Annotated in this window: 55 protein-coding genes (2 of these 55 running past the window's edge); 34 read left to right on the top strand and 21 right to left on the bottom strand. The window is 70.7% G+C overall.

Annotated elements, in window-relative coordinates; translation table 11 throughout:
- From ABZ833_RS02425 to ABZ833_RS02410, 4 genes are all read left to right on the top strand, one after another.
- On the top strand, positions 1-386 hold the 3' portion of the coding sequence (locus ABZ833_RS02425) for an amidase (protein WP_361039935.1). It extends 1,027 nt beyond the left edge of the window; only the last 386 of its 1,413 coding nucleotides appear in the window; the start codon falls outside the window, past its left edge; its stop codon occupies positions 384-386.
- Between the two features lie 37 nt (positions 387-423).
- The gene (locus ABZ833_RS02420; protein WP_361039932.1) at positions 424-984 is read left to right on the top strand and encodes a TetR/AcrR family transcriptional regulator; all 561 of its coding nucleotides are present in this window, start codon (positions 424-426) and stop codon (positions 982-984) included.
- A gap of 178 nt (positions 985-1,162) precedes the next feature.
- A complete protein-coding gene (locus tag ABZ833_RS02415) occupies positions 1,163-2,041 on the top strand; it encodes an MEDS domain-containing protein (RefSeq protein ID WP_361039929.1) in 879 nt (292 codons plus the stop codon).
- Positions 2,041-2,472, top strand: a complete 432-nt coding sequence (locus tag ABZ833_RS02410) for an ATP-binding protein (protein WP_361039927.1) — start codon at positions 2,041-2,043, stop codon at positions 2,470-2,472. Before ABZ833_RS02415 ends, ABZ833_RS02410 begins: the two co-directional genes overlap by 1 nt.
- Positions 2,473-2,478: 6 nt before the next feature.
- On the opposite strand, the gene ABZ833_RS02405 is transcribed toward ABZ833_RS02410, so the two are convergent.
- Positions 2,479-3,537: an AsnC family transcriptional regulator gene (locus tag ABZ833_RS02405; RefSeq protein WP_361039924.1), complete on the bottom strand. Its 1,059-nt coding sequence runs from the start codon at positions 3,535-3,537 to the stop codon at positions 2,479-2,481.
- Positions 3,538-3,623: 86 nt separating this feature from the next.
- Here ABZ833_RS02405 and ABZ833_RS02400 point away from each other — a divergent pair, with 86 nt between their 5' ends.
- The 7 genes from ABZ833_RS02400 to ABZ833_RS02370 all read left to right on the top strand — a co-directional run bounded on the left by ABZ833_RS02400 (position 3,624) and on the right by ABZ833_RS02370 (position 12,874).
- Positions 3,624-4,883 carry an MFS transporter gene (locus ABZ833_RS02400; RefSeq protein WP_361039922.1) on the top strand — a complete coding sequence of 420 codons (1,260 nt, stop codon included), beginning with the start codon at positions 3,624-3,626 and terminating at the stop codon, positions 4,881-4,883.
- Positions 4,880-6,190: an amidohydrolase gene (locus ABZ833_RS02395; protein ID WP_361039919.1), complete on the top strand. Its 1,311-nt coding sequence runs from the start codon at positions 4,880-4,882 to the stop codon at positions 6,188-6,190. The genes ABZ833_RS02400 and ABZ833_RS02395 overlap by 4 nt, the downstream gene beginning before the upstream one ends.
- Before the next feature lie 13 nt (positions 6,191-6,203).
- On the top strand, positions 6,204-7,868 hold the full coding sequence (locus tag ABZ833_RS02390) for an amidohydrolase (protein WP_361039916.1): 1,665 nt from the start codon (positions 6,204-6,206) through the stop codon (positions 7,866-7,868).
- A gap of 130 nt (positions 7,869-7,998) precedes the next feature.
- Positions 7,999-10,311, top strand: coding sequence for an FdhF/YdeP family oxidoreductase (locus tag ABZ833_RS02385; protein WP_361039913.1), 2,313 nt, complete (start codon positions 7,999-8,001; stop codon positions 10,309-10,311).
- Positions 10,312-10,381: 70 nt separating this feature from the next.
- Positions 10,382-11,413, top strand: a complete 1,032-nt coding sequence (locus tag ABZ833_RS02380; protein ID WP_361039911.1) for a Dyp-type peroxidase — start codon at positions 10,382-10,384, stop codon at positions 11,411-11,413.
- 5 nt (positions 11,414-11,418) lie between these two features.
- Positions 11,419-12,234 (top strand): family 1 encapsulin nanocompartment shell protein, encoded by an 816-nt coding sequence (locus ABZ833_RS02375; RefSeq protein ID WP_361039908.1) that lies wholly within the window; start codon positions 11,419-11,421, stop codon positions 12,232-12,234.
- A gap of 4 nt (positions 12,235-12,238) precedes the next feature.
- Positions 12,239-12,874, top strand: a complete 636-nt coding sequence (locus ABZ833_RS02370; protein ID WP_361039905.1) for a DUF1345 domain-containing protein — start codon at positions 12,239-12,241, stop codon at positions 12,872-12,874.
- Here the strand turns inward: ABZ833_RS02370 and ABZ833_RS02365 are convergent.
- Together ABZ833_RS02365 and ABZ833_RS02360 are read right to left on the bottom strand one after the other, a co-directional pair.
- Complete coding sequence (locus ABZ833_RS02365) at positions 12,788-14,176, bottom strand: MFS transporter (RefSeq protein ID WP_361039903.1); 1,389 nt, start codon at positions 14,174-14,176, stop codon at positions 12,788-12,790. The two genes, ABZ833_RS02370 and ABZ833_RS02365, sit on opposite strands and share 87 nt — an antisense overlap.
- 62 nt (positions 14,177-14,238) lie before the next feature.
- On the bottom strand, positions 14,239-14,928 hold the full coding sequence (locus ABZ833_RS02360; protein ID WP_361039901.1) for a class I SAM-dependent methyltransferase: 690 nt from the start codon (positions 14,926-14,928) through the stop codon (positions 14,239-14,241).
- An 83-nt stretch (positions 14,929-15,011) separates the two neighbouring features.
- Here ABZ833_RS02360 and ABZ833_RS02355 point away from each other — a divergent pair, with 83 nt between their 5' ends.
- On the top strand, positions 15,012-15,656 hold the full coding sequence (locus ABZ833_RS02355) for a helix-turn-helix domain-containing protein (protein WP_361039898.1): 645 nt from the start codon (positions 15,012-15,014) through the stop codon (positions 15,654-15,656).
- Positions 15,657-15,660: 4 nt separating this feature from the next.
- On the opposite strand, the gene ABZ833_RS02350 is transcribed toward ABZ833_RS02355, so the two are convergent.
- Entirely contained in the window at positions 15,661-17,718 is a 2,058-nt protein-coding gene (locus ABZ833_RS02350) for a phosphocholine-specific phospholipase C (RefSeq protein ID WP_361039896.1), read from the bottom strand.
- Between the two features lie 242 nt (positions 17,719-17,960).
- Here ABZ833_RS02350 and ABZ833_RS02345 point away from each other — a divergent pair, with 242 nt between their 5' ends.
- Positions 17,961-19,130 carry a damage-control phosphatase ARMT1 family protein gene (locus ABZ833_RS02345; RefSeq protein WP_361039894.1) on the top strand — a complete coding sequence of 390 codons (1,170 nt, stop codon included), beginning with the start codon at positions 17,961-17,963 and terminating at the stop codon, positions 19,128-19,130.
- A 332-nt stretch (positions 19,131-19,462) separates the two neighbouring features.
- On the top strand, positions 19,463-21,124 hold the full coding sequence (locus ABZ833_RS02340) for an ABC-F family ATP-binding cassette domain-containing protein (protein WP_361039891.1): 1,662 nt from the start codon (positions 19,463-19,465) through the stop codon (positions 21,122-21,124).
- Positions 21,125-21,132: 8 nt separating this feature from the next.
- Here ABZ833_RS02340 and ABZ833_RS02335 read toward each other — a convergent pair whose 3' ends face one another.
- From ABZ833_RS02335 to ABZ833_RS02320, 4 genes are all read right to left on the bottom strand, one after another.
- Positions 21,133-22,350 (bottom strand): DUF6545 domain-containing protein, encoded by a 1,218-nt coding sequence (locus ABZ833_RS02335; protein ID WP_361039889.1) that lies wholly within the window; start codon positions 22,348-22,350, stop codon positions 21,133-21,135.
- Positions 22,350-22,955 (bottom strand): hypothetical protein, encoded by a 606-nt coding sequence (locus ABZ833_RS02330; RefSeq protein ID WP_361039887.1) that lies wholly within the window; start codon positions 22,953-22,955, stop codon positions 22,350-22,352. Before ABZ833_RS02330 ends, ABZ833_RS02335 begins: the two co-directional genes overlap by 1 nt.
- An 87-nt stretch (positions 22,956-23,042) precedes the next feature.
- Positions 23,043-24,269, bottom strand: a complete 1,227-nt coding sequence (locus tag ABZ833_RS02325; protein WP_361039885.1) for a cytochrome P450 — start codon at positions 24,267-24,269, stop codon at positions 23,043-23,045.
- Positions 24,262-25,455, bottom strand: a complete 1,194-nt coding sequence (locus ABZ833_RS02320; protein WP_361039882.1) for a hypothetical protein — start codon at positions 25,453-25,455, stop codon at positions 24,262-24,264. Before ABZ833_RS02320 ends, ABZ833_RS02325 begins: the two co-directional genes overlap by 8 nt.
- Positions 25,456-25,781: 326 nt before the next feature.
- Here ABZ833_RS02320 and ABZ833_RS02315 point away from each other — a divergent pair, with 326 nt between their 5' ends.
- The 3 genes from ABZ833_RS02315 (at position 25,782) to ABZ833_RS02305 (ending at position 28,712) form a co-directional block, all read left to right on the top strand.
- Entirely contained in the window at positions 25,782-26,513 is a 732-nt protein-coding gene (locus tag ABZ833_RS02315) for a helix-turn-helix transcriptional regulator (RefSeq protein WP_361039879.1), read from the top strand.
- Positions 26,514-26,717: 204 nt separating this feature from the next.
- Positions 26,718-28,010 carry a hypothetical protein gene (locus tag ABZ833_RS02310; protein ID WP_361039877.1) on the top strand — a complete coding sequence of 431 codons (1,293 nt, stop codon included), beginning with the start codon at positions 26,718-26,720 and terminating at the stop codon, positions 28,008-28,010.
- A 105-nt stretch (positions 28,011-28,115) separates the two neighbouring features.
- The gene (locus tag ABZ833_RS02305; RefSeq protein ID WP_361039874.1) at positions 28,116-28,712 is read left to right on the top strand and encodes a hypothetical protein; all 597 of its coding nucleotides are present in this window, start codon (positions 28,116-28,118) and stop codon (positions 28,710-28,712) included.
- 66 nt (positions 28,713-28,778) lie between these two features.
- Here ABZ833_RS02305 and ABZ833_RS02300 read toward each other — a convergent pair whose 3' ends face one another.
- From ABZ833_RS02300 to ABZ833_RS02285, 4 genes are all read right to left on the bottom strand, one after another.
- A complete protein-coding gene (locus ABZ833_RS02300) occupies positions 28,779-29,357 on the bottom strand; it encodes a DoxX family protein (RefSeq protein WP_361039871.1) in 579 nt (192 codons plus the stop codon).
- Between the two features lie 117 nt (positions 29,358-29,474).
- A complete protein-coding gene (locus ABZ833_RS02295; protein ID WP_361039869.1) occupies positions 29,475-29,780 on the bottom strand; it encodes a hypothetical protein in 306 nt (101 codons plus the stop codon).
- A gap of 179 nt (positions 29,781-29,959) precedes the next feature.
- Entirely contained in the window at positions 29,960-31,519 is a 1,560-nt protein-coding gene (locus ABZ833_RS02290; RefSeq protein ID WP_361039866.1) for an alpha/beta hydrolase, read from the bottom strand.
- A gap of 97 nt (positions 31,520-31,616) precedes the next feature.
- The gene (locus ABZ833_RS02285; RefSeq protein ID WP_361039865.1) at positions 31,617-32,480 is read right to left on the bottom strand and encodes an AraC family transcriptional regulator; all 864 of its coding nucleotides are present in this window, start codon (positions 32,478-32,480) and stop codon (positions 31,617-31,619) included.
- 122 nt (positions 32,481-32,602) lie between these two features.
- Between ABZ833_RS02285 and ABZ833_RS02280 the strand changes: the two genes are divergently transcribed.
- Positions 32,603-32,977, top strand: coding sequence for a cupin domain-containing protein (locus ABZ833_RS02280; protein ID WP_361039863.1), 375 nt, complete (start codon positions 32,603-32,605; stop codon positions 32,975-32,977).
- A 58-nt stretch (positions 32,978-33,035) separates the two neighbouring features.
- Here ABZ833_RS02280 and ABZ833_RS02275 read toward each other — a convergent pair whose 3' ends face one another.
- On the bottom strand, positions 33,036-33,875 hold the full coding sequence (locus tag ABZ833_RS02275; RefSeq protein WP_361039861.1) for an NAD(P)H-binding protein: 840 nt from the start codon (positions 33,873-33,875) through the stop codon (positions 33,036-33,038).
- A gap of 93 nt (positions 33,876-33,968) precedes the next feature.
- Here ABZ833_RS02275 and ABZ833_RS02270 point away from each other — a divergent pair, with 93 nt between their 5' ends.
- Positions 33,969-34,337 (top strand): helix-turn-helix domain-containing protein, encoded by a 369-nt coding sequence (locus ABZ833_RS02270; protein WP_361039859.1) that lies wholly within the window; start codon positions 33,969-33,971, stop codon positions 34,335-34,337.
- Here the strand turns inward: ABZ833_RS02270 and ABZ833_RS02265 are convergent.
- Both ABZ833_RS02265 and ABZ833_RS02260 read right to left on the bottom strand, forming a co-directional pair.
- The gene (locus ABZ833_RS02265; protein WP_361039856.1) at positions 34,310-35,413 is read right to left on the bottom strand and encodes an alkene reductase; all 1,104 of its coding nucleotides are present in this window, start codon (positions 35,411-35,413) and stop codon (positions 34,310-34,312) included. The genes ABZ833_RS02270 and ABZ833_RS02265 overlap by 28 nt on opposite strands.
- A gap of 150 nt (positions 35,414-35,563) precedes the next feature.
- The gene (locus ABZ833_RS02260) at positions 35,564-35,992 is read right to left on the bottom strand and encodes a MarR family transcriptional regulator (RefSeq protein WP_361039853.1); all 429 of its coding nucleotides are present in this window, start codon (positions 35,990-35,992) and stop codon (positions 35,564-35,566) included.
- A 268-nt stretch (positions 35,993-36,260) separates the two neighbouring features.
- On the opposite strand from ABZ833_RS02260, the gene ABZ833_RS02255 reads away from it, so the two are divergent.
- The 3 genes from ABZ833_RS02255 to ABZ833_RS02245 all read left to right on the top strand — a co-directional run bounded on the left by ABZ833_RS02255 (position 36,261) and on the right by ABZ833_RS02245 (position 39,499).
- Positions 36,261-37,529, top strand: a complete 1,269-nt coding sequence (locus ABZ833_RS02255; RefSeq protein WP_361039850.1) for an aminotransferase class I/II-fold pyridoxal phosphate-dependent enzyme — start codon at positions 36,261-36,263, stop codon at positions 37,527-37,529.
- 206 nt (positions 37,530-37,735) lie between these two features.
- Positions 37,736-38,638, top strand: a complete 903-nt coding sequence (locus ABZ833_RS02250; protein ID WP_361039848.1) for a hypothetical protein — start codon at positions 37,736-37,738, stop codon at positions 38,636-38,638.
- 108 nt (positions 38,639-38,746) lie between these two features.
- Positions 38,747-39,499, top strand: coding sequence for a type 1 glutamine amidotransferase (locus ABZ833_RS02245; RefSeq protein WP_361039846.1), 753 nt, complete (start codon positions 38,747-38,749; stop codon positions 39,497-39,499).
- Between the two features lie 4 nt (positions 39,500-39,503).
- Here ABZ833_RS02245 and ABZ833_RS02240 read toward each other — a convergent pair whose 3' ends face one another.
- Positions 39,504-40,103, bottom strand: a complete 600-nt coding sequence (locus ABZ833_RS02240; protein ID WP_361039844.1) for a GNAT family N-acetyltransferase — start codon at positions 40,101-40,103, stop codon at positions 39,504-39,506.
- 103 nt (positions 40,104-40,206) lie between these two features.
- A complete protein-coding gene (locus tag ABZ833_RS02235; RefSeq protein ID WP_361039841.1) occupies positions 40,207-40,524 on the bottom strand; it encodes a helix-turn-helix domain-containing protein in 318 nt (105 codons plus the stop codon).
- Between the two features lie 139 nt (positions 40,525-40,663).
- On the opposite strand from ABZ833_RS02235, the gene ABZ833_RS02230 reads away from it, so the two are divergent.
- The 7 genes from ABZ833_RS02230 to ABZ833_RS02200 all read left to right on the top strand — a co-directional run bounded on the left by ABZ833_RS02230 (position 40,664) and on the right by ABZ833_RS02200 (position 49,142).
- Positions 40,664-40,990: a putative quinol monooxygenase gene (locus tag ABZ833_RS02230; protein WP_361039838.1), complete on the top strand. Its 327-nt coding sequence runs from the start codon at positions 40,664-40,666 to the stop codon at positions 40,988-40,990.
- Between the two features lie 150 nt (positions 40,991-41,140).
- Positions 41,141-42,253, top strand: coding sequence for a LacI family DNA-binding transcriptional regulator (locus tag ABZ833_RS02225; protein ID WP_361039835.1), 1,113 nt, complete (start codon positions 41,141-41,143; stop codon positions 42,251-42,253).
- 112 nt (positions 42,254-42,365) lie between these two features.
- Positions 42,366-43,976, top strand: a complete 1,611-nt coding sequence (locus ABZ833_RS02220; RefSeq protein ID WP_361039833.1) for an FAD-dependent oxidoreductase — start codon at positions 42,366-42,368, stop codon at positions 43,974-43,976.
- 131 nt (positions 43,977-44,107) lie between these two features.
- Positions 44,108-46,237, top strand: coding sequence for a hydantoinase/oxoprolinase family protein (locus ABZ833_RS02215; protein ID WP_361039830.1), 2,130 nt, complete (start codon positions 44,108-44,110; stop codon positions 46,235-46,237).
- The gene (locus ABZ833_RS02210; RefSeq protein ID WP_361039828.1) at positions 46,234-46,809 is read left to right on the top strand and encodes a hypothetical protein; all 576 of its coding nucleotides are present in this window, start codon (positions 46,234-46,236) and stop codon (positions 46,807-46,809) included. Before ABZ833_RS02215 ends, ABZ833_RS02210 begins: the two co-directional genes overlap by 4 nt.
- Positions 46,810-46,813: 4 nt before the next feature.
- A complete protein-coding gene (locus ABZ833_RS02205; RefSeq protein WP_361039826.1) occupies positions 46,814-48,094 on the top strand; it encodes a TRAP transporter large permease subunit in 1,281 nt (426 codons plus the stop codon).
- 40 nt (positions 48,095-48,134) lie between these two features.
- Positions 48,135-49,142, top strand: coding sequence for a hypothetical protein (locus ABZ833_RS02200; protein WP_361039823.1), 1,008 nt, complete (start codon positions 48,135-48,137; stop codon positions 49,140-49,142).
- Positions 49,143-49,180: 38 nt separating this feature from the next.
- On the opposite strand, the gene ABZ833_RS02195 is transcribed toward ABZ833_RS02200, so the two are convergent.
- Entirely contained in the window at positions 49,181-49,783 is a 603-nt protein-coding gene (locus tag ABZ833_RS02195; protein WP_361039820.1) for a TetR/AcrR family transcriptional regulator, read from the bottom strand.
- Between the two features lie 64 nt (positions 49,784-49,847).
- Between ABZ833_RS02195 and ABZ833_RS02190 the strand changes: the two genes are divergently transcribed.
- The gene (locus ABZ833_RS02190) at positions 49,848-50,864 is read left to right on the top strand and encodes an ATP-binding cassette domain-containing protein (RefSeq protein ID WP_361039818.1); all 1,017 of its coding nucleotides are present in this window, start codon (positions 49,848-49,850) and stop codon (positions 50,862-50,864) included.
- On the top strand, positions 50,861-51,706 hold the full coding sequence (locus tag ABZ833_RS02185) for an ABC transporter permease (protein ID WP_361039815.1): 846 nt from the start codon (positions 50,861-50,863) through the stop codon (positions 51,704-51,706). Before ABZ833_RS02190 ends, ABZ833_RS02185 begins: the two co-directional genes overlap by 4 nt.
- A gap of 23 nt (positions 51,707-51,729) precedes the next feature.
- Here the strand turns inward: ABZ833_RS02185 and ABZ833_RS02180 are convergent, their stop codons facing one another.
- On the bottom strand, positions 51,730-52,179 hold the full coding sequence (locus ABZ833_RS02180) for an STAS domain-containing protein (protein WP_361039813.1): 450 nt from the start codon (positions 52,177-52,179) through the stop codon (positions 51,730-51,732).
- Between the two features lie 99 nt (positions 52,180-52,278).
- Entirely contained in the window at positions 52,279-52,950 is a 672-nt protein-coding gene (locus tag ABZ833_RS02175; protein ID WP_361039810.1) for an enoyl-CoA hydratase-related protein, read from the bottom strand.
- Positions 52,951-53,086: 136 nt separating this feature from the next.
- Here ABZ833_RS02175 and ABZ833_RS02170 point away from each other — a divergent pair, with 136 nt between their 5' ends.
- From ABZ833_RS02170 to ABZ833_RS02160, 3 genes are all read left to right on the top strand, one after another.
- A complete protein-coding gene (locus ABZ833_RS02170; protein ID WP_361039807.1) occupies positions 53,087-53,386 on the top strand; it encodes a DUF6506 family protein in 300 nt (99 codons plus the stop codon).
- Between the two features lie 315 nt (positions 53,387-53,701).
- Positions 53,702-54,220, top strand: a complete 519-nt coding sequence (locus tag ABZ833_RS02165; protein ID WP_361039805.1) for an N-acetyltransferase — start codon at positions 53,702-53,704, stop codon at positions 54,218-54,220.
- Between the two features lie 92 nt (positions 54,221-54,312).
- Positions 54,313-55,272 carry a GNAT family N-acetyltransferase gene (locus tag ABZ833_RS02160; RefSeq protein WP_361039803.1) on the top strand — a complete coding sequence of 320 codons (960 nt, stop codon included), beginning with the start codon at positions 54,313-54,315 and terminating at the stop codon, positions 55,270-55,272.
- Between the two features lie 11 nt (positions 55,273-55,283).
- On the opposite strand, the gene ABZ833_RS02155 is transcribed toward ABZ833_RS02160, so the two are convergent.
- Positions 55,284-55,294, bottom strand: the 3' portion of a protein-coding gene (locus ABZ833_RS02155; protein ID WP_361041299.1) for an oxidoreductase. The gene runs 928 nt beyond the window's last position; the window shows 11 of its 939 coding nt (coding positions 929-939); the start codon falls outside the window, past its right edge; it ends in the stop codon at positions 55,284-55,286.

Genomic DNA, 55,294 nt, shown 5'->3' with positions numbered 1-55,294 from the left:
CCGGCGACTATCTCCGGGCCCAGCGCGCGAGGGCGCTGATGCGCGAGGCCTGGGCGCGGATGCTCGGCCACGTCGACGTGATCGCGGCGCCGGCGGTGCCGATGACGGCGGTCAAGTCCGGTCAGGACAGCGTGGAGTGGGCGGACGGCACGGTCGAGGCCGTCTCCGACAGCTACGTCCGCCTCTCCGCCCCGGCCAACATCACGGGCGTACCGGCGCTGACCCTGCCCGTCGGGCAGGACCACGCGGGCATGCCGATCGGCATGCAGCTGATGGGCCGCCCCCGCGGTGAGGCGACCGTGCTGCGGGCCGGGCATGCCTATGAGGTGGCCACGCGAAAGGAAACGGTCATCGGCAGTGGCTGGAGTGGCGGGGGCGGCGCTTAGAAGCAACGATTTTGCATTAGGGAGATAAAGTGGAGCCATGAGTCCCAAGCCCATGGTCAGGCCCGGAGGGCGCAGCGCCCGAGTCCAGGAGTCGGTCCACACGGCGGTCCGTCAGCTGCAGGCCGAGGTGGGGCGCGAGGCGCTGACCGTTCCGCTCGTCGCCGCCCGCGCGGGGGTGACACCGTCGACCGTCTACCGCCGGTGGGGTGACTTGCAGGAGCTCTTGTCCGACGTCGCGGTGGAACACCTGCGCCCTGACGGGCCGCCGGCCGACCTCGGGACCCTGCATGCGGACCTCGGCGCCTGGGCGGAGCAGTTCCTCGACGAGATGGCATCCCCACCGGGGCGCGCGTACATCAGGGACGCGCTCCTCGGCGACCCGGACGGGAACAACGCGGGCCAGTGCTCCGACTTCGCCGCGGACCAGATCGAGATCGTCCTGTCCCGTGCGTCGGACCGGGGCGAGGCCGTCCCGGACACCGAGCAGGTGATCGACCAGATCGTGGCACCGATGATGTACCGCATTCTCTTCCGCCCCAGCCAACTGGACGCCGCCTACGCGCGCGCACTCGTGGAGCGCACGCTCTCGAAGGCCTAAATCCTGCGAACAGAATCAGCCCGGAACGGATCAACTTCACGCACTTGCGGTCGCGATGAGAGTCCGTGGTGTCAGCTACCTGTCGCCTTCCGCGGGGATGCGTGGCCGTGCGGTACGGACCGCTAGCGTGTGGTCCGCACTTGTTCCCGTCGGGCCCTGTGGGTCCCGGAGGTGAGAGATGGCGGATGCCGGCTCGGCGTCGCTCGGTACGATCCCGGTCCAGCACCTGCGGGCGGGTGACCATGCTTTCGTCAGTTACGCCGACGACGATGCGGGCCGCGACGTGGTGTCCGCTTTCGCCTGGTCCGGGCTCGTGAAGCGCGAGAAGGTGATGGTCTTCGCCGCTCCGCACCTGCACGAGGAACAGGTGTGGGACCGGCTCGACGCGCCGGGGGCCCTGTTGGGAGCCGCCCGCGAACAGGGGCAGCTGGTACTCAGCAGCATGCGCGCCCTCATCCACCCTCAGGACGCGTTCACGCCCGACCGGCAGTGGGAGCGCATCACGGAGGAGACCGACCGGGCCCTGGCCGAGGGCTACAGCGGGCTGCGCACCTACATCGACATGCACTGGGTGGGGGCTCTCGGCGCCGATGTCGAGGTGATGATGCACCGTGAGTCCCACGCCCAGCATCTGTTCACCGACCGCCCCTACACCGAGATCTGCGCCTACGACAGCCGCTGGTTCGACCCGGGTGTCCTGGAGGCCATGCACGAGGCACACCCCTGCCGACTGCTGCCCCGCCTGGGTGCGCTGCACGTGGAACAGGCGGAGGGGTTGGTGCAGTTGGTCGGTGAGGCGGACATCGCCACCCGGGAGGAGTTCATCGGCGCCGTGCGCGAAGGCCTCAGGCACAGCGAGAACTCCCGGCCGCTGACCGTGGACCTGTCCGGCCTCGTCTTCCTCGGCGTCGCCTGTGCGGTGGATCTGCTGCGCCTCGTCCTGGAGCACCCGCACGGACCGGTCCGGGTCCACTGTCCACCGACACAGGCCCGCATACTGCGCCGAGCAGGTGCCGACCAGGTGCCGAACATGGTGATCAGTGAGGTGGACCGCTGATGACACCCACGCCAGGTCCCCGCGAGGTCCCGCCCGTCACCCTGCTGGAATCGCGCTTCACCCAGGACGACCTGCCCCGGCTGCGGATGCTCGTCGAACAGTACGCAGGCCACCAAGGCCTGACCGAGCCGCGGCGCAGCGAGTTCATCGTGGCTCTGGACGCCGTGGCGGTCAACGCGGTCGAGCACGCGGGCGGTGGCGGCAGGCTGGTTCTCCAGCGCAGCAACGGCCATCTTGCCTGCCACATCCACGACATGGGCCCCGGCTTCAGTGCCGACGTCATTCCTGAGCTGGCTCCCGGACTCGACGGCCGGCTGGGCGGGCGGGGACTGTGGCTGGCCGGCCTGCTCACCGACGAGCTCACCATTTCCGCTGGCCCCGGCGGGAGCATGGTGACCCTGACGGTGGAACTGCCCAAGGCCCACGGCTGATCGAGATCAGGGCCGTTGCAGGGCCAGCGGGACCCGCAGCGTGGCACGGCCCTCCGCGTCAAGGAGCCAGCCCATGCGCTTGGCCGAGTGGAGGGCCACCGTGCGGTCCTTGACCTCCAGGAAGGGGAAGCGGTCCGCCAGCACGGCCTCGAAGGGGCTGATGGAGTTCAGGCCGTGCAGCCACACCATGACGAGGAGGTTGTGCGGCCCGCTGACGGACACGCACATCCGGACCTGCTCCATGCGGGACAGAGCGTTGCCGGTGGGTTCGAGGTGGGCGAGCGGCACGACCGCCCGGTAGATCACCATGGCGGGCAGCCCGGCCAGGGGGTGGGCGATGTCGCAGCGGAAGGTGACGTCGCCCTGGTGGATCAGACGCCGGACCCGGCGCCTCGCGGTGTGCTCGCTCATCCCCGTCGCCTCGCCGAGCTCGGTGTAGCCGAGCCGCCCGTCGCCGCCCAGAGCGGTCATCAGCGCCTGGTCCTCGGGGGACGGGCGGTCGTGCATGTCCGTGCTGTAGGCGGTCTGCCGCAGGGCGCCGTGCGGCGCCGAGAGCGTGGCGCGGCCCGCCGGTTCCAGGGCTCGGATGCGCCAGTCGCTGCCTTCCCCGTACTGGGTGATCCCGAGCCGGGTGCGGGTCGAGCGCACGCCCCGCAGACCGCCGATCGTGCGGTGGACCGCACGGCCCAGGGTGGGCAGATCGGTGGCGGCGACCGACGCGAAGAGATCGAAGTCGCCGGCCGTCTCGTCGACGCTGAACACCCACGGCAGTTCGGAGAGCGCGGCGCTCACCGACTCCACACGCCGCGGCCGGCAGCGCACCTCGACATAGGCGACCGTGGCCGATTTCGCCGCGTCGTACGCGGTGATCCACGCGAGCCGGCTCGCGTGCAGACGCTCCCAGCGGCGGGCGGCGGTGGTCGCGTCCACACCGAGCGCCGCGCCGATGCGGGTCCACGGCGCGCGCGGCGCCGCCTGGAGCGCGTCGACGAGTGCGAGGTCGAGCTCGGAGAAGCGGGCGCGGGAATCCGGTGCGTCGGGTGCGGCAGAGAGGCTTTCCTGCAATTTCGGTCCTCACTTGTGCGGAGGTCGGATCGTAAGGGCACTTCCCGGCCGACGGCCAGTATCGGCCCCTTGCAGAGAGGAGCGTCGTGCCTGCTCCGCCCCCGGCGGCATCGCGCCCCAAGGCCATGAACCGCACCGTCAGAACCACGGTGGCGCTGCTGTTCGCCGCCTGGCTCGTCGACTACGCCGACCGGCTCGTGATCAACCTCGTCCTGCCGTCCATCGGCGCGGAGTTCGACCTCGACCGCGGCCAACAGGGCCTGGTCGTCTCGGCCTTCTTCCTCTCGTACGCGGCCTGCCAGATCCCCGGCGGACTGCTCGCCGACCGGTTCGGCGCCAAGCGGGTCACCTGCTGGGCCCTGCTCGCCTGGTCGCTGTTCACGGCGCTGACCGGCCTGGCCTGGTCCTTCGCCGCGCTCCTCGTGCTGCGTCTGGTCTTCGGGGCGGCCGAAGGGATCTTCCCGCCCGCCTCGATGAAGGTCCTCGTGGAGCGGACCACGTCCGAGGAGCGGATGGGTGCCAACGGGCTGATCATGAGCTCGAACGCGCTCGCCGCCGTGGTGACGCCGCTCCTCGTCGCGCCGCTGATCGGAGCGTTCGGCTGGCGTTCGGCCTTCTTCTCGACCGCGGCGCTCGGCATCTTCGTCCACACCGCGATACGGATGCGGCTGCCTGCTCCCCTTGAGCGTACGGAGGGCTTGTCGCCCTCCGGCCGTGGCGCGAGCCGCGCACTGCTCCGCAATGGTGTGCTGTGGCGTTTCGCCCTGATGCTCTTCGGCTACAGCGTCATCGTCTGGGGGCTCAGCACCTGGGTGCCCTCCTACTTGAGCGAGGAGCGCGGCATCTCCCTGACCTCGGCCGGCGCACTCGTCGCCGTCCCCGCGCTCGCCGCGGCCGTCGCCACCGTCATCGGCGGTCGCCTGGCGGACCGGCTCGAAGGCCACCACCGGAAGGTGATCGTGCCCGCGATGGCGGTGGCGGCCGCCGCGCTGCTGCTCATGGCGTTCTCGCCCACCCTCGTCGGATTCGTCGTCTTCGGCACGCTCGCCACGTTCGCCGCCTCGCTCTGCTACATGCCGATCTTCGCCGTGCCGCTGCGGAGTCTGGCTCCCGAGCATGTCGGTGTGGCGTCGGCGATGATCGTCTTCGGCGGGCAGGTGGCCGGCATGGTCGCCCCGCCCGTGATGGGTGTGCTCGCCGACGCCTTCTCCTTCGAAGTCGCCTTCGCCTTCCTGGTGTTCGGCGCGGCCGTCGCCGCCGTCATGGCCGTCGTGACGCCACAGGACACCGCTTCCTTCGAAGCCTCGTCAGTCCACCGCCCGCCCTTCGCCATGGAGACCTCATGACTCCCGTGCTCAGTTCGCTGCTGTCCGGCCTCGACGCCCGGCTCCCCGCCCTGCGCGCCCTGTACGAGGACCTGCACGCCCACCCGGAGCTCTCCTTCCAGGAGGTGCGCACGGCCGGAGTCGTCGCCGCCCACTTGCGGGAGCATGGCTGGACGGTGACCGAGGGCGTCGGAGGAACGGGCGTCGTCGGAGTGCTCTCGGCGGGCGAGGGTCCGGTGGTGCTGCTCCGTGCCGACATGGACGCACTGCCCGTGAAGGAGGAGACGGGACTTTCGTACGCCTCCACCGCGACCGCCGTGGACGGCGAGGGCAGCGAGGTTCCCGTGATGCATGCCTGCGGTCACGACATGCATGTCACCTGTCTGCTCGGCGCCTCCGCGCTGCTCGCCGCCAACCGAAACGCCTGGCGGGGCACGGTCGTCGCCGTGTTCCAGCCCGCCGAGGAGGTCGGCGGGGCACCGGCCATGATCGCCGACGGCTTCCTGGAACGCTTTCCGCGCGCCGAGGTGTGCCTCGGGCAGCATGTGGCACCCGCCCCCGTCGGTTTCATCGGCACCAGGCCGGGACCGGTGATGGCCGCATCCGACAGCCTGCGGGTGCGCCTGTGCGGGCGGGGCGGCCACGGCTCCACACCCGAGACGACGGTGGATCCCGTCGTCATGGCCGCCGCGATCGTGATGCGGCTGCAGACGGTGGTCTCGCGCGAGGTGGGGGCGGGACAGACCGCGGTGGTGACCGTGGGGTCGATCCACAGCGGCACCAAGGAGAACATCATCCCGGACACCGCCGATCTCCGGATCAACGTCCGCAGTACGACCCCGGCGGTGCGGGACCTGGTCCTGGCCGCCGTGCGCCGGATCATCCGCGCGGAGGCAGCCGCGTCCGGCGCTCCCAAGGAGCCTGAGATCACGGACTTCAACGCGTTCCCCGTGACCGTCAACGACCCCCAGGCCACGGCGACCGTACAGGCGGGTCTCACCCGCGCCCTGGGGGAGGGGCGGGTCTTCACCCTGCCCCAGACGCTGACCGGCAGCGAGGACTTCGGCACGTTCGGCACCGCGCTCCAAGTGCCCTCGGTCTTCTGGTACTTCGGCGGCGCCGACCCGGTGGCGTACGAGGGAGTGACCCTCGACGCCCTGCTGGAGAACGGCATTCCGCCGGAGATACCCGGCAACCACTCGCCGCTGTTCGCACCCGTCCCCGATCCCACCATCGAGGTCGGCGTGACCTCGCTGCTCGCGGCCGCCGCACAGTGGCTGACAGCCGGCACCGAAGCCGCCCTGACGCCCGAACCCGCCGCCGGCTGAAGAGGAGACAACCATGCAGGCCATGCAGGAAGCCCCTGAACTGATCTTCACCGGCGGCCCGGTCCTCACGATGGACCCCGACCGCCCCCGGGCCCAGGCCCTCGCGGTCCGCGCGGGCCTGATCACCGCCGTGGGCGCCGAGGACGACGTCCTGTCCCTGCGCGGCCCCGGCACCCACGTCGTGGACCTCGGCGGCCGGGCAGTGCTGCCAGGATTCGTCGAGGCCCATGGCCACCCGTCGGTCATGGCCCTGGCCATCGCCCCGCCCGCGGTGGACGTGCGCCCCTTCACCGTGCCGGACGGCGCGGCCGTGTACGCCCGTATCCGCGAGGCCGTGGCGGCGGCGCCGGGCGAACCCGTCGCCGTGTACGGCATTGATCTGCTGCTCCAGCGCGACCTGCCGCTGCCCACCCTGGCGTTGCTCGACGAACTCTGTCCGGACGCACCGCTTGTGGTGTTCACCGCCAGCGGCCACGCCGCCTACGCCAACACGGCCGCCCTGCGTGCCGCCCGGATCACCCGCGATACCCCCGACCCGGCAGGGGCCCGCTTCGTGCGCGACGCCGACGGCGAACCCACCGGCGAGGCCCAGGAGGGCGCCGCCGTCGAGGCGTTCATGTGGGTCGTCGCCGGAGACAGGATGCGGCCCTCCGAGCTCGCCGCCGCGCTTGACTGGGCGTACGCCGAGCATGCGAGGGTCGGGATCACCACGGCAGCCGACCTGGCGACCGAGCCGAGCCTGCTTCCCGCGCTGCGGGCCGCCGCCGAGCGCCCCGGCGCGGTCCTGCGTGTCCGCTCGTACCTCATCGGCACCCCGGAACTGGCCGCCGACACCGAACGCCGCTTTCCCGGACACGCCCCGGCCACCGAGCTGTTCGGCATCTCCGGGATGAAGCTGTGGGCCGACGGCACCGCGTGGCAGGGCAGCATCGCCACCAGCTTTCCCTTCAAGGACAACGAGGCCACGCGCCGCATCGGCATGAACCACTGCGCCCACGGGCCCATGAACTACAGCCCCGGGCAACTCGCCGAACTGGCCTCGGCGTTCACCGCTCAGGGCTACCCCATGGCCTGCCACGTGCACGGCGACATCACCTTCGATGCCGTACTCGACGCGTACGCCGAGGCAGGTGCCGGGGACCCGGAGCGGTTGCGGGCGATGCGCCCGCGCATGGAGCACTGTGGCGCGGTCACCGCGGAGCAGTACCGTCGAGCCGCCGCCATGGGGGCCACGGTCAGCCTCTTCATGGACCACATCCGCTGGTGGGGTGACGTCCTGGCGGACGACCTGTTCGGCGCGGAGGTCGCCGAGCGGTGGATGTCCGTGCGCGCGGCATGGGACGCGGGCCACCGTGTCTCCCTGCACAACGACGGCGTCTGTTCCCCCACCGACCCGCTGGCCTCCGTCGCCACCGCCCTCACCCGCCGCACCCCGGCCAGCGGGCGGATCCACGGCACCGCGCAACGCCTGACCATCGACGAGGCACTGCGCGCGGTCACCGCGAACCCCGCCTGGCAGCTGCACCTGGAGGACGAGATCGGAATGCTCCGCCCCGGCATGCGCGCCGACCTGGCGGTACTGAGCACCGACCCGTACTCCGTACCCGCCGAACGCTTCGAGGAGGAGGTCGCTGTCACGGCCACCTACCTCGGCGGCCGCCCCACATGGACGGCGTGACGGCGCGGAACCTCACGAGGGGTTCGGCGCAGTGCCGCGGGTCAGCCGTGGCGAGGGCCGCCCGGCAGGCCTAGCCTGGGCGGAAAGTGCCGTTATGGGCGCATGTCCGCAGGGCGGAAGGTTGGCAGTCTTGAGCGCGTCCGACGAGAAGCAGAAGCGGCTGGAGCCCGGTGTGGGCCCCGTCCCCACCGGCGATCCGGAGTTTCGTCCCTACCACCATCCGGCCGCCGGCTGGGGCGCCGCCAAGAGCGTCACCCAATTCCTCGTGCGCGAGGGCGCGTTGGTGGACGGGCCACGGGCGATCAAGCGGATGAACCACGAGGACGGCGGTTTCGACTGCCCGGGCTGCGCCTGGCCGGACGACACCAAGGGGCTGCACCTCGACATCTGCGAGAACGGGATCAAGCACGTCACCTGGGAGATGACCCGCAAGCGGGTCGGCCGTGAGTTCTTCGCCGCGCACTCGGTGACCGAGCTGTACGGCTGGAGCGACTACGACCTGGAGAACCAGGGCCGGTTGACGGAACCGATGGTCTACGACCCTGACACGGACCACTACGTGCCCATCGGCTGGAAGGACGCGTTCGATGTCGTCGGCCGTGCACTGCGCGGCCTCGACGACCCCGACCAGGCCGCGTTCTACACCTCGGGCCGCCTCGGCAACGAGGCCACCTTCCTCTACCAGCTGATGGCCCGTGAACTGGGCACGAACAACCTTCCCGACTGCTCGAACATGTGCCACGAGGCCAGCGGCCGAGCGCTCACGGCGTCGCTGGGCACCGGCAAGGGGACCGTCGACCTCAAGGACTGGGAAGCCACCGACGCACTGTTCATCCTGGGCGTCAACGCGGCCTCCAACGCGCCCCGGATGCTCACGGCCCTGGCCGACGCGTACGACCGCGGCGCGCAGATCGTGCACATCAACCCGCTGGTCGAGGCCGCCGCCACCCGCACCATCGTCCCGCACGACTTCACGGACATGGCGCTCAACAAGGCGACACGGACCAGCACCCTGAACCTTCAGCCGCGCATCGGCGGCGACATGGCACTCCTGCGCGGCATGGCGAAGGCGGTCCTGGAACAGTCACCGACCGACCCGAAGGCGCTCGACCGCGAGTTCATCGACCGGCACACCACCGGCTTCGACGAGTACCGCGCCCTGTGCGAGGCCACGCCCTGGGAGGAGATCGAGAACCAGTCCGGGGTCGGCCGCGCCGACGTCCTCAAGGCGGCCCGCGTGTACCGCGACGCCGACCGCAGCATCGTCAGCTGGTGTCTTGGCGTCACCCAGCACGAGCACGGCGTCGACACGGCCCGGGAGATCGTCAACCTCCTGCTCCTGCGCGGAAACCTGGGACGGGAAGGAGCAGGTCCGTCCCCGGTGCGCGGGCACAGCAACGTCCAGGGCAACCGCACCTGCGGCATCGACCACCGCCCAAGTGAAGAGTTCCTGAGCCGCCTTGCCGAGGTCTGCGACATCGAGCCGCCCCGCGAGCACGGCCTGGACACCGTCGCCACCATCAAGGCCATGCACCGGGGCGAGGTGAAGGTGTTCGTCGGCATGGGCGGCAACTTCGCCCTGGCGGCGCCCGACACCCCGTACACCTACGAGGCGCTGCGCACCTGCGACCTCACCGTCCAGGTCAGCACCAAGCTGAACCGCAGCCATCTCGTCCACGGCCGCAAGGCCCTCATCCTGCCGTGCCTGGGCCGCACCGAGAAGGATCATCAGCGCACGGGCGTCCAGAGCACATCCGTCGAGGACTCGATGAGCATGGTGCACCTGTCCGTCGGCATGAAGCGCCCCGCCTCACCGCACCTGCTCTCCGAGCCGGCGATCGTCGCGGGCATGGCCCGAGCGGCCCTGCCCGACAGCGCCACCCCCTGGGAGTGGTACATCGAGGACTACGACCGCATCCGCGACACCATGGCCCAGGCCCTCGACGGCTTCGAGGACTTCAACCGCCGTGTGCGCCTTCCCCTCGGCTTCCGCATCAAGCAGCCCGCCCGTGAGCTGGTCTTCCGTACGCCGTCCGGGCGAGCCGAGTTCTCCGTCGCCGCCCTGCCCGACGTCGTCCCCGCCCCCGGCACGCTGGCCCTGGGCACCATGCGGTCGCACGACCAGTGGAACACCACCATCTACTCCGACAACGACCGCTACCGAGGCATCAAGAACCTGCGCACGCTCGTCTTCATGAACCGGGACGACATGCGCGAGCGCGGTATCACCGAATCGGCCCCCGTCGACATCACCAGCACCGCCAAGGACGGCAGCAGGCGCCACCTCAACGGCTACCTGGCCATCCCGTACGACATCCCACGGGGCTGCGCGGCCGGCTACATGCCCGAGATGAACGTGCTGTGCGCGCTCGGCGACTACAGCACCCAGAGCGACCAGCCGATCATGAAGCACGTCAAGGTCACGATCACCGCCGCCCGGTGAACTGCGCGTCCAGACGGGCGCGCATACGCTGACCCTGTCCGTTTTGATCCTTTGGTCCCTCTGGAGCTTCATGGTCACCCCGCAGCCCGTGGTCACACCGCCTGCCAGGGCCGCCGTGTTCCTGGTGGCCACCGTGGCCCCCGGCGGTGAGGCCGCCGTACGTGATGCCCTCGCCGATCTGGCGGGGCTGACCCGATCGGTGGCGTTCCGCTGCCCCGACGACGGCCTGACCTGCGTCGCGGGCATCGGCTCCCGGGGGTGGGACCTGCTCGTGGCGGGGCCGCGACCCCGCGAACTGCACCCCTTCGAGCCGCTACGAGGCCCGCGCCACCAGGCGCCGGCCACCCCGGGCGACCTCCTGTTCCACCTGCGCGCCAGACGCATGGACCTCTGCTTCGAGCTGGCCCGGCTCATCGTGGAGCGGCTGGGCCCCGCCGTGACCGTCGTCGACGAGGTGCACGGCTTCAAGTACTTCGACGAGCGTGACCTGCTCGGGTTCGTCGACGGCAGCGAGAACCCCGGGGGAGGAGCGGCGGCCGACGCCGTGTTCGTCGGCGACGAGGATCCGCGTTTCCGGGGCGGCAGCTACGTGATCGTGCAGAAGTACGTGCACGACATGACGGCCTGGCAGGCGCTCACCGTCGAGGAGCAGGAACACGTCATCGGACGCACCAAGCAGGAGAACGTGGAGCTGCCGGACGACATCAAGCCGGACGACTCGCACGTCACGCTCAACACGATCGTCGACGACGACGGGGTCGAGCGGAAGATCGTGCGAGAGAACATGCCGTTCGGGCAGATCGGCCGCGGCGAGTTCGGCACGTACTTCATCGGCTACGCGCGCACGGCCGCGGTGACGGAGCAGATGCTGCGCAACATGTTCCTCGGTGACCCTCCGGGCCGGACGGACCGCATCCTCGACTTCTCCACGGCCGTGACCGGAGGCCTGTTCTTCGTGCCCGACGCCGACCTGCTCGGCGACCTCCCCGACTTCGCGCCCGCCGATGCGGCAGTCGATGCGGAAGCCGATGCCGACACCGCCCCCGTGGCCGACGCCGCCTCCGACGCCTCCCTGGGCATCGGCAGTCTGAAAGGAGCCTGAGCGCCATGACGACCCCCGCCGCCCCGAACAACCTGCACCGCGAGCTCGCCCCGATCACCCCCGAGGCCTGGGCCGAGATCGAGGAAGAGGCCCGCCGCACCTTCCGCCGCCTCGTCGCGGGCCGCCGGGTCGTCGACGTCCCCGACCCGGCGGGGCCGAAGCTCGCCGCCGCAGGCACCGGACACCTCGCCGACATCACATCGCCCGCCCCCGGCGTGACGGCGCGGCTGCGCGAGGCGAAGCCGCTGGTCGAACTGCGGGTGCCGTTCACCGTCAGCCGGGCCGCCGTGGACGACGTCGAGCGCGGTTCGAGCGACTCCGACTGGCAGCCCGTCAAGGACGCGGCACGCGCCATCGCGTTCGCGGAGGACCGCACGATCTTCGACGGATACGCGGCGGCGGGGGTCGAAGGGCTGCGCGAGCGGACGTCCAACCCGGTGCTCACCCTGCCCGGCGAGCCGCTCGACTACCCCGACGCGATCAGCCGGGCCCTTACGGCGCTGAGGCTGGCCGGAGTCGAAGGCCCCTACGCACTGCTGCTCGGCGCCGAGGAGTACCGAGAGGTCAGCGAGACCTCCGACCACGGCTACCCGATCGCGGCGCACCTGGGCCGGATCATGGGCAGCGATCCGATCTGGGCGCCCGCGCTGAGCGGCGCCTTCGTCCTGTCCACCCGCGGCGGCGACTTCGAACTGCTCCTGGGGCACGACCTGGCGATCGGCTACACGGCGCACGACGCGAGCGGCATCGAGCTGTACCTGCAGGAGACGCTCACCTTCCTGGCCTACACGGACGAGGCAGTCGTCGTCCTGAAGCACTGAGCGCGTGAAGCGCCTGCTGTCGCTCTCCGCGGTGCCCCGACTGGCCGGAGCGGCGGTCGTCGGGGCGGCGATCGGCGCGGTCGTCGGCGTACTGACCAGGGCGCCGCTCGGCGTACTCGCCGGAATCGCCGCGGCGCAGACGCTCTTCGTCGTGGCGGGCTGGATCGTGCTGTGGCCCATGGACGCCGCCACCACCCACCGCAACGTGCGGCGCGAGGAGTTCCGGCCGGTCACCGAGGAACTCGTCGTCGTCGGGGCCGCCCTGTGCGGCCTGATCGGCATCGTGGTGCTGCTCCTGCTCGGCGACTCGGGCATGGGCCACGCCGCGGCCGCGACGGCACTCGGCGGCGTCTTCATGGCCTGGGCGGCGCTCCACCTGATGTACGCCACCCGCTACGCGTACCTCTTCTACCTGGAGCCCACGGGCGGCATCGACTTCAACTCCGACGACCCGCCCGCGTACAGCGACTTCCTCTACTTCAGCTTCAACCTCGGCATGACCTACCAGGTCTCCGACACGGACGTCTCCAGCTCCACGATCCGCGCGGTGGTCCTACGGCATTGCCTGCTTTCCTACGTCTTCGGCGCCAGCATCCTGGCCACGACGATCAACCTCGTGGCCGGCATCGTCACGGGCTGAACCGGCGACGTACCGGTCCCGGCGGGTGGCTCCGCCGATGCCCGTCGCCGCCCCGCTGAGGGCGATGCACACGACACTCACCCCGATGACCAGGCTGACCGAGGCCACGCCGAATCCGGCGACCGCGGCCGTGACGGCGGCGGCGCCGAGCGGCCCGAGCGCGGAGTGGATGGTCCAGAAGGCCGCCGTGACCCGCCCGAGGAGGTGGCCCGGCGTCACCTCCTGGCGCAAGGACATCGAGCAGATCCCCGTGAACGCGGTGCAGAACAGGATGACGGCCGCGAGCGCGCCGAGCGTCGGCACGTTCTCCGACAGGCCCAGGCACGCGAGGGCGACGCCTGCCAGGGCGAAGCCTCCGATCCAACTGGCCCCGAACCCCAGGCGTCTGCGCACCCGGTCCACCGCGAAGGCCGCCAGGCAGGTGCCGACGGTCCCGGCCGTCAGGACGTAGCCGACCGTGCTGTCCGCGTGGCCGAGGTCCTCCTTGACCCGGAAGATGATGACGTCGGTCAGTCCGTAGGTGAGGAACGTCAGGAGCGACAGCAGCACCGTCAGGGGGCGCAGCACCGGATGCGCCCACAGGAAGCGGGCCCCGGCCAGGAACTCCCCGCGCACGCCTGCCCGTTGGCCCTGGTGCGGGTCGTCGTCGGGCGGCCGCGTCGCGCGGACGCGGACGAAGAGGATGCCGGCCGCGGAGACGGCGAACGTCACGGAGTCGATCCCGATGGCGGTGGCGGGTCCGAACGCGGAGGCGACGAAGCCCGCGAGCGTCGGCCCGCCCGCGCTCGCCACGGCGTACGTACCGAACAAGTGCCCGTTCGCCTTGGTGATCTGGCCGGGCTCGACGATGGCGGGCACCAACGTCACGTACGCCACCTGGAAGAGCATGGAGAAGGCCCCGGCGAGCGGAACCACCGAGTAGATCAGCCACATCGGCGCCGCGAAGAGCCAGACCAGCGGGATCACGGCGTACAGGAGACAGCGCGCCGCGTCGGCGACCATCAGGAGCCGACGCCGGTCCACCCGGTCGGCGATCACCCCGGCGAAGAGGCCGGTGGCGATCGAGGCGACACCGGTCAGCCCCGTGACCAGGCCCATCTGCACGATCGATCCCGTGCTGTGCAGGACGAGGAGCGGGATCGCGACGTACGAGAAGGAGTCGCCCAGGGCGGACAGGGTCTGGATGCCCAGAAAAATACGGTAGTTGGGGTTGGCCCATAAGCCGGGAGGCGGATCGGTCCGGTCTCCACCGTCTCCACCGGCATCCGATGCCGCGCCGTCGGACGCGTCGCGCGTGGACATGATCCGCCTCCCTCACGATGGCCGCAGCGATTAGACCACGGGCCGATCGTGTTGACGGGCGGTCAGTCCTCCGGGGTGCGGCGCTGTGCCTTGACGGTGTAGTTGGTGCGCGTGGAGGGCTGCCCTTCGGGGTCCGTCAGGGAGTGCTCATGGGTGTCGCAGACGAGTACGTCCCACTGGTCGGCCGCCAGCTCGAGAGAGGCCAGGACCTTTTGGGGGGTGGGGAAGTCCACGCCGGGGTGCGGTTCGGTCTCCCAGGCCGGGAAGCCCATGTGGCCGACGATCAGGAGGGTGCCGCCCGGCGCGACGGCCGCGGCGGCGCCCCGCAGGATCTGCTCGCGCGGCATCTCGTGCAGGGAGTGCAGGAACTGGGCGGCGACCAGGTCGTAGCTCCCGGCGGGGAAGGACGCGCCGAGGTCGTGGTGCTGCCAGTCGACCCGGTCGGCGACCTGCGCCTGGGCCGCGTGCTCGGCCGCGCGGCCCAGGGCGACGCGGGAGATGTCGGTGGCGGTGACGCGCCAGCCCTGCCGCGCGAGCCAGATCGCGTCGCCCCCCTCTCCGCAGCCCAGGTCCAGGGCGCTGCCCGGCGTCAGACCCTCGGTCTCGCGGACGAGTGCGGCATTGGGGTCGCCGCTCCACAGACGGCCGCTCTGGTTGTAGCGCTCGTCCCAGAACGCTTCGGCCGTGTCGGCGGCGGCCGAGGAGGCCGGGCCGGTGGGGGCGGTGTGGGTGTGGGTGTGCTGGTCGCTCATGTGGGCTCCTTCTGCTCTCTGGCAACCCTGCGCGCGGCCGTCGCGGCTTGACAAAGTTATTTGCCGCATCGGCAAATGGAGGGATGAGCGACGAGGCCGAACTCACGGATGTGCTGACCGCCGTCGGACCGCGGCTGCGGGCGCTGCGGAAGGCGCGGGGCGCCACCCTGGCCCGGCTGAGCGAGGAGACGGGCATCTCCCTGAGCACCCTCTCGCGCCTGGAGGCGGGGCAGCGCGAGCCGACCCTGAAGCTCCTGCTGCCCCTCGCCAAGGCGTACGGCGTCCCGCTCGACGAGCTGGTCGGTGCGCCCCAGACCGGCGACCCGCGCATCCACCCGAGGCCGTTCCTGCGCCACGGCAACACCTGGGTCCCCCTGACGCGGTACCTCGGCGGCATGCACGCCTACAAGCAGGTCATGCCGGTCGCCAAGAAGAGCAGCAGCAAGACCGCACGCCCCGAGCAGGGCATGCACGAGGGCTACGAGTGGCTCTACGTCCTCTCCGGCCGCCTGCTGCTCGCCCTGGGCGACCACGACCTCGTCCTCACGGCGGGCGAAGCCGCCGAGTTCGACACCCGCACACCCCACGGCTTCGCCAACGCCGGTGACATCCCCGTGGAGTTCCTCGCCCTGTTCGGGGCGCAGGGTGAGCGCATGCACGTACGGGTCAGGCCGGCCGGCGAAGGCAAAGGCGAGGGCGAGGGCGAGAGCGAGGGTGACGGGGCTTGAGCGGTCAGGCTGTGCGCAGCGCCGGGTCGCTGGTGCCGGCCTCGCCCGTCTCCACGTGTCCGGCGAACCTGCGCACGTAGGCGCTGTCGCTGTCGGACCGTACGCGTAGGTCGTACCAGCGCTTGCTGTGGCCGAGGTCGACCCAGCGGGTCTGCCGGCCGCCCGCCGCGACGGTCAGTTCGGTGCTCTTGCCGCCGTACGCGTTGGTGACGGTGAGGTGGCAGGCGGCCTCGGCGGGATTGGTGAAGGTGAGCTTGAGGCGGCCGGTGCTCTTGTCGTGGTGGCCGGTGACTTCCGGGCTCGCAGTCGCGGCGGTGCCCTCGTAGGTCCGCAGGTAGCCGCCTGGGCCGTGCACGGTCAGCTCGTACGCCCCGTCGGAGGGGCCGGTGCTCCAGGTGTCGGAGATCTTCTTGCCTGCCGCGGCGGTGTAGGTCCAGGGCCCGTCGTCGCGGTTGCCGGAGGTGACCAGGAAGCAGGCCCCGGTTTCGTCTCCGGGGGCGAAGGTGAGCTTGATGCTCCCGTCGGAGGGTTTGACGGCCGCGGTGACGAGGGGCGCGTAGGGGAGGGGCCGGGTGGGCCGCGCGCCCTTCTCCTGCTTGGGCAGGGCCGGTGCGGCCGGCGGTGAGTGGGTGTAGCTGTCGTGCCGTTCGCTGTCCGGCGGCTCGTAGGCGTCGGTGCTCGGCAGGGGCGCGGGCTTGGTGTGTTTGAGGCCGAAGTCGAAGGCCGACGTGAGGTCGCCGCAGATGGCGCGGCGCCAGGGGGAGATGTGCGGTTCGTGGACGCCGAAACGGCGCTCCATGAACTGGATGACGGAGGTGTGGTCGAAGACCTCGGAGCAGACGTAGCCGCCGGTCGACCACGGGGAGACGACGAGGGTGGGGACCCGCATGCCGAGCCCGTAGGGGCCCGCGCTGTAATCGCTGTCGCCGGGGAAGAAGTCGAGCTCGGTGTCGACGGTGGACGCGCCCCACGAGGAGTCGGCCGGGGGGTAGGGCGGCGGCACGTGGTCGAAGTAGCCGTCGTTCTCGTCGTAGGTGATGAAAAGGGCTGTCTTGCTCCACACCTCGGGGTTGGACGTCAGTGCGTCCAGGACCTGTGAGATGTACCAGGCGCCGTAATTCGCGGGCCAGTTGGGATGCTCGCAGAACGCTTCCGGAGCGGCGATCCAGGAAATCTTCGGGAGTTTGCCCGCCTTGACGTCCGCCCGGAGGTCATCGAGAAGATGGCCGCTCTCCTTGACGTTCGTCCCCTTGCATGCCTTCTCGTACAGAGCGTCGCCGGGACGGGCGTTGCGGAACTTGTTGAAGAACATCAGGGAGTTGTCGGCGTAGTTGCCGCGGTAGGCGTCCTCCAGACAGCCCCACAGTCCGTCCTCGGTGAGTCCGTCGCCGGTGTCCTGGTAGATCTTCCACGACACCCCGGCCTTCTCCAGACGCTCGGGATAAGTGGTCCAGTCGTAACCGGCCTCTTCGTTTCCGAGGACCGGTCCGCCGCCCTTGCCGTCATTGCCTGCGTGCCCGGAGTAGAGGTAATAGCGGTTGGGGTCGGTCGCGCCCATGAAGGACGAGTGGTACGAGTCGCAGACCGTGAAGGCGTCCGCGAGCGCGTAGTGGAACGGTATGTCTTCCCTGGTCAGGTGGGCCATGGTCCCGGAGGTCTTGGCCGCGATCCAGTCGTCGTACTTGCCCTTGTTCCACGCCTGATGACCGGTTTCCCAGTCATGGCTCAGCCCGGCGATGAACTGCATTCCCAGATCGTCGGCGTCCGGGTGGTAGGGCAGGACTTCCTCGCCGCCACCGGACTGGTGCCATACGGATTTGCCGCTCTCCAGCATCAACGGGCGGGGGTCGCCAAAACCCCGTACGCCGCCCAGCGTGCCGAAATAGTGGTCGAAGGAGCGGTTCTCCTGCATGAGCACCACGATGTGCTCGACGTCGTCGATCGATCCCGACCGTGCGGCGGCCGGGATGTCGGCGGCGCGCATGATGCTGGCGGACAGAGCCGCGACGCCTGCGGTGCCACCCGCGGCCTGGAGGAAGCGTCGGCGGTTGAATGCGGGCATGTAGCTGTACCTCTGAAACGTGGGGGATAGAGGGCCGGTCACCGTAGTCAGGCCCGCCCTTGAGACGTCAAATGGTGAGAAGAAAAGGTGAAGGAGCGGGGACATTTCATCTTCGGAAGCAACGGGGCGGGCCTCCGGGACGTCGGCCGGTCGATGCCGCCCGGTGGGTGAGACCCTTTGGCTGGCTCTTCGCGACAGCGGTTGAGTACCGAATGAGCACCGGACCGAAGGATCTGCACGCCATGCCAGAAGCAGTCGAAGCGCCCGTCATCCTGAGCAACGCGCCCGGTTCCTTCCCCCGGAGCGTGCTAGCCGAGCGGCATCCCGCGCTCATCAAGAAGGTGCGCGACGCCTTCCCCTACGGCCCGCGCCAGCATCGAGCCCTCGACGCCCTGCTGGCACAGGCCACTCAGGGAGTGATCGAACCGCTGGGCCCCGACGCGCACGACCGTCAGCTGTGGGAGGCCTGGGGGAGTGAGTACGTCGGCCTGTCCTGGTTCGACGTGCCCTTCCTGTGGTCCGAGAGCTACTTCTACCGTCAACTCCTCACGGCTGTCGGGTACTTCGAGGCAGGGCCCTGGCAGGGCATCGATCCGTTCCGCCCGTTCAAGCAGGCGGAGCTGCACACCGAAGAGGCCGACGAGGAGCTGGCCGCCCTCGATGGGCTGACCCTGCGGCCCCTCGGCGAGCAGCGTCAGGCCCTGCTCCTCGGTTCGCTGTGGGGCAACCGCGCGGACCTGGGTTTCGCCGTGGGCGGCGGCGCGGCCGGGGCCGCCGACTCGCGCCTCGTCGCCGACGACTCCGCGCTGCTGTGGTCCCTGCTGCCCGAGGGGGGCGCGGCCACGCTGTGCCTGGTCGCGGACAATGCCGGACGAGAGCTCCTGCCCGATCTCATCCTCGTCGACCACCTCCTGCGGCACCGGCGCGCCGAGCGGGTCGTGCTGCACGTCAAGCCCTACCCGTACTACGTCTCGGACGCCATGACCGCTGACGTCATCGACTGCCTGCGCCGCCTGACCGGCGCACGGGGCGCCGCGGCCGAGGTGGGTGAGCGCCTGTGGTCGGCCATGGGTACCGGCCGGCTCACCGTCCGCAGCCACACCTTCTCCTGCGCCCCGCTGCCGTACGCCGACATGCCCGACGACCTGCGCCAGGAGTTCGCCGGGGCCGACGTGACCGTCATGAAGGGCGACCTGAACTACCGGCGCCTTGTCGGCGATCGACTGTGGCCCGCCACCACGCCGTTCGAGGAGCGCACCGCGTACTTCCCCGGCCCGGTGGCCGCGCTGCGGACGCTGAAGTCCGACGTGATCGTCGGACTCGACGAGCGGACCGAGGCGGCCCTCGTCGCCGAGCACGGCCAGGGGTGGCGCACCAGCGGCACCCATGCCCTGATCCAGGCGCGGCGGTGATCTTCAGGAGCCTCAGGAGTCTCAGGAGGTGACTTAAGGCTTTGCCTTTCGCACTCGCGGTCGTTATCGTTTCAAACGGTCCTGTTGTCTCCGATAGAGGTGGACGTTGCGCATCTGAGGTTCGCGATCATCGCGCCGTACGGCCCTCGCCGTACGCCCGTCACGCCGCCGTCGGCCTTGCCGTGCCGCCCGTGACCCCGCGTGGATGCGACCTCGGTGCATGAGCCGTCCCTCGATCTTCCGGACCGCCGCACCTCCCTCTCGGTCGGTCGCCGCGTGGTGCTCGCATACGACGCTCCCTGCCCACCGCGCCTGCGACTGCGAGAGTCACCATGTCTGTACCCACCACGCCCAGCGCCTCCCTCACCTGTTCCGCCCTGTCGTTCCAGTGGCCTGACGGCACGAGCGTCTTCGACGGGCTCTCCGTCAGCATCGGACGCGGCCGCACCGGGCTCGTCGGCACCAACGGCGCGGGCAAGTCCACCCTGCTGCGGCTGCTCGCCGGTCAACTGCGCCCGTCCCAGGGCTCGGTGACCGTCGGCGGCAGCCTCGCCTACCTGTCGCAGAACATCACCCTCGACACGACCCTCCGCGTCGACCAGGGCCTCGGCATCGCCGAGCGGCGTGACGCGCTGCGCGCCATCGAGTCCGGAGACGTGCGCGAGCAGCACTTCGAGACGATCGGCGACGACTGGGACGTCGAGGAGCGAGCCCTGGCCACGCTGGGTTCACTCGGGCTCGGCGACGTCGAACTCGACCGCACCGTAGGCCAGTTGTCCGGCGGGGAGACCGTTCTGCTGCGCCTGGCCGCGCTGCTCCTGGAACGCCCGGACGTGCTGCTCCTCGACGAGCCGACCAACAACCTCGACCTGTTCGCGCGGCGCCGGCTCTACGAGGCCGTCGACTCCTGGCGCACCGGTGTCCTGGTCGTCGTCAGCCACGACCTCGACCTGCTCGAGCGCGTGGACCGCATCGCCGAACTGCGCGCCGGATCGGTGAACTGGTACGGCGGCGGCTGGTCCGCCTACGAGGAGGCCCTTGCCACCGAGCAGGAGGCGGCCGGGCGCATGCTGCGGGCAGCCGAGGCCGACGTACGACGCCAGAAGCGCGAACTGGAGGAGACCCAGGTCAAGGTGGCCCGGCGCCAGCGGCACAGCAAGAAGATGGACGCCCAGCGGCGCGCCCCGCGCATCGTCGCGGGCGAGAAGAAGCGCTCCGCGCAGGAGTCGGGGGACAAGCTCCGGGGCCTGCACGAGGACCGGCTCAGCGAGGCGCGCGAGCGGCGCGAGGAGGCCGCGGACGCGATCCGCAACGACGCCGAGATCCGCGTCAGCCTTCCGCACACGGCGGTGCCCGCGGGCCGTACGGTGCTCACCTTGCGCGAACTGAGCCCCCAGTACGGCACGTTGCGGGAAGGCAGCCTGGAGGTGCGGGGGCCCGAACGGATCGCCCTCGTCGGGCGCAACGGTGCGGGCAAGACGACGCTCCTTCGCACCCTCACCGGGGATCTTGCACCGCTGTCCGGCGAGGTCAGGACGCTTGTGCCGGTGCGGTTCCTGCCGCAGCGCCTGGACGTCCTCGACGACGACCTGAGCGTCGCGGCGAACGTCTCACGGCTGGCTCCCGGGCTCACCGACAATCACATCCGCTCCCAGCTCGCGCGCTTCCTGTTCAAGGGCGCGCGCGCCGAACAGCCGGCGGGCACACTCTCGGGCGGCGAGCGCTTCCGTGCCGCGCTCGCGGCGATGATGCTCGCGGCCCCGGCTCCTCAGCTCCTGATGCTGGACGAGCCGACCAACAACCTCGACCTGGCCAGCGTGCGCCAACTGACCGGTGCGCTCGAGTCGTACGAGGGAGCGCTCCTGATCGCCAGCCACGACCTGACCTTCCTGGAGTCGGTCGGCATCACGCGCTGGGTGCTCGTGACGGACGAGCTCCAGGAGACCACCGCGGAAGAGGTCCGCGACCTCCTCGCGGCACCGCAGGGGGACTGACGGCGCCCTCAGCGGCTGGAGCGAGTGACGGCTTCGAAGACCAGCGGGAGGTTCAGGTGCCGTGCCACCAGGACGAGGTGGGCCCGCTCCTCTTCCTCGGGGACCCTGCCGCCGGGCATGGCCTTCAGGCGCGCGTCGTCCGGCAGCGGCGGGCGGCCCTGACCGCGCGCGTGGGCCGCGTGCAGCACGACGGCGGCGGCCTGCGCCGCGACGAGGTCGAAGTCGCGGGGCAGGTCGGACTCCTGGTCGGCCAGACCGGCCACGGCCTGGGCCGGTGCCCCGCTCCACCACGGGCTCAGGACGCGCTCGCCCTCGCGGATCTCGGCCAGCCTGCGGAGCAGTTCCACCCGCCAGTTCCGCCACCAGAACAGCGGCTGCGGGGCGAGGACGAGCTGTCCGTTGTCCTCGCCGAGCCGTGTCGCCACCTTCCACAGCTGTTCCATCGTCCGGCAGTCGCGGCGCTCCGCGCGCCGGGAGCTGAACACCAGCCGGGCCAGCGCGAAACTGGCGGCCACGCCGCTGGCGATGGTGGCGAGCCACGCCGCCTCGGCAAGGAAGTCGAGACGGTGCGTGCCCGTGGCGGCGGCCGAGATCACCGCGGTGAGGGTCAGGGCGATGTTGACGATGTCCAGGGCGACGGCGGTCGCGAACGCCTTGAGGCTCTTCTGCAGCGCCAGGTCGAGGTCGGGGCGCCCCGGCATGACGACTCCACGGCACTGCTGCATGGTGACCAACGCGGTGGCGACGATGCCGGCCGAGTAGACGACCTGGAAGGCGACGACCTGCCAGATGTCGGCGTAGGCCGCGGAGTAGCGGAGAGGGCGGGCGGGGCCCTGCACGTCGGCCCAGGCGTAGAGGACGGCCATGAGGATGACCGCGGTGCCGTACACCGGTGCCCAGGTCGCGATCGTGCGTCGCAGGGCGGCCCGCTCCTTGCGTGCCGGGTGCCACAGCTGAGTCATCAGGTGGGCGTGGCCGAGGCACAGCAGGGTGGCCGAGTTGACGACGAGCGCCGGAAGGTTGGCGGAGCCCGCGGCCGCTCCCACCGCCCGGTAGACGGCGGGCGTGCAGAGCAGGAAGATCACGCCGCAGTGGATCAGGACCGAGGCCGTCAGCTTGAGGGTGAGGTCAGGATTGCCCCGAGCCGCGTGGGCCTTGGCGCACCCCAGGACGAGGGCGAAGGCGGCGATCGCGAGGTTGACCGTGGTGAGGATCAGGTGCCACATCAGTGGAACCGCCGGTTGGCGAAGGCGGAAGTGAGCGACCCCGCGCCCTTCTTCCCGGTCAGCTGCAGCGCGGCGACCGTCCCGAACGCCTCCGCGCGCCACTCCGCCTTGCGCTCGAACGTCGTACGGAAGAAGACGGGACCGCTCAGGACTTCGTCCACCAACCCTGGTGGCAGCGAGGACAGTTCGCTCTCCAGGGCGTCGGAGCCCTGGAAGTGGTGCCCGCTGACGCAGTCGTCCTTCTCGCCCTCGAGCAGGTGGAAGAGCTCGTGGCCCAGGATGAAACGCTGGTGATGCGGGCTGGTGTTGGTGGTGATGACGATGCGGTCCCCGTCCTTCCCCGGCAGGCACATGCCCGTCGCCTGCGGGCTCAGGGAGCGCTGGACGATCTCGATGGGGCGGCCCCGCTTCTTCCCGACGGCCTCGACCAGGTCCATGAGGCCGGCGTCGGGCGCCAGCCGGAGTTCCTTGTAGATGAGGCGAGCGGCGCGACGCTCTTCCATGCTCCAGGCAAGGCGTTTGCGCAGGGCCGTCGAGACCCGTCCGGGGATCAGGCGGCCGGGGCCGGTGCGGTGCTCGGGCTCGGGGGTGCCGATGGAATGCATGGGGTCAGCCCTCCCGACGTTCACGCTCCCCGTTCGTGACAGGCTGTGTCCGATGGCCTGCGCCGGGACACTATCAGCCCACCTTTGTCACCTCGTCCCGGCCGGGGCTCGGTTCCTCAGCAGGACCGGCAGCGTGCGGGCCGCGTTGGACGAGTACGAGGCCACCGGCACCGGCTCGCCGACGAGTTCGACGTCGAACCGGCCGTGCAGGGCCCGAAGAGCGGTCGTGCCCATCATCTTCGCCAGCGGAGCCCCGATGCAGTAGTGGATGCCGTGGGAGAACCCGAGGTGGGAGGCGGCGGCCTGCCGGAGGATGTCGAACTCCTCTGCTGTCGGGCCGAATTGACGGGGATCGCGCCCGGTGGCCGCCACATGGATCACCACGGCCTCGCCCGTCTTGATCCGGGTGCCCGAGAGGGTCACGTCCTTGGCGGCGTAGTAGAACATCACCGTGCGGACCGGACTGTCGCGGCGCAGCGTCTCTTCCACGACCGCAGGCCATGCGTCCGACTCGCGTGCCAGGGCGAGCTGTCCGGGGTGGCCGGCCAGATTCACCACCGCGTTTCCGATGAGGTTGGCGGTGGTCTCGTGCCCCGCGAAGAGGAACAGGAGCAGAGTCTGCGTCAACTCCGTCTCGCTGAGGCTGCCTTGCCCGTCTCCGTGGGCGGAGATCAGCGCCGATGTCAGATCGTCGCCGGGCGCTGCGGTCTTCTCCGCGATCAGCTCACCGATCACGGAGACGAGTCCGGCCTTCGCCGCCGGCGCCTCATCGGCGCGACTCTCGTCGTGCAGCGCCGCGAAGTTGTCGGCCAGCTGCTCGCGCTTGTCCAGGTCGAGCCCGAACAGGCTGCAGATGATGGCCATGGGCAGCGGGAGGGCGAAGGCCTCCCGCAGGTCGACCGGGCCGGGCACGGCCGCCAGGTCGCCGATCAGACCCCCGACGATCTCCTCGACGCGCGGCCGCAGCGCCTCGATCCGGCGCGGTGTGAACGCCTTGCCCACCAGCTTGCGCAGCCGGGTGTGGTCGTCGCCGTCCGCGTTCAGCATGCCGGAGAGCGTGATCAGCTCCAGCAAGGGCCAGCTGTCCGGCACGTCGCCGTCGGCGTACGCCTGCCAATGCGCCGGGTTCTTGCGGAAGTCCGGGTGGGTGAGGATCTCGCGCGCGGTGGCATGGTCCCCGGTGGCCCACACCTCCACGTCGCCGGTGAGCCGGACCCGCACCACGGGGCCCTGGTCCCGGAGGCCGCGCCCCTCGGCCACGACGAGGTCGCGCGGGTCGAGCAAGGTCACTTGAGGTGGCGTCAGATCAAGCACGAGAGGGAACCTCCGAGGCTGGGACCGAGCGGGCGGTCGGGGCGAATCGGACGGGCAGGGCCTCCAGGGCGCGCACGATGACGGACGGGCGCCATGTCAGGGAAGCGCCGTCGGCGAGGCGGACATCGGGCAGTCGCTGCAGCAGGCAGTCGACCGCCGTCACCGCGATCGCCTCCGCCAGGTCGGGGAAGGGGCACTCGTGTTCCCCCGCGCCGTACGGGAGGTTGGCCTCGCTGTGGGCGGCCATCGCGGCACGTTCGGCGTCCGACCCCATGCACGGGTCCTGATTGACGGCGGCCAGGTCGAGCACGAGCATGTCGCCCGCCGCGATGTCCTGCTCGCCCAGGCGGCTGTCCCGCGTCGCCCAGCGGCCGATGACGCGCTGGAGCGGAGGCTGCTCCCACAGCGTGGCCCGCATGGCACCCTCGATGTCGGCGAGGCCGTGGTTCACGTCGTCGCGCATCTTGGCGCTGTTGACCTGCCGCTCAAGGCCGTTCGAGATCCAGTTGCCCATGGCGCCCATGGCCGAGGCCAGCGTGAGCCACACCTGTTCGCGGATCTCTTCGTTGCTGCGGGCGATCTCCTCCGCGCTCCGGGCGTTGCCCTCCTCGATGAGCCAGGCGATCGCGTCGGCACCGAGCTCGCGCCGCCGGTGGGCGATGTGGCCCTCGATGACGTTCATGATCTGCTCGTTGGCCTGCAGCGCCTTGTCCCCGCCGTCGAGAAGGGCGGGCAGGGCCGTCACCAGCTGTAGCGCCGCCTGCTCCGAGAACCCGAAGATCCGCATCAGGACCATGAGGGGCAGCTGCGCGGCGTAGTGGGCGACGAGGTCCGCGCTCCCGGTCTCACAGAACTGGTCGATCAGGCGGTTCGCGCGGTCGCGGGTGTAGCGGCGCACGGTCCCCGGCCGGGTCCGGCCGAGACTGCGGGTGAGGGCCCCGCGCAGCCGTGTGTGTTCCTCGCCCGTGGCGAACAGGGCGTTGGGGCGTTCCTGCGTGTGCAGCGCCAGCGACCAGTCGGCGGGGACCGTGCCGCGCGGCTGCCAGTGCCGCGGACTCCGGCTGTAGAGGACCCCCTCGCGCATCACCCGCTTCGTCTCCCCGAAGCCGATGACCAGCCAGCCGAACACGCCGTCCAGGGTGACGGGGACGACGGGGCCGTGCTCGGCCCGCATCCTGCGGTACATCTCCCGCGGGTCAGGGTGGGCGTCGATGTCCGCCAGTGGCAGCGCCGCCTGGTGAGCGGGGCAGCCGACGGGAGGTAAGAGAGTGCTGGCACCAGCGGGAAAATCAGGATATGAAGTCATGACACCGATTTCGTTGTCAACAATTGGGAAATTCCGCAGCGTGCGTCTGGCATGAACGGCCGGGCTGCGGCCCTGATCTGGTCTGTGATCTTCCAGCACCCCGCGACGGGGTGTCAACGATCGGGGAAGTACGCAGAGCTGGGTGGCTGGTCAGTGGCTATCCTCAGAACAGCCCATCGTGTCCCGTGGCCCTTGGAGACCTACAGGTGAACGCAGACGCCGACCCCAGAGGCGGCGACATCGACCGCCTGCTGGCCGGTACCCACCCGGACGTCCGTCGGGAAGAGGCGCCCCGGGAGTACCTCCTTCGATTTGCCATCGACCGCTTCCTGGTCGATGTCGACGCCTACGCGGGCCGGTTGGGGAAGACGCGGGGGGATCTGCTGCCTCCCGAGCACGTCTCCTACATGACGGGGATCGCCGCCGAGCGCGCCCAGGCGCTGCTGGACGGGGCGCCTCTCACGGAGGAGGAGCCGGCGGAGGTCAAGGAGCGGGAAGGCTTCCGCCTGGCCCTGCTGCTGCCGCGGTTGAGCTTCCTCAGGGCCACGCGACTCAACCCGGCGACCCAGAAGCCGTACAAGGACGCCGACATCGCCGCCCGGACCGGCATCACGCGGCAGACGGTCTGGAACATCTTCAACGGCGAGCGCAAGCCGCGGCACGACATGGTCGGCACTCTGGAGAACTTCTTCCACGCTCCCCTCGGGTTCTGCTTCCGCAGCGAGGGCGAGGCCTTGGTCGAGCACTTGAAGCGCATGGTCAACGAGGATCTGCCGAAGCTGGCAACGAAGGTGGCCCTCAAGCGACTTGGGGCCGACAGCCTCGCCCTGCGCAGTACCGGCGAGGTCGACGTGCTGCGGGACATCCTCCCCGCCCTCGACACCCTCGCGCTTCAGGAGCGCGCGCGACGGGCGACGCCGGAATCACGGGGCGAGTAGTCGACCGCCCCCCCTTGAGTGCCCCAATTGTTGACAGGCCGTCGGGCCATACACAAAGATCTACGTGACCCCAGGCTCGGTCGACCATCCGAACTCGGGGGTGCTTCGGTTCACCCCCGTGACTCCGCGGCCGCCCGCACCCCACCGGGCCCCGCCGAGCACCGCCGAGGTGCTGATCGTCAATCCTTGAGGAGCACATCCGTCATGGCCCTCCAGCCAGTCGCGCCCGCTGCCCTTGGGACCGCATCGCACCCGGACCGTGTGGCGGTGGTCGTGGCTCCCTACGGTGATGACGGCGCGTACGCCGGCGAGTTCACCGCGCGCGGCTGGCCGTGCGTGGCGGTCGAACTGGCCCCCGAGACGCTCCCGCCGGAGCTCGCGGGCTCCACCGTCAGCGGGGAGTACCGCGGCCGGATCGTGCACACCGGATCCCTGCGCGAGACCGTCAAGTTACTGGCGCCCCACCAGGTGGGCGCGGTGGTCGCAGGGAGCTCCCTGGGGATCGACCTCGCCGACCAACTGGCCGAGCGGCTGCGGAGCACGGGCAACGACCCCTCCAGCTCGCCGCTGCGCCACGACATCGGGCTCCAGGCCGAGACGCTGGCGGCCGCCGGCGTGGCGGCCCCGCGCGGCATCCGCACGGCGAGCCTGGCCACCGCGCTCGACTGGGCCGCCTTCTACGACCTGCCGGAGTACGTCGTCGCAGCAGCCGATACGGCGCTCGAGGCTCCCATCCGGCGGTGCCGGTCGGGCTACGACCTCGCCGTGGCCTGGCGCGCGATGCGCCGGACCGCCCACCAGCAGGGCCTCGACCCGCACTTGGTCCTCCAGGAGCATCTGTCCGGCGCCGTCTACCACCTCGACACCGTCACCGGAGGCGGCCCCTTCGGCGCGGTGCAGCACCGCGTCACCCGCGTCTGGGCCGAGACCCGGACCCCCTCCGGACTGCACGACCGGTCGGACCTGGTCGACCCGCGCGGTCACGCGCCCCGCGTCCTGACTCTCTACATGCAGCGGGTCCTTGACATCCTCGGGGTGACCACGGGCGTACTCCGCAGCCGACTCGTGGTCGTGCACGGGCAGGGACCGGTCCTGGTGCGCGCCGAGTCCGGGCCGCCGATGGACGCCGCCGACCGCGTCCTGCGCGAGCTGACCGGGAGCAACCTCGTGCAGGACGCGGTACAGGCCGTGCTCCCCGAGGGCCCCCGGGCCGCGACACGTCCCTCGCCCCGGCCGCACGTCGCGCGCGTGTCCCTGATCGCTCCGCAGGACGGAGCGCTCGACGAGGAGTTGCTGCGTACGATCACGACGCTCCCCACCGTCCGGCAGGCCGTGGGCGACCTGCGCCCCGGCGCCAGGGTGCGACGCACCGTGGCCAGGACCAGCTCCCCGGGCGAGCTGGTCCTGGCCGCCGACAGCCGCAAGGACGTCGACAGAGACCACCGGGCGATCAGGTCCGCCGAGCGCAGAGGCCTCTACCGAGGAACGGCTGCCTGACCCGCGCCCACCGCTGCTGCCGTACGCGGAGCACCCCAACTTCCGCCCCCCCCACGCCCCCCCACACGTGCCGGGAACAGCCCGGCCATCGACCAGGAGGTCACCTTGTTCCACCGCAACACCGCACTGCGCCTCGCCGTTCCGACCGCCGCGCTCGCCCTGGCCCTGACGGCCTGTGGCGGCGGCGACTCGAAGTCGGAGGGCTCCGATGACAAGCCCAAGGACGGCGCCGCCAACTCCCAGCCCAAGGAGGAGAAGCTGGCCGCCGGCGCGAGCACCACGGGGAAGGTGGAGGAGGACGGGGCCGCCGTCACCTACGACGTCGCCGCCCAGAAGGTCGACCTGGGCACGGCAGCCGACGCCAAGAAGCTGGTCCAGGATCCCGAGGACGCCAAGGGCCTGGTCCCCGCGGTCGCCCACATCAAGTTCACGCACAAGGGCGGTGCCCCGCTCACCGACACCCCCGACGTCGCGGACACCACGGAGGTCTGGGCGGACGGCACCCGCGGCGGACTGCTCATCGGCGCGGCGGAGGACGCGCAGGGCTGCGAGGACCCGCTGGACCTCGAGGGCTGGAAGAAGGGTGAGAGTCACGTCCTGTGCGAGACCTACCTGGTTCCCGAGTCCGCGAAGAACCTGGAAGTGCACTGGGCGGAGAAGGACGACGCCAAGCCCGCCATCTGGAGCCTGCCCGCCGAGTGAGGCGAGCGCGGGCCACGGCGCACGGCGCCGTGGCCCGCCCGGCAGCAGCTGCCCAGTGCCATCCGGTCAGTCGTGCAGGGCCACCAGGACGACGGCGGCCGATACGGCGCCGAGTGCCACGGCGGCGATGCCGTGGGAGAGGCGGTGGGTGCGCGGGACGGGCAGGAAGTGGTCGACGGCGTACCTGCCGGGTCCTGCCAGCGCCAGGCTCACGGCCGCCGTGAGCAGCACCAGGTCGTACTCGATGCCGGCGGGGTTGAAGAAGCCGTTGCCCCACTTCATGGCGATGGCGTTGAGCATGATGCCGACGATGCCCGCCCCGGCGAGCGGTGTGAGCAGGCCGATGGCCAGACCCAGGCCGCAGAACGTCTCGGTGAGGCCGGCGACCGTGGCCATGGCCTTCGGGGCGGAGTAGCCGTCGCTCGCGAAGAACCCCGCGGTGCTGTCGAGGCCGGCGCCGTTGAACCAGCCGAACAGCTTCTGGCTGCCGTGGACGGCCATGGTCAGGCCGACGGCGCAGCGCAGCAGCAGGAGGCCGATGTCCATGCCGGACTGCGAGGAAGCGAGCGGGGAACCGGAGCCGCCCGGAGCCGCGGTGTGCGTGCCGGTGGAATTGGTGGAACTGGTGGAAGAGGGAAAGGGCATGCGAATCTCTCCAGTTGATCGATGCGATGCGATGCGTTGCGATCGCTGTGATCGGTGAATGTGGTGTGGCGGTGCCGATCGGTCTCGCCGGCGTGAGTGCGGGTGGAGAGATCCCGTCTACGTTCTGATGACCTGGGTTCTGTAGAGGTCGACGGACGTCGCGTCCGGGGGCGAGGCTCCGGGCAGCGCGGGCACGTCGTCCCGTGGCTCGTACGACGCGGGTGCCGCCCCGAAGGCGGGTGAGGTGGTCCGCTCGGGAGCGGGCAACGCCTCACGGGGAGTCCTGTTCTGGCCCTCGTGACAGCCGCGGCCGCCGACTCGGTCTTCGGTGGCCGACGAGGTGGCCGACGCGGTGACCGACGCGAGGGCGGTGCCCGACGGCCCGTCGACCCCGAGCAAGGGGATGAGGAAGAGGAAGGCCATGGCCAGGAGGACAGTGCACACCGCACTGCCCTGAGGCCGCCTCTCCCGTATCGCCATGTCCGACTGATGGTAGGCCAGGGTCGGCGGCGGGCGCAGGAGGAGATTGAGGCACCTGACATGACACCCGCCGCGAACCGCATGGCCCTTCCGCCGCTCCTGCATGCAGGGCGGGTCGGGAGTCAGCGCCGAGCACACGTCATGTCGTGGGCGGGAAGGTCTCCCGTGCGCAGATAGTCGTTGACCGCGCGGTCGGCGCAGGGGACAGGGCGGTGGCCTTCGAGGGCGCGCCCGTAGACACCGTGGGAGCGGATGTCCGCGGTGACAAGGCGTGAGCCGGTGAGCTTGCGGTGCAGGGCCAGGGCTCCGTCGTAGGGGACGTTGTTGTCGTGTCGGGCCTGAAGCATCAGGACGGGTACGTCGTTGGCGATCTCCGTGCCCGGTTCGCGGGGCTCGGCGGCCCAGAACGCACACGGGGCGATCATGCCGTTGACGTACGGTCCGAACACGGGCTGGGTGGTGCGGCTGCGCACACTGTTCTTCCAGTACGTCTCCGGATCCTTCGGCCAACCGCCCGCGGGCCAGCCGCCGTCGCCGCACATGAAGAGCGCCCCGCCCACCATGCTGTCCGCGAGATCGGGCGAGGCGAGGAGCTCCAGCATGGCCGCGAGCTCGGGGCCGGGCTCGACCGGCTTGCCCGCCGCCGCGTCGACCAGGTCCCGCACGATCGCGGCCAGCACGGGATCGTTCTCCGCGTGCTGGATGGGCTGCTTCAACAGCAGCCGCAGGACAGGGGCGTTGAGACGCTGACCGCCGACGCCGATCGGATGACGCTCGGCCTGCGCGAGCAAGTGCTCGACACGCAGGCGGACTTGGGAGGCCGTGCGGCCGAGGCGGTAGGTGCCGTGGTGCCGGGCGGTCCAGGCGGCCCACTCGTCCAGTGCTTCCTCGGCCGGTTCGCCTGCGCTCTGGAACAGTTCGTACTGCGTGGCCGACGGGTCCGTCGAGGAGTCGATGACCATGCGGTCGGTGCGCCGGGGGAACATCTGGGTGTAGACGGCGCCCAGATCGGCGCCGTAGGAGATGCCGTAGTAGGAGAGTTTCCGCTCGCCCATGGCGGCTCGGATCACGTCCATGTCCCGGGCCACATTGCGGGAGGACGCGTGCGGCAGCAGTTGCGCGTTGTCGCCGTGTTCCTGGCAGCGCAGCGCTGTCTTCCGCGCGTCCCGCACCGATGCGTCGAAGTCCGCACGGGGTGAGGTCGACGGTGCGGGCGGGGTCGGCGGTCCGGCCGGTGCGCAGGTGAGCGGGGAGCTCTCGCCGAGGAACCGCGGGTCGAATCCGATGAGGTCGTAGCCGTCGGCCACCTGCTTCAACGCGGGCCGCAGCGCCAGGGTGTTGGCAAGGCCGCTGCCGCCGGGGCCACCGGGGTTGGAGAGCAGGATGCCGCGCCGGTGGGACGTGGACTTGGCCTTGATGCGCGAGACCGCGATCTGGAGGGTGCGGCCGCGGGGAGCGGAGTAGTCGAGGGGAACGGTCACCTTCGCGCACTGCGCCCCAGCGGCGTTCAGCTCCGTCTGCGCCTTCGAGCAGGGGCCCCAGGTGAGTCGCTGGCGCTCGTAGGCCGACATGGGGTGAGTCAGGTGAGGGGCCTTGGCCGGGGTGGCCGCCGAAGGCAGGGCTCCGGCGAGCAGCCCGGCCAGGCTCAGACCGACCACGAGTGAGGGTGTGACGCCGCGCATCGTGCTCCTTGGGTTCGACCGGCTCAGGAGGCAAGCCGGCCCGAGAACAAATGGACGGAACTGACGCTAGAAGCAGGGGCGGTGACTGAACATCAGGTCACCTGGTCGATGGATACGGGGGCTGGCCCCCGCCCCGTCCGTAGCGTCCGGGCGTCGTGCCCACATGGCGTGTGAAGTGCCGGTTCAGATGGGCCTGGTCGTGGAATCCGACGGCGGTCGCGACCTCGGCGGGGCGTTGGCCGCCGAGCAGGAGGCGGCGCGCCCGGTCGATGCGCTTGCCGGTGAGGTAGGCATGCGGCGGCAGGCCGTAGGTCTGTCTGAAGCAGCGGATCAGGTGGGTGGGGTGCGCGTGCAGGACGGCGGCTGCCTGCTCCAGCGAGAGACCGGCGGGCATCCGGGAGTCGAGGAGCTCACGCAGTGCGGTCGCGAGCCGGTTGGCCTCCAGGCCCGGTGTGCGGGGCCGCAGCGCGTCGAGGTGGACGTGGAGGCGTTCGCGGACGAAGGACAGGCGCGACTCGGCTTCGAACTCGTCTCCCATGTGCCCGAGGGAAGCGTGCAGTTGGTGGATCCGATGGCGCAGCAAGGGGTCGTCGAGGACGGGACCCTCCACCGCGCGACCGGCCAGCCGCTGGGGGAGCACGGAGTCGTCGAGGTAGAGCACGCGTTTCCGGAAGCCCGCCGCGGTGACCGTCCGCCCGTCGTGCGGCACGCCCGGAGGAAGCAACAGAACGCTGGCCGTGCCGGTCGCGTCATGACGGCGGCGGTCGAGCGCGAAGTCGACCGCCCCGTCGTCGAGGATCATCAGGTCCCACGTGTCGTGGGTGTGGGCCGGATACGCGTGGTCGGTGAAGTGCGCGTGGAAGACCTCGGCGATCCCCGGGACCGACGGCCGCCAAGCGCTGACCGACGTACGGGACCCTGACGTGTGCGGGCTTGACGTGCGGGGTCGCTCTCCGGTCATGCCAGGAACGTACAAGACCGGCGGAGTCCGGGCGCGGCAGGCTCATGGCATCAGCCGGACAGCCGGAGGACTCGAGAGGCCGAGGAGTCCTCCGGCCGCCGGCCATGAGGAAGGAATGCCGCATGTCCAGGAAGTCCGTACCCGTCAACATCGCCGAAAAGCTCGCGGGGTTCAGCGAGTTGTGGTCGCAGAAGACGGTGGCCGTGCTCAACGACTACGAGGTCAAGCTGGCCAAACTGCACGGGGAGTTCGTCTGGCACAGCCACGAGGACACCGATGAACTGTTCCTGGTGGTCAGCGGGCGGCTGACCATCCAGCTCAGGGGTGGCGATGTGGTCCTGGATCCGGGGGAGTTGTTCGTGGTTCCCCACGGGGTCGAGCACTGCCCGGTGGCGGACGAGGAGACCGCCATCCTGCTCTTCGAGCCGGCGGGGACGATGAACACCGGTGACGCCGGAGGGCCGATGACCAAGGCGGCCGAGCCCGTCTCCTCGTGAGGGCCAGTACGTGCCGACTTCGACTCGGGCTCCGATGTCGGCGCCGTCGAGTTGCGTCTCAGCGGAATGCGGTGATGTTCCGGGAGACCCAGTCGTTGAAGGGGCGCGGGGCGCGGCCGAGGACGCGTTCCACGTCCGGGCTGATCCGCAGTTCGGCCGGGATCGGCGCGGCGATGATGTCCAGGGTGTCGTCGGCGAGTTCCGCCGGTACGAAGCGGGTCATCGCGGCCTTGGCGTCGTCTCGGGTGAGTTCGTGGAACCGCACCGGCGAGCCGAGCGCGGCGGCGATCACCTCTGCCTGCTGACGTGGCGTGATCACCTCCGGCCCGGTCAGCTCGTACACCCCGCCGGTGTGCCGGTCGTCCACCAGGCAGGCCGCCGCGACCTCGGCGATGTCGGCCGGGTCGATGACCGGCACCCCCACGTCACCGAAGGGCGCGGCGACCGTCCTCTGCGTGCGGACGGACTCCGCCCAGCCCAAGGCGTTGGAGGCGAAGCCGCCCGGACGCAGGACGGCCCAGTCCAGACCCGATTCCCGCAACGCGTCCTCCACCGCGCGCATCGCGACCCGGGACGGGCCGAGCGGTCTGGTCGCCACGCCCTGCGAGGACAGTAGGACGACCCGGCGGACCCCACTGGCCGCTGCCAGGCCGATGATGTCGGCCGGCCTGGCTTCGGGAGCGTGCAGGTCGCCGGAGAGCAGGAGGAACAGCGCCTTCGCCCCGTCCAACGCGGGCTTGAGGCCAGCCGGCTCAGCCAGGTCGGCCGTCACATGACGGACGCCGTCCGGCATCGCCACCGCGCGCCGCGACACCGCTGTCACCTGCTCGCCCGCCTCGGTCAGGGCCTGCGTCAAAGGCATGCCCACATTTCCGGTAGCCCCGGTCACCACGATCATGTTCAGCTCCAAATCCGTTGTTCACTACGGAAAGTGACGCTAGGAGCCGGGGCTTACTTTTCGTAAGAACGTACCCAGAGGTAAGCTCCGGACATGAGGGAAGGCGCGCAGCTGAGGCAGGCCGAGACGGGCAACCGCTATGACGTGTTTCACACCGACTGCCCCGCGCGCGACGTGGTCGACCATGTGACCAGCAAGTGGGGCGTCTGGGTGCTGATCTCCTTGCGGAGCAACGACCTTCGGTTCTACGAGCTGCGCGACAGCATCCAGGGCATCAGCGAGAAGATGCTCGCTCAGACCCTGCGCGGACTGGTCAAGGACGGCCTGGTCCGGCGGGAGGTCGAGCCGACGACGCCACCCCAAGTCACGTACGGTCTCACCGAGTTCGGTCAGGACGTCGGCGAGCCACTGAAGGACTTGTTCGACCGGATCACTCAGCGGATGTCACTGCCCGGCGCGTGACCCGCTGAACTCCCCGCGAGGACGGGGTAGTCCACATACCCCTCCCCGCCGCCCCCGTACATGCCGCTCGCGCGCTGCGGGTTGAGCGGGGCGTCGTCGGCGATGCGCCGGGGCAGATCGGGGTTGGCCAGGAAGAGCCGGCCGAAGGAGTAGACGTCGGCGAGCCCTGCGCGCAGCGCCTGCTCGGCCTGTTCCCGGCTGCCGGGCTCAGGCCCGTCGTAGGTGGCCACCAAGGTGCCGTTCCAGCGGGGGCGCAGGTCTTCCAGGGCGGCGTACTTTCCGGACTGCACCACGTGCAGGTACGCCAGGTCCCTTCCGTTCAGCGCGTCGAGCAGGCGGTGGTAGCGCGAGGCCGGGTCGGTCTCGACGGTGTCCAGGAGCGGATTGCCGGGGGAGACGCGCAGGGCGGTGCGGTCCGCTCCGATCGCGGCGGCGACCGCTTCGACCACCTCGATCACGAACCGGACGTGGTCGCCGTATCCGTCGGTGCGCAGGTTGGCGTTGTCGGACAGGAACTGGGCGAGGAGGTAGCCGTAGGCGCCGCTGATCTCGACCCCGTCGAAGCCGGCGTCGATCGCGTTGCGGGCGGCCGAGGCGTGGGCCTCGACGGTCTCGGTGACCTCGGCCGTGGTCAGTGCGCGCGGGACGACGTAATCCTGTGGTCCGGAGGCGGTGTAGATCTGGCCGTGGCCGGGTGAGACGGCCACGGCGGAAGGTGCGACCGGCTGCTCACCGCCGAGGATGTCGGGGTGGCTGACGCGTCCCACGTGCCACAGCTGGGCGAAGACACGGCCTCCGGCGTCGTGCACGGCCCGCGTCACCCGGCGCCAGCCCTCGACGTGGGCCTGTTCGGTCAGACCGGGGACACCGGGGCCGCCCTTGCCGAGACGGTGCGGCCAGATCCCCTCGCTGACGATGAGCCCGGCGGTGGCGCGCTGTGCGTAGTACTCGGCCATGAGCGGGGTGGGGACCCCGGTGGCGTCGTCCGCGCGGGCACGGGTCATCGCGGCCATGGCCGTCCGGTTGGGCAGGTGGAGGGCGGGTCCGCGGTACGGCTCGAGCAGGGGCGAGTTCACGGTTCTCCTTCACGGCAGTATGTGCATGCACCTACAACAGATGCAGGCGCATGCAAATACTAATGAGTCGGCCGCCGGTCTGTCACCAGGGAGGGGTGAGGAGGTCGAAAGGTCGAAAGGTCGAAAGGGGGAGCGGCGCGGATGCGAGGGTCAGGCAGACGTACGCAGGCTCTGGGTCAGAGTGGCGAGCGCCGGATCGGTGGCGGATGCCGCCTCGTCCAGCGCCTCGCTCAGGGCGGCCTCGTAGATCGGCTGTGCCTGGGCCTGCCGGTCGCGTCCGGCTTCGGTGATCCCGAGGAAGACTCCGCGCCGGTCGCCGGGGCAGTGGCAGCGCTCGGCCAGTTCGGCGCGCTCCAGGCGGCCTGCGAGGCGGGACGCCGAGCTCTGGTCGAGGCCGACCGCGTCGGCGAGCTCCTGCATCCGCAGCTCGCCCTCGGGGGCGCTCGTCAGGTGGCTGAGCGTGCGGTACTCACGCAGGCCCAGTGCGCAGCGGCGGTGCAGAACCTCGGTCAGGTGCTGCTCGACGCGGCTGTGCAGCGTCACCAGGTGGGTCCAGCGTTCAGAGTCACCGTGGGTCATGTCTCAACTCCGCGTCTCGGCTCAACGGACCCATGATAGATGCACGTACAGCCCTTGCGTGTGCATGGAATGTGCGGCGACGAGGAGCTCCCCGTGCACCGGACCGCGGTGCCGCCGGGCGTGGTCGGCCCCTGAAGGGTGACGAGCGCCACCTGCCCGGCCATGGGCAGGCCATCCCTTTGTATCCTCGGCAGGCAGTGCCGATACCCCCGTCGCCGGCCGAGGCAGCTCACACGCCCCGGCAGCGCCGACAACGTAAGGACACACCATGACCACCGAGCTGAGCCCCGACTCCTTGACCGGGCTCCTTGAGCGGGCCCGCCAGGACTACCAGGACCTCGCAGGTCGCGGGCTCTCGCTCGACCTCACGCGCGGCAAGCCGGCGCCGGAGCAGCTCGACCTCTCCGAGGACCTGCTGAGCCTGCCGGGCGGGCGGCACACCGCCGCCGACGGCACGGACGTACGCAATTACGGCGGTCTCCAGGGTCTGGCGGAGCTCCGGGAGATCTTCTCGGACGTGCTCCAGGTACCTGCCGGGCAGCTCCTCGCGCTCGGCAACTCCAGCCTCGAGCTGATGCACGACTGTCTGGTGCATGCCCTGCTGAGCGTGGTGCCGGGGGCCGAGTCGCGCTGGGTGGACCAGGAGCGGATCGCGTTCCTGTGCCCCGTTCCGGGCTACGACCGGCACTTCGGGCTCTGCGAGCGGTTCGGGATCGACATGATTCCGGTGCCGATGACCGCCGAGGGTCCGGACATGGACGTCGTGGAGCGGCTCATCGCCGAGGACCCGACGGTCAAGGGCATCTGGTGCGTCCCGAAGTACAGCAACCCCGACGGCGTCTCCTACAGCGATGAGACCGTCGCCCGCCTCGCCTCGATGCAGGCCGCCGCGCCCGACTTCCGGATCTTCTGGGACAACGCGTACGCCGCTCACCACCTCACCGACGAGCCCGTCGAGATCGCCGACCTGCTGACCGCCTGCGCGGACGCCGGGAACGCGGACCGCGTCTTCGTCTTCGGCTCCACCTCGAAGATCACCGCGGCGGGCTCGGGCGTCGCCTTCTTCGGCTCGTCGCCCGCGAACCTGAAGTGGATCCTCGCCAACAACGCCAAGCGCTCGATCGGCCCGGACAAGGTCAACCAGCTGCGGCACGTGATGTTCCTGCGGGACGCCGACGGCGTCCGCGCCCACATGGAGCGCCAGCGCGCCCTGCTCCAGCCGAAGTTCGAGGCGGTGGCCCGGATCCTGGAGGCGGAGCTCGGCTCCACCGGCCTCGCCCGGTGGACCGACCCCAAGGGTGGCTACTTCGTCACCCTCGAACTGACCGACGGCGGCGCCAAGGAGGTCGTACGCCGTGCCGCCGAGGCGGGCATCGTGCTGACCCCGGCCGGCGCCACCCACCCGCACGGCGACGACCCGCGCGACGCCACGATCCGCATCGCGCCCAGCTACCCGAGCCTCACGGAGCTGGAGCAGGCCATCGCGGGACTCGCCGTGTGCGTACGGCTCGTGGGGTACGAGCAGCGGGTCGGCTAGGTCAGTCGTCACAGGGGAGGGGTGGCCAGGCCGGTCGCCCCTCCCCTGGGCGTGGGGTGGACCTTCACCCCTGGCGCATATCGGGACCAACTGGCTGACGTCCACGACATGTTCACGCTCCTGCGCCTCTGGTCCGGTGTCGCCCACCCAATTCCGGCCAGTAAACTGCGCCCGCTCAGAAGCGTCGCAGGAGGCTAGGGGGAAGCGTGGCACACGGGGGATATCAGGGCTGGGGACCGGGGAACGGGCAGCCCCAGGGCGGTGGCGACCCGCATCCGTACGGACCGCCGCAACCCGGCCCGTACCCGCCTCAGCCGTACCCGTACCCGCCGCAGCCCGTCCGGCGGCGGCGTTCCGGTCTCGGGTTCCTCTTCGTCTCGCCGCTCATCCCGGTGATCCGCTCCGCCCGCCGCCGCGCCGAGGCGATCTTCAACCAGCCCGGCGCCGGCCACGTCGCGGACCGGGTCGTGTCGCGAGTGCAGTTGGGGCGTGCGATCGCCGGTGCGATCGCCAGTCTTCTCCTCGTCTACACCTACGGCGCGGACGACGGCTGGAGCGGGGTCGCCAACGACGGCGTAGTGAAGCTGATCCTCGCCCCGCTCCTGCTCATCTTCACCGGGCCCCTGGTCGTCTTCGGCTTCATCCGCTACGCGCCCGCCGAGCAGCGCCGCGTGCTCCGCTCCCGGCTGCGCGCGCCGCTCAAGGCCGTGGGCTGGTACGTGGGCATCCTGGTGGGCGTCGTACTCGTGCTGGCCGGCAGCGCCGTGGTGCTCAAACAGAACTACGGCACGCTCGTGAACGGCCTGATCGCGCTCGCGCTGCTCATCGGCCTCGTCTGGCTGCTGCCGTTCCTCCTCTTCGCCTCGGCCTACGCCGCCCGCTACGCGTTCAACACGTCCAACGTGCACGCCGCTCTCCCGGCCGCGCTCACCGTCGTACTCGTCTGGGAACTGATGCTCTGCAGCGTCGCGCTCGAAGGCGGACTGCCGTACGGGCCGCCGGCCGCTCAGTGGTGCGCGGTTCTCGGCGGTCCCGTGTCCGTGACCGCGGTGGCCCTGTGGGAGCTGCACCGCATGCGCACCCGCCACGGTGTCCGCATCCGGCCCTGAGGGCCACGTGAACCCGGCCCTGACCTGCCACGTTACGGTGTGAGGCGTCCCCGTCCGCCACTGAGTACGACGTTCCTCGTCTCACCCCGTCCCACAGGAGATCCCCGCATGCCCCCGCGCACCGTCCTGATCCTTCAGCACTTCGAGGTCGAAAAGCCCGGCCTGATCCTGGACGCACTGGACGGCAGCGGTCTCGACGTCGACATCCGGAACCTGATCGACACTCCGGGTGCCTCAGCCGGTGATCTGCCGCCGGTGTCCGAGCTGGCGGGGCTCGTCGTGATGGGCGGTCCCATGAACGCCGACGACGTGGTGGCCCATCCGGCGCTGAAGCTGGAGCGGGACCTCCTGGCCGACGCGCTGCGGGACGGGATCCCGACGTTGGGCGTGTGCCTGGGTGCCCAACTCCTCGCCCGCGCCCAGGGTCTGACCGTGCGGACCGGCGCCGCTCTCGGCCGGCGCAGCGAGATCGGATGGGCTCCGCTCCAGGACGTGGACCGTGCCGATCCGGTCGTCGGCCCGCTGGCCGACGCCCCCGCCGTGCTCCACTGGCACGGCGACCGCATCGTCCCCGCCGCCGGTGCCCGCGTCCTTGCCCGGACCGACACCACCGAGTGCCAGGCGTTCCGGGCCGGACCGGCAGCCTGGGGTCTCCAGTTCCACCTGGAAGTCACCCCCGGGCTTCTCGACGACTGGCTCGCCGAGCCGTCCTTCGCCACGGAAGCCGTGGAGGTCCTCGGCGCCGGTGCCGAGGACCAACTGCGGGCCGATGCCCGTGCCGTGGCCGCGCCCCTGCGCCCGCTCGCCGAGCGGAGCCTGGCCCACCTGCGGGACCTCTTCGTGGGACGCGCGGGCCTTTGAGGAACTAGGCCCCGGTCGGGGAGCCCTGGGCGGTGCCCGAAGGAATCCCGGGCCTGTCGAGGATCATCTCGCGCTCCAGCTTGGAGGGATCGCCCTTCATCGGGACGGTCTGTCCGGAACGCGCGAATCCAAAGCGCCGGTAGAAGCGCTCGGCGCGCGCGTTGTCCTCGTGGACGTACAGGCGCGTCCGCGCCACGTCCGGCACCGACCACGCCCACGCGACGGCCGTCTCGAAGAGCGCGTCGATCACACCGTTACCCCGGTGCTCGGGGCGCACAAAGACGCCGACGACATGCGCCTGGCGTCGGTCGATGGCGCCGCCGAACACATCGCCGTCGCCCGCCTCCTCGATGAGCACGGTCACCGTGCCGCTCCAGGACCCGTCCAGGTCCTCGGCCACGAACTGCCGTACGCGCGTCCCGTCGGCCGCTCCCTCGGCTCGGTCCTGCCAGAAGGAGTCAGGCTCCGCGGCGGCCTTCTCGTACGTCTCGAGAAAGGCGATCGGAGCTGCCGGGTCTTGCAGCGCCAAGAGCCGCAGCGCTTTCACCTGGGGCCACTCATCGACACGTATCGGACGGACGGCAGCGCGGGAAACGTGGGTCATGCTGCCGCACCTTACGGGACCGCCGTTCCGTGACACCACGGCATTTCCCCAGGTCCCCGCTCCGCGACAGACGCAGCCGGGGCGGCGTCGAGGCGTCCGCGGCTCACCCCTCGGGCTCGGCCGCCACCATCCCCAGGAGCCCGGGAAAACGCTGTTCCAGATCCGCCCGGCGCAGGCTGGCCATCCGGCTGTTGCCCCGGGAGACCTGCTGGATCAGCCCCGCCTCGCGCAGCGCGCGGAAGTGGTGCGTGACGGTCGCCTTGGAGACCGGCAGCGCGAAGGAGCTACAGGTGCGCGCGGTTCCGTCGGGCGCGGCCGCCAGTTCGCGCACCACGCGGCGGCGCAGCGGGTCCGCCAGCGCGGCGAGCACCGGGCCGAGCCGCATCTCCTCGACGGCCGGGTGGCCTTCGTCGTCGGGCATTCCGGGCGCCTCCCTTTAGGTATGACTTGCATCGTACCTCTGGGCTCGCTAACGTCCGCCACCTAGGTACGAGATCAATCGTACCTACCGTCTGCCGGTCAGGGATCTGATCGGGGCATCTATCGAGGAGACACCCTTCATGGACCAGCCGTTCACGCTCGTCGGCACCGCCCGCCCCAAGCCCGAGCGCGCCGCCGAACTGAAAGAGCTCCTGCTCTCGTTCGTCGAGCCGACGCGGCAGGAAGCCGGTTGCCTGGAGTACCACTTCCACGAGGACCGGGACGAGCCCGGCGTCTTCGTCTTCTACGAGGCCTGGCGCTCCCAGGCCGATCTCGACGCCCACCTGGCGCTCCCGCACATGCGGGCCTTCTGGGAGCGGCGGATGGACTACCTGGAGTCCGACCTCGACATCCGCTTCCTCACCATGCACAGCCCCTACCCGTCCCGGTCCGCCGTCAGGGCTTGAGCGACGAGGCCGTGGCCCAGAACTCGGCCCCTTCTGGATGCCGCGTCTCGACGCGAAAGTTCGTTCCGCCCTCTTGACCGGTGGTCACGTGCCGCGCACAGTACTCGTTAATGCGCATAGCTAATACGCATTAATGACGGAGGGGCAGTGGTGGACGAACCCAGGAAGCGGGCCGGACGAGGTCGGGCGCCCGCCCCCGCAGGGCGCACCGGACGTCCGCGCCAGGCCGAGGTCGCCCGGCTCGCGGGAGTGTCGCAGGCCACGGTCTCGCTGGTGCTCGCCGGCAAGAAGCAGGGGATCGCCATCTCGGACGAGACCCGGCAGAAGGTGCTCGACGCGGCCGCCGAGCTGGGCTACGTCCCTGACCCGGCCGCCCGGCGGCTCGCGGCGGCGCGCAACGGCCTGCTCGGCGTATTCAGCTTCACGGCCACGTTCCCCACGGATGTGCAGCACTCGTACTACCCGTTCCTGGTGGGCGTGGAGCAGGAAGCCGCCGCGCAGGGATACGACTTGGTGCTCTTCACCGGATCGAGTACCGGCGGTGCGGGGGCCACCGGGCCGCACGCGCTCAACCGGGCGAGACTCGCCGACGGGTGTCTCTTCCTGGGCCGCCACGCCCCGGTGGACGGACTGCGCAGGCTCGTGGACGACGGGTTCCCCGTGGTCCACCTGGGCCGCAGGGACGAACCGGAAGGCCTCGCCTGGGTCGGTGCCGACTACGTCAGCGCCAGCAGCGAAGTCGTCCACCGGCTCGCCGCGCTCGGGCACCGTCGCATCGTTCTCGTACGCGAGGACGACGACGCGCCCGCCTCGACCGACCGTGAGCGAGGTTTTCTGGAGGGGCTGAAGGGCGAGGGCCTGCCCGGTGACGCCGATGCCGTGTTCCGCCGTGCCGACCCGGAACGGGCCCTCGGCCCCGAGCAGTTGCGGCAGTGGGTGGCACAGGGCGTCACCGCGGTGGTGGCCGAGGAGACCGACAGCGGAGCGGCCTGGCGGGCACTGAACGCGGCTGCCCGCGACGCCGGTCTCGACTGCCCGCGCGACATCTCCCTGGCGGTACTCGGCAGTCCGCCACCCGACCTCGCGGACGTGCCCCAGCCCACGGGATTCGACATCCCCCGCGCGCAGTTGGGCGCGGCGGCCGTCCGCCTGCTCGCCACGCTCGTCGCCGGCGAGGACGCCCCCGATCCGCTGGTGGCCTGCAGCTTCCGGCCCGGCGCGAGCACGGGGCCACCGCCCGAGGTGCTGCCGGAGAGCGCATGACCTCGCACGGGTGTCGTCCGGAGCGACCAGGTGTCGTCCGGTGCGACTCCGGCCGCCGGACCCGTACGAAGAACGACCCGCACAGCACGACCCGTACAGCACAAGGAGAACCGTGATCCCTGAACCGGACATCCTCATCGTCGGCGGCGGTCTGGGCGGCGTGGCCGCCGCGCTCGCCGCCTGTCGGGCCGGCCGGACCGTCGTCCTCACCGAGGAGACCGACTGGATCGGCGGCCAGCTCACCTCCCAGGCCGTCCCGCCGGACGAACACCCGTGGGTGGAGCAGTTCGGTACGACCGCCTCGTACCGCAAGCTGCGCGAGTCCATCAGGGACTACTACCGCCAGTGGTACCCCCTGCGCTCGGAGGCCCTGTCCCTGACCGGTCTCAATCCAGGGGCGGGCCGTGTGAGCAAGCTCTGTCACGAGCCCCGCGTCGCCCTCGCCGTCATGGAGGGCATGCTCGCGCCCCATCTCGCGTCCGGGCGGCTGACCCTCCTCACCGAACACTGGGCCGTCGCCGCCGAGTCCGACAACGATGTCATCACCTCGGTGACCCTGGAGAACCTGCGCGACGGCGACCGCACCACCCTGCACGCCAGGTACGTCATCGACGCCACCGAGACCGGCGAACTGCTCGAACTCGGCGGCGTCGAGCACGCCATCGGCGCCGAGTCGCGCGCCGAGTTCGGCGAGCCGCACGCACCCGAGGAAGCACAGCCCCTCAATCAGCAGGGCATCACCGTCTGCTTCGCGCTCTCCCACCACGAGGGCGAGAACCACGTCATCGAGCGCCCCGTCGACTACGACTTCTGGCGCTCCTACCAGCCCGACTTCTGGCCGGGACCGCTCCTCGGCTTCCTCGCCCCTGACCCGCGTTCGCTCGAGGCCGTCCCCCGTACGTTCGTACCGAACCCGGAGATCGACCCGCTCGCCGTCAACGCCGACCAGAGCGCCGACGCGGGCGACAAGGAGCTGTGGGGCTTCCGCCGGATCCTCGCCCGCAAGCTGCACAGGCCCGGAGCCTTCGACTCCGACATCACCCTGGTCAACTGGCCGCTCAACGACTACTGGTTGAAGCCCCTGATCGGGGGAGGCCGGGAGACCTCGGCCCAGGCACTCGCGGAAGCACGGCAGTTGTCGCTCTCGGTCCTGTACTGGCTCCAGACCGAGGCGCCCCGCCAGGACGGCGGGACCGGCTTCCCCGGTCTGCGGCTGCGCCCCGACATCACGGGCACGCCCGACGGTCTGGCCAAGGCCCCCTACGTCCGGGAGTCACGCCGGATCAAGGCCGTCACCACCGTCACCGAGCAGGACGTGGCCATCGACGTCGTCGGTCCCTACGGGCGGACCGCCTACCGGGACTCCGTGGGAGTCGGCAACTACCGGATCGACCTGCACCCCTCCACCGGCGGTGACAACTACATCGACATCGGCTCGGTCCCGTTCGAGATACCGCTCGGCGCCCTCGTGCCCCGCCGGGTCCGCAACCTCCTCCCGGCGGGCAAGAACATCGGCACCACCCACATCACCAACGGCTGTTACCGCCTCCACCCCGTGGAGTGGAACATCGGCGAGGTCGCCGGCGCCCTGGCCGCGCACTGCGTGTCCGAAGGCGTCGAACCCCATCAGGTCCAGGGCGAGGACAAGCGGTTCGACGAGTTCGCCCGGCTGCTCGACCGCGACGGTGTGCAGCGCCACTGGCCCGACGTACGCGGCTACTGAGAGCGGCGCACGCAAGGACGGTTCACGCAAGGACGGTTCACGCACCACGCGGAAGTGCCGGGCGGGACAGCTCCACCTGTCCCACCCGGCCCGCCCGCGCACCGCCAACCCGCACAAGGAGGTGCCCAACCATGACCACCCACCGCATCCGCGTCGGCATCGACGTGGGCGGAACCTTCACCGACGCTGTGGCAGTCGACGCCACGACCCTGGAACTCCTGGGACAGGTGAAGGTCCCCACCAGCCACCATCATGAGGACGGCGTGGCCCACGGCATCGTGGAAGCCCTCGACCGTCTGCTGGCAGAGACCGGCCGCGCGCCCGAGGACGTAGCTTTTCTGGCGCACGGCACGACCCAGGCTACCAACGCCCTGCTGGAGGGCGATGTCGCCGCCGTGGGCCTGATCGGCATCGGCACCGGACCCGCCGCCGCCCTCACCCGCAGGCTCGCCGCGCTCGGCAGGCTCCAACTCACCCCGGGCAAGAGCCTTCCGCTCGCCTACGCCCATGTGGCGGACCCGGACGACGCGGCGGCGGTCGGGCGTGCCGCGGACATGCTGGCGCGGGAGGGCGCCCAAGTCCTCGTGGCCACCGAGCCGTTCAGCGTGGACCGCCCGGAGGGCGAGAAGGCCGTCGTGGCGGCGGCACGGTCCGCCGGTCTTCCGCTGACCGCCGCACACGAGATCACCTCGCTGTACGGGCTGCGCAAGCGCACCCGCACGGCGGTGGTCAACGCGGCGATCCTGCCGCGCATGCTGGCCACCGCCGACCTCGTCGACAGCTCCATCACCAAGGCCGGGGTCGAATCGCCGCTCATGGTGATGCGCTGCGACGGCGGCGTGATGTCCCTCGACGAGATGCGGCGCAGACCGCTCCTGACGGTCCTTTCGGGCCCTGCGGCGGGCGTGGCCGGCGCGCTGATGCAGGAACGCGTCAGCGAGGGAGTGTTCCTGGAGACCGGCGGCACCTCCACCGACATCAGCGTCGTACGGCGCGGCAAGGTGGCCGTCCAGCACGCCACCATCCTGGGCAAGAAGTCCTACCTCAACGCCCTGGACGTACGCACCGTCGGAGTCGGCGGCGGCTCCATGGTGCGGATCGGCGGCGGGAAGGTGACCGGGGTCGGACCGCGCAGCGCCCACATCGCCGGGCTGCCCTACGCGTGCTTCGCGACCCTCGACGACCTGCGCGAAGCCGAGCTCACCACCGTGCGTCCGATGGCCGACGACCCTGAGGACTACGCCGTGCTCGACGCGGCGGGCGGCCGCTTCGCGCTCACCATGACGTGCGCGGCCAACGCGGCGGGACGCGTGCCCGAGGGCGATTTCGCCCGCAGCGACCAGGAGGTCGCCAGGGCGGCCGTCGCCCCGCTCGCCGCCGCCCTCGGCGTGGACGTCGCCACCGCGGCGGCCCGCCTCCTCGACGTGGGAACAGCCCACGTCAAGAAGGTCGTCGACGCGATGATCCGCGACTACCGGCTCGACCAGGACACCGCCCTGCTCGTCGGCGGAGGCGGCGGAGCCGCGTCCGTCACCCCGCACCTGGCCGAGGTCAGCGGCCTTGAGGGGCGCATCGCCCGGCACAGCGAGGTGATCAGCCCGATCGGCGTCGCGCTCGCCCTGGTCCGCGAGCAGATCGAGCGGACCATTCCCGGCGCGGGACAGGAACAGATCCTCGCCGTACGGGCCGAGGCGGAGGCCGCCGTCATCGCGCAGGGCGCCGCCGCCGACGGCGTCGAGGTCGAGGTCACCGTCGACCCGCAGACCAGCACCGTGCGGGCCGTCGCCACCGGCGCCACCGAACTGCGCACCCAGGACCGGGCGCACCGGGCGGACGAGGCGGAGCGGCTGCGCACGGCGGCGGCCAGCCTCAAGACCGACCCGTCCCAGGTCACGGTCCTCGCCAGGACCACCGCCCACACCGTGTACGGCACGGAGGTCCGGCGCACCCTGCGCGCCACCCGGCATCCGGTGCGGATCGTCGACGCCGACGGGGTGATACGCCTGCACGTCCCCGACGCCCGCGTGGAGACCACCCGGGTCGCCGACGCCCCCGAGGTGCTCGCGAAGCTGGTGCGCGAGACCACCTCGTACGGCGACGGCGGCGTCCGGGCCCCCGCCGTGCGGCTGCTGCTCGGCTCCCGGATCGCGGACCTGTCAGGCGTCCTGGCCCCCGGGCCGCTGCTCGCGCTCGCCCGCAGCGAACTCGACTCACGTACCGCCGACGAGCCGGTCATAGCCGTGCTGGAGGTCCGGACATGAGCGCGCCCACGGCGCAGGACCCCGAGACCCGCGACGACCTGGACCACGCGGTCGACCTGCTTGCCGCGACCCCCACCCACGAGGGCCGCGACCCGCGGCTGCTGCGCCACTGGGCGCGCACGGCCGAGGAGTTCGGCGCGGCACTGGCCCCCGTGCCGTGCCTGGCCGAGGTCGTCGAGCGCCCCGACGGCCTGGAGCGCGGCCTGCTCGCCCGCTACACCTCACGGCCGGCGCCGACGGTGGAGCTCTACACCGACACCCTCGCGGCGGCCGAAGCGCTGATCGACGAACGGGGCTGGCGGCACTGGTACCCGCCGGGCTCGGTGCGCGCGGCGGCCCTCGCCCACGAATCCGTGCACGAGCACCTCCACCACGGTCCGGCGAAGGCCGCGCTGAAGCGGGCCCTTGGCCATGTCGTCCTGCGCGCGGGACGGTTCCGGCTGTACGGGCACGTGGCGGGCGCGGAGGAGATCGCAGCCCACGCCCACGCCCGGACCGTCTGCGGTCTCGGCCGCAGCCCCCTTCTTCTCACGGCCGCGCTCGCCGACGCCGTGACCCACAGAGAGAAGTAGCGCCATGGGCGTTGTCATCCTGATCGTCATGGCGGTGGGTGTCGCAGCGATGCTCACCCGCAAACTCCCCACCGCCTTCGCCCTCGTCCTTCTCGGCGTCGTCATCGCACTCGTCGCCGGCGCGCCGCTGACCGGCAAGGAGAGCGTCTTCGACACCGTCCTCCAGGAGGGCGCCCCGATGCTCGCCTCGACGATGATCGCGGTGCTGCTCGGATCGTGGCTGGGCAAACTCCTCGACGAGACCGGCATCGCCGGGACCATCGTCCGCAAGATCGTGGAGTTCGGCGGCGACCGGCCCACGGTCGTCGCGCTCGGCGTCCTCGCCGTGTCCGCGCTGATCGGCACGGTCACCGGCTCGGCCCCCGCCGCCATGCTGGCCGGCATCATCGGCATCCCGGCGATGGTCGCCGTGGGCATCCCGAAGGTCACCGCGGCGGGCACCATCCTGATGGGCATCGCCGTCGGGGTTCCGTTCGAACTGCCCATCTGGCAGTTCTTCTCCACCGCCCTTGACCTGCCGGTTCCGACGGTGCGCGGCTTCATGGTGAAGCTGTTCCCGCTGGCCCTGGTCGCGGCCGTCGCCTTCGTCCTCGTCGAGTCGCGCCGTCGCGGGGTCGAGCACACCTGGGCGCTGAAGACGGCCGTCGACAAGCGCCGCTCGCGCCGCGAACGCCTCGGTGACGCACCCTGGTACGCGCTGCTCACCCCCGTCGTGCCGCTGGTCCTGGCCCTCGGCTTCGAACTGGCCATCATTCCCTCGCTGTTGGCCGGTGTGCTCTACGCCCTGGTGACCACGACCCGGCCGCGCGAGATGAACAAGCGCCTGCTGCGCACCCTGTACGGCGGCTTCGAGGTCGCCGCGCCCCCGATCGCGCTGTTCATCGCCATCGGCATCCTGCTCGCCGCGGTCAAGCTGCCGGGCGCCGTCGAAGCCCTCGAACCCCTGGTCAAGGCCGTCAGCCCGCAGAACCCGGTGCTGTTCGTCCTGGTCTTCACCCTGCTGGTGCCGCTGTGCCTCTACCGGGGTCCGCTCAACGTCTACGGCCTGGGTGCCGGCATCGCGGGCGTCCTGATCGCGGCAGGCATCTACCCCGCCGTCGCCGTGCTCGGCCTCGCCGCCTCCTACAACCAGGTCTTCGGCGTCGCCGACCCCACCAGCACCCAGACCGTATGGAGCGCCCAGTACGCGGGCGTCGGCCCCCAGCAGGTCATGGTGCGGACCCTGCCGTACGTGTGGGCCGTCGCCCTCGGCGGATTCTGCGTCACCGCAGCCACGTACCTCTGAGCACTTCTCTGACATTCAACTCCCGGGACGGAGAACAGAAATGAACGAGCCTCAGCACACTTTCCCGCGCCGCGTCTTCCTGCGCGGGGCGGCCGCCACCGGCACGGCCCTGGCGATCGGCGCGGGAACGGCGGGACCGGCCGCGGCGGCGCCCGGCGGCTTCCCCGACTACGCCTACGTGCGGACGGTCCTGAAGCCTTCGGACCTCGCATACAACCCCACGGGCGAGATCATCTTCCCGTGCCTGCGCGGCACCGTCGGCCGGGTCTCCGGCGCGCTGGGCCGTTACTACCTCTACTACGCCCCGCACGACGCCCCCGGCGGCATCTGCCTGGCCTACGGCGACTCGATCGACGGGCCTTTCACCGAGTACGCGGCCAACCCGCTCGTCACCAACGACTGGCAGCCGCACTACAAGGTCAGCCACGTCTCGTCGCCGCACGTGCTGTGGAACGAGGACGCCAAGGAGATGTGGCTGTACTTCCACGGGGAGAACACCACGACCCGCCTCGCCCGCTCCAAGGACGGCATCCACTTCACGTACGACAAGGTGGTGCTCTCCACCTCGATGCTTCCGAGCGGTTCGACCGAGACGTCCTACGCCCGCGTGTTCCGTCACGACCTGCCGTCCCGGGGCGCCCGCTACGTGATGCTCTTCATGCTGAACAACACCACCAACCACCGTGACATCGCCTGGGGTTGGTCGGCCGACGGGCGCAACTGGACCTTCGACCAGACCCCGCTGATCCGGCACGCCGACGTGGGCGCGCAGAACGTGGGCGGTCCGCACCTGCTGACGCGCGGGAACAGTGCCTACGTCGTCTACAACACGGACAAGGGAAGCGGCGGCAACATACTGATCACCGAGGTCGGCAAGGACTTCTCCCGCCGTGATCACCTCGGGATCTTCCACAACTCGATGGACGCGGCACCGGACAACGGCCGCAGCGCCTCACCCAGTTTCGGAACGGAGAACGGCGTGCCTTACATGATGTACGAGGCGGGGGAGCGGCTCCAGGGCGCGATCGCCCTGGCCCGCGCCGAGTAACTGCCTTTGCACAGTAGTTGTGCAGCCGCACTGGAGGACTAGTGACGTGGCTTCCCGCCGCAGAGGCGCAGTGTGCTCTCCAGACACAGCGCCTCTGCCTCCTGGGCGGTGAGGTGTCCGGCCGCGATCTGTGCCGCGGCGGTGTGCTGAAGCCCGAAGGCGGCGGCGGCGAGCCAGTCCGCAGGGAGTGACGGGTCGAAGTCGCCCGTGTGCTGGCCGCGCTGGATGAGCCGTTCGAGCCGCACGGGCGCGAAGTCATGGGGGTCGCTGTGGGGCCGCGGGATTCCGGCCGCTGCGGCGTTCTGCACCAGGGGATAGCGGTCGAGGAACCGCCAGCCCGCGGCGAGGAATTGGGCCAGCGCTTCGGCGGGCGGCGCGGTGTCGAGGCCCGCGTCGTCGAGGAGGGCGGCGTACTCGGCGGACGCGGACTCGACCAAGGCTGCGACCAGGGCGTCGCGTGAGGCGAAGTGCGCGTAGACGGTCTGGCGCGTGACGCCGGCCGTGGCGGCGATGTCCTCCATGCCCGCGTCAGGGCGCTCACCGAGCACGACCCGGGCCGCGTTGAGGATTGCGTCGATGCTGCGCCGGGCGTCGGCCCGGCGGCGGCGTGCCGGCGTGGTGGTGTCGTGCGAGTCGGCCATTCCAAGAATATATGCGTCCGTCCATAACGTTGACACGCTGTAAGAGATGGCTAACTCTTACGGCATGTCAAAGAAGAGCTCGGGCGGGGACCAGTCGGCGATCGAGGCGCATGGTCTGGTCAAGGTCTACGGAGAGAGTCGGGCGCTGGACGGGATCGACCTCACGATCCGGCGCGGTCAGGTGTTCGGATTCCTCGGTCCCAACGGCGCGGGCAAGACCACCACGATCCGCATCCTGGCCACGCTGACCCGGCCGGACGGCGGCACAGCCCGCGTGCTCGGCCATGACGTGCTGGCCGAGGCGGACGCGATCCGCGCCCGGGTGGCGGTGACCGGCCAGTTCGCCTCCCTCGACGAGGACTTGACCGGCTACGAGAACCTGCTGGTCCTCGGCCGGCTCCACGGCCTGTCCCGATCCGCAAGCAAGATGCGCGCCGACGACCTGCTCGAAGCGTTCGACCTGACCGGCGCGGCCGGCCGCGCGGTGAGCGGCTACTCGGGAGGCATGCGCCGCCGGCTCGACATCGGAGCGAGCCTGATCGTGACCCCCGACCTGCTGTTCCTCGACGAGCCCACCACCGGCCTCGACCCGCGCAGCCGCAACCAGGTCTGGGACCTGGTCCGCCGGATCGCCGGAGTCGGCACCACAGTGCTGCTCACCACCCAGTACCTGGAGGAGGCCGATCAGCTCGCCGAGCGGATCGCGGTCATCGACGACGGCCGGATCGTGGCCGAAGGCACCAGCGCCCAGCTCAAGTCCCGGGCCGGCGCCGGCACTCTGCGCCTCCGGCTCCTGGACGGCGAGCAGCGTCCCCAGGCGCTGCGGATCCTGGCCGACGCCCTTGAGGGAACGGTCCAGGCCGCCGCCGACCCGCTCTCCCTGTCGATGCTGCTCGCCACCCGGCCCGACGTGACGGACGTGGGTCGGCTGGTCGGGCGCGCGGCGAACCGGCTCGCCGACGCCGGGGTGGGCATCGCCGATCTCTCCCTGGGCCGGCCAAGCCTGGACGAGGCCTTCCTTGCCCTGACCGGCCACCGGGCCCGTCAGGCCACCGTCGACCAGGAGGACCTGAACGCATGAGCACCCGAGCCGTCTTCACACGCCCCACCGCGGCGCAGGACCCGATCGACACCCTGCTCGCCACGGGACGCGAGCGTCACCGTGCCGGTGCACTCGTGGCCTCCGCCACCTTCGGCAGGCGCGCCATGCTCAAGCTCATGCACGACCCCAAACAGCTCGTGGACTCGGCAGCCATCCCGATCCTGTTCACCGTGCTGTTCACCTACCTGTTCGGCGGTGCCATCAGCGGTTCGACCGGCGAGTACCTCAAGATCCTGCTGCCCGGCGTGCTCAGCATGAGCATCGCCATCGTCACCATGTACGGCGGTGCCCGGCTCGCCCTGGACGTGCGTAGCGGAGCCTTCGACCGCTTCCGTGGTCTGCCGGTCTGGCGTGGCGCCTTCGTGCTCGGCGGCCTGTTCAGCGACGCGGCACGCTACCTGTTCGCCGCCGCCATCGTGATGGTCCTCGGCCTGATCATGGGCTACCGCCCCGGTGGCGGCGTGCCGGGCGTGCTCGCCGCTGTCGCCCTGGTCATCGCCTTCGGGCTCTCGCTCTCCCTGGTGTGGGCCACGATCGCCCTGGTCATCCACGACCCGGCCGTCGTCCTCAGCATCGCCAACGCCGTCCTGATGCCGCTCTCCTTCGCCAGCAACATCTTCGTACAGCCCAGCACCATGCCCGGCTGGCTGCAGGCCTTCGTCGACATCAACCCGCTCAGCCATGTCGCGACCGCGGCACGGGACTTGATGAACGCCACGGGTGACGCCGGCGGCGCGGTCGCCTGGTCCCTCACCGCGACCGCCGTACTCATCCTCGTGTGCGCCCCGATCACGCTCCGCCTCTACAGCAAGCTGGGTTGAGGGGCGCTACCCGGGCCTGCCAGTCAAGGCAATACGGGTCCGTGTGACGGGGGTTCGCTCGGTGTGCCGTCCGGGAGAGGGGAGGCCGAGGGCGGCCAGGTGGGGCGGTGGGACGGCGGCAGGGACAGGAGGGCCTGGCCCACGGTGAGGTAGCGGGGGAAGATGTCCGAGCTGCCGGTCAGCATGAGGAGTTCGGCGAGGTGGCGGCCTGTCCCCGCCAGCAGGAGCTGACCCTCGCGGCGCCGCAGCAACCACCGCACGCCGAGCAGGCAGTTGAGACCTCGGGAGTCGCAGAACACCAACGCCGTCACATCGAGAACGAGATGTCGATGACCCGCCATGACGGAGGCGCCGAGCGTCCGCAGGAAGAACTTCTCGGCGTTCCGGTCGAGTTCACCGCTCACGCGCAGCACGGCACACTCGTCGCACCGCGCGAGCTCGTTGATGATGAGGCGATGGGTCTGCGTAGACATCGCGCCTCCCTGTGGTCGTCGTACGGAAGCCCGTGTGCATCCCGATGCACAATCTGTCTGGCTCCCGAGTCCCCCGTCCACCCCTCCCTACGCCTGGTGTCAGTCGAGCGTGTTGTCCTTGTCCCGCAAGGCGGCGAGGGCGGGGGCGTACATGCGGGTCTTGATGGTGCCGAGGGTGGGACCGGCCTTGCTCACCTGGGAGCGGGCGATCTCCACTGCCGTCCGGCGTACGGCCTCTTCGTCCACCGCCCAGTCGACGACGGCGGCGGCCAGGGCGTCGTGACCGCCGTAGCGGCGGCCGGTCGTCATGGCCTCGTGTGCGGTCTGCGGGGTCAGCCGGGCCTGGATCAGCGCGGACATGCCCGGAGTGAAGGGGATGTTGATGTCGACCTCGGGCAGACACCAGTAGCCGCGGTCGGCGCGCATCACCCGGAAGTCATGGGCCAGGGAGAGCATCGCCCCGGCCGCGAAGGTGTGGCCCTGCAGGGCGGCCACGGTGACGACCGGCAGGGAGAGCATCCGCGCGAAGAGGCCGTGGACCCTGCGGACGTAGTCGTTCCGCTGGTCGGCGTGGGCGATGAGCCACTCCAGATCAAGGCCGTTGGAGAAGAACTTCCCCGTCGCGGCGGTCACCAGGGCGCGGGGCCCTTCCGCCTTCTCCACCTCGTCGAGCGCCGCGTCGACGGCAGTGAGCCAGTCGGGATGGAAGCGGTTCTCGCCGTCCCCGATGTCGAGGATGAAGACGTCGTCCTGGCGGTCGAGCATGGGCATGGTGACTCCCTCGGGCAGGGTGGTTACTTATCAGTAACTTATGGGGCGTGGCATAGACATGCAAGAGGTCGGGCCGCTCGCGTGGGGCCGACATCGACGGACGGATCCGGGTGACCGGAATTGAGGGGGAACATTCATGGCGCTCACCAGCTGGGGCTTCATCTACACCGCGGCAGGAAGTGACGCGAGCGGTGACGTGAACGTCGTCGACACCGGCCGGTGCCGCACGGTGCTGGTGGGGGTGGCGAAGCCGGAGGACGGAGTCGAGGCCGCGCGCCGCCTGGTCGGCGAGGGGGTTCAGCTGATCGAGCTGTGCGGAGGGTTCGGGCCGGTGTGGGCCGGGCGCATCATCGAGGCGATCGACGGCGCGGTCCCGGTGGGCGTGGTCGGGTATGGGCCCGAAGCGGTCGACCAGGTCCACGCGATCTTCTCCTGACGGCATGGGCCGGGCGGGCGGGGGCGAGCCGGGTGGCTGGCCCCCGCCCGCCCCCGCCCGCACGCCTTCGGCGTGCGCGTCTCACGCCGCAAAGCGGCCGGATGATAAGATTCCTGGCGTTCGTGTGTGATCCGGATCGAGGATGTTGGGAGTTGGGGCTGATGACCGCGCTCAAGGCCACTGCCATGCGCACCGCCCGGACCACTCTCACGTCCCGGGTCGTGGCCTGACTTCAGCTGCATTCGCCTCGCTGGGAGCGTGAGCTCGCGGGGCGGCACCCACACGAACCCACCATGAAACGGATCTCCATCCATCATGAGCAACACGAGCCACACCTGGATCACGCGCGCCGAGACCAGCGCTGACATCCCCGCCGTCCACGCCATCAACGCCGCCGCGTTCGACACCCCGGCGGAGGCCGACCTCGTCGACGCGCTGCGCGCCGACGTCGCCTGGATCGACGGCCTTTCCGTCGTCACCACCGACCAGGACGGCAAGCTCGTCGGCCACGCACTGCTGACCCGCTGCCACATCGGGGAAACCCCGGCCCTGTGCCTGGCCCCCGTCGCCGTACTCCCCGAGTATCAGAAGACCGGCGCAGGCTCCGTGGCCATCCGTGCCGCGCTCGACGCCGCCAAGGAAAGGGGCGAGCGCTTCGTCACCGTCCTCGGACACCCGGAGTACTACCCGCGATTCGGCTTCAGCCGTGCCTCGGCGTACGGCATCGGCATCAGCATCGACGTCCCGGACGAGGCCATGATGGCTCTCGCCCTCGACGCCGGGCACCCGCTGCCCAGCGGCACGGTGCGCTACGCCGCGCCGTTCGGCATCTAAGCCGGAGCCCACCGTGCCGGGGCCTCCGTGGCCCCGGCACGTCCCGGGAAAGTCCGTTGCGGCCAAGCCTTCCGGCATCGGAGAGTGGTCTCATGACCGCGCCCACCACCCTTCCGTCCGGCCTGACCGTGCGTCCGGCGACGCTCGACGACGCGGCGGCGGTGTGCGCGCTGCTCAACGAGATCGACCTGCTGGAGATCGGTCGCGCCGACACCGAACTCTCCGAGATCCAGGCCGACTTGAAGCACTCCGAAGTGGACCTGGAGCACGACTCCTGGCTGCTGTTCGACGACGGCAGGCTGATCGCGTACGGCCTGCTCTGGGATGAGTCCGGCGGCGAGCGGATCGACGTGGAGTACTTCACGCTGCCCGACCGGCCCCAGGCCTCCGGACATCTGCTCGACCTGATGGAGGCGCGCAGCGCCGAGCGGGCCGCGGCCAACGGAGCGGAGCGCGCGGTGGTGCACCTGCACCTCAACATCGCCCCCACCGTGGACCTGGGCGCGCTGCGCGGGCGGGGCTGGACCCCGGTCCGGCGCTACAACTCGATGGTCCGCCCCCTGTCCACCGGCGCCGACCGGGTGCCCGAGCCGCCGGCCGGTGTGACGCTGCGTCCCTGCCTGGCCGAGCCGGACCGCAGGCGCGCCCACGCGCTGCTGCAGGACACGTTCGTCGACCACTTCGACTTCCACCCGCGCACGTACGAGCAGTGGCTGGACGACATCGACGCCGAGCGTGCCGACTGGTCGCGGATCTGGATCGCGCACGTCGAGGACCTGGGGGACGCGGCGGTGCTGCACACCCACAACGACCGCACCTCGATGGCCTGGATCAGCGCCCTCGGGGTGCTGCGCCAGGCCCGGGGCCGGGGCCTGGGCAGCCATCTCCTGCGTCATGCCTTCGGTCACTACGCGGCGCTGGGCCGCGACCGGATCGGTCTCGGCGTGGACACCGACAACAGCACCGGCGCGCTCGCCCTGTACGAACGCCATGGCATGACCCTCGACTTCGCGCTCCAGGCCTGGGAGTTGACCCGCCCCGCACCCCGCTGACCCGAGCGCCGTCAGACGGAGG

Source organism: Streptomyces sp. NPDC047525 (assembly GCF_040643025.1).
Classification (GTDB): domain Bacteria; phylum Actinomycetota; class Actinomycetes; order Streptomycetales; family Streptomycetaceae; genus Streptomyces; species Streptomyces durmitorensis.
This window is presented reverse-complemented; position numbering and strand designations above follow the sequence as displayed.

Excerpts from the sequence above, each read along its gene's own strand:
- ABZ833_RS02420 (WP_361039932.1), top strand. The coding sequence starts at position 424 with ATGAGTCCCAAGCCCATGGTCAGGCCCGGAGGGCGCAGCGCCCGAGTC.
- ABZ833_RS02415 (WP_361039929.1), top strand. The coding sequence starts at position 1,163 with ATGGCGGATGCCGGCTCGGCGTCGCTCGGTACGATCCCGGTCCAGCAC.
- ABZ833_RS02410 (WP_361039927.1), top strand. The coding sequence starts at position 2,041 with ATGACACCCACGCCAGGTCCCCGCGAGGTCCCGCCCGTCACCCTGCTG.
- ABZ833_RS02395 (WP_361039919.1), top strand. The coding sequence starts at position 4,880 with ATGACTCCCGTGCTCAGTTCGCTGCTGTCCGGCCTCGACGCCCGGCTC.
- ABZ833_RS02390 (WP_361039916.1), top strand. The coding sequence starts at position 6,204 with ATGCAGGCCATGCAGGAAGCCCCTGAACTGATCTTCACCGGCGGCCCG.
- ABZ833_RS02380 (WP_361039911.1), top strand. The coding sequence starts at position 10,382 with ATGGTCACCCCGCAGCCCGTGGTCACACCGCCTGCCAGGGCCGCCGTG.
- ABZ833_RS02375 (WP_361039908.1), top strand. The coding sequence starts at position 11,419 with ATGACGACCCCCGCCGCCCCGAACAACCTGCACCGCGAGCTCGCCCCG.
- ABZ833_RS02365 (WP_361039903.1), bottom strand. The coding sequence starts at position 14,176 with ATGTCCACGCGCGACGCGTCCGACGGCGCGGCATCGGATGCCGGTGGA.
- ABZ833_RS02360 (WP_361039901.1), bottom strand. The coding sequence starts at position 14,928 with ATGAGCGACCAGCACACCCACACCCACACCGCCCCCACCGGCCCGGCC.
- ABZ833_RS02355 (WP_361039898.1), top strand. The coding sequence starts at position 15,012 with ATGAGCGACGAGGCCGAACTCACGGATGTGCTGACCGCCGTCGGACCG.
- ABZ833_RS02350 (WP_361039896.1), bottom strand. The coding sequence starts at position 17,718 with ATGCCCGCATTCAACCGCCGACGCTTCCTCCAGGCCGCGGGTGGCACC.
- ABZ833_RS02345 (WP_361039894.1), top strand. The coding sequence starts at position 17,961 with ATGCCAGAAGCAGTCGAAGCGCCCGTCATCCTGAGCAACGCGCCCGGT.
- ABZ833_RS02340 (WP_361039891.1), top strand. The coding sequence starts at position 19,463 with ATGTCTGTACCCACCACGCCCAGCGCCTCCCTCACCTGTTCCGCCCTG.
- ABZ833_RS02335 (WP_361039889.1), bottom strand. The coding sequence starts at position 22,350 with ATGTGGCACCTGATCCTCACCACGGTCAACCTCGCGATCGCCGCCTTC.
- ABZ833_RS02330 (WP_361039887.1), bottom strand. The coding sequence starts at position 22,955 with ATGCATTCCATCGGCACCCCCGAGCCCGAGCACCGCACCGGCCCCGGC.
- ABZ833_RS02320 (WP_361039882.1), bottom strand. The coding sequence starts at position 25,455 with ATGTACCGCAGGATGCGGGCCGAGCACGGCCCCGTCGTCCCCGTCACC.
- ABZ833_RS02310 (WP_361039877.1), top strand. The coding sequence starts at position 26,718 with ATGGCCCTCCAGCCAGTCGCGCCCGCTGCCCTTGGGACCGCATCGCAC.
- ABZ833_RS02300 (WP_361039871.1), bottom strand. The coding sequence starts at position 29,357 with ATGCCCTTTCCCTCTTCCACCAGTTCCACCAATTCCACCGGCACGCAC.
- ABZ833_RS02295 (WP_361039869.1), bottom strand. The coding sequence starts at position 29,780 with ATGGCCTTCCTCTTCCTCATCCCCTTGCTCGGGGTCGACGGGCCGTCG.
- ABZ833_RS02290 (WP_361039866.1), bottom strand. The coding sequence starts at position 31,519 with ATGCGCGGCGTCACACCCTCACTCGTGGTCGGTCTGAGCCTGGCCGGG.
- ABZ833_RS02285 (WP_361039865.1), bottom strand. The coding sequence starts at position 32,480 with ATGACCGGAGAGCGACCCCGCACGTCAAGCCCGCACACGTCAGGGTCC.
- ABZ833_RS02280 (WP_361039863.1), top strand. The coding sequence starts at position 32,603 with ATGTCCAGGAAGTCCGTACCCGTCAACATCGCCGAAAAGCTCGCGGGG.
- ABZ833_RS02275 (WP_361039861.1), bottom strand. The coding sequence starts at position 33,875 with ATGATCGTGGTGACCGGGGCTACCGGAAATGTGGGCATGCCTTTGACG.
- ABZ833_RS02270 (WP_361039859.1), top strand. The coding sequence starts at position 33,969 with ATGAGGGAAGGCGCGCAGCTGAGGCAGGCCGAGACGGGCAACCGCTAT.
- ABZ833_RS02260 (WP_361039853.1), bottom strand. The coding sequence starts at position 35,992 with ATGACCCACGGTGACTCTGAACGCTGGACCCACCTGGTGACGCTGCAC.
- ABZ833_RS02255 (WP_361039850.1), top strand. The coding sequence starts at position 36,261 with ATGACCACCGAGCTGAGCCCCGACTCCTTGACCGGGCTCCTTGAGCGG.
- ABZ833_RS02245 (WP_361039846.1), top strand. The coding sequence starts at position 38,747 with ATGCCCCCGCGCACCGTCCTGATCCTTCAGCACTTCGAGGTCGAAAAG.
- ABZ833_RS02240 (WP_361039844.1), bottom strand. The coding sequence starts at position 40,103 with ATGACCCACGTTTCCCGCGCTGCCGTCCGTCCGATACGTGTCGATGAG.
- ABZ833_RS02235 (WP_361039841.1), bottom strand. The coding sequence starts at position 40,524 with ATGCCCGACGACGAAGGCCACCCGGCCGTCGAGGAGATGCGGCTCGGC.
- ABZ833_RS02230 (WP_361039838.1), top strand. The coding sequence starts at position 40,664 with ATGGACCAGCCGTTCACGCTCGTCGGCACCGCCCGCCCCAAGCCCGAG.
- ABZ833_RS02215 (WP_361039830.1), top strand. The coding sequence starts at position 44,108 with ATGACCACCCACCGCATCCGCGTCGGCATCGACGTGGGCGGAACCTTC.
- ABZ833_RS02210 (WP_361039828.1), top strand. The coding sequence starts at position 46,234 with ATGAGCGCGCCCACGGCGCAGGACCCCGAGACCCGCGACGACCTGGAC.
- ABZ833_RS02205 (WP_361039826.1), top strand. The coding sequence starts at position 46,814 with ATGGGCGTTGTCATCCTGATCGTCATGGCGGTGGGTGTCGCAGCGATG.
- ABZ833_RS02200 (WP_361039823.1), top strand. The coding sequence starts at position 48,135 with ATGAACGAGCCTCAGCACACTTTCCCGCGCCGCGTCTTCCTGCGCGGG.
- ABZ833_RS02195 (WP_361039820.1), bottom strand. The coding sequence starts at position 49,783 with ATGGCCGACTCGCACGACACCACCACGCCGGCACGCCGCCGCCGGGCC.
- ABZ833_RS02190 (WP_361039818.1), top strand. The coding sequence starts at position 49,848 with ATGTCAAAGAAGAGCTCGGGCGGGGACCAGTCGGCGATCGAGGCGCAT.
- ABZ833_RS02185 (WP_361039815.1), top strand. The coding sequence starts at position 50,861 with ATGAGCACCCGAGCCGTCTTCACACGCCCCACCGCGGCGCAGGACCCG.
- ABZ833_RS02180 (WP_361039813.1), bottom strand. The coding sequence starts at position 52,179 with ATGTCTACGCAGACCCATCGCCTCATCATCAACGAGCTCGCGCGGTGC.
- ABZ833_RS02175 (WP_361039810.1), bottom strand. The coding sequence starts at position 52,950 with ATGCCCATGCTCGACCGCCAGGACGACGTCTTCATCCTCGACATCGGG.
- ABZ833_RS02170 (WP_361039807.1), top strand. The coding sequence starts at position 53,087 with ATGGCGCTCACCAGCTGGGGCTTCATCTACACCGCGGCAGGAAGTGAC.
- ABZ833_RS02165 (WP_361039805.1), top strand. The coding sequence starts at position 53,702 with ATGAGCAACACGAGCCACACCTGGATCACGCGCGCCGAGACCAGCGCT.
- ABZ833_RS02160 (WP_361039803.1), top strand. The coding sequence starts at position 54,313 with ATGACCGCGCCCACCACCCTTCCGTCCGGCCTGACCGTGCGTCCGGCG.